Source organism: Paenibacillus sp. FSL H8-0122 (assembly GCF_038005345.1).
Classification (GTDB): Bacteria; Bacillota; Bacilli; order Paenibacillales; family Paenibacillaceae; genus Paenibacillus_AQ.
The window spans coordinates 7,379,369-7,437,039 of record NZ_JBBOTB010000001.1 but is presented as its reverse complement, the minus strand read 5'-3'; the positions used below and the strand labels follow the sequence as shown (position 1 = coordinate 7,437,039).

Below are 57,671 nucleotides of genomic sequence, written 5' to 3'. Positions count from 1 at the left end.
AGGCTCTCCCGCTCCACGGTCAAAAGCCCTCCGCGCCTTATTCATCCGCAGTCCGGTACTATCCACCAGCGAATGATCCGCCTTCAGCAGCAGTTTGCCTGTGGCACTCCCGATCAGGGAATCGGCTTCCATCCGGGCAACCAGCTTGGATATATAATCCGGGGCCAGCGTAAGGTCCGGATTCAACACCAGCACATAATCGGTCGTAGTACCGGCAATTGCCTGATTGTGTGCGAAGGCGAAGCCGGTGTTATGTTCATTTTCCAGGAGGACGAGGGTTGGGCTCGGGGGGCTCTCCAAACTTCCTACATAGTTGGCTGATGCTGCGTTATATGATGAGGTTACTGCTTCGTCAACGGAGTGTAACGGATCGATACGCATACGCGCTGATCCCTGGGTAAGCTCATGATAGAACGCCCTCACCTTCTCCGCCGATCCATCCGTGGAAGCATTATCCACTACCACAATCTTTTTGACCGGATAATTCTGAGCCAGCACAGCCGACAAGCAATCCGCAATATCATCTGCGCTGTTATAAGTAACAATATGCACACTGACCGTTTTAAGTTTCATGGGGTACCTCGAGTTCCATATATTGATTAGTCGAACGTGTTACTCCCCATTATAACGAAAAGAGAGGTGCCGGGCTATGGAAGGTTGTTGAACCGCTCTCATCAAGACTATCAAATTAGAATAAGAAACCCCTAACCATTAAGATGGATTAGGGGTTCTTCAACATATCCTGCAGCTATTTCAGCTCCAGCAAAAAGTCTCTCAATCCTTCACGCCATGGACGGATATCCTGGAACCCGTTGGTACGGATCGCCAGATGCTCCATCACCGAGTTGCGTGGGCGAGGCGCCGGACGGGGGAATTGCTCCGTCCCACAAGGTTCAAGCTTCGCTGTAAACTTCAGCCCCAGAAGTTCCTCTGCTTCCGCAAAGATGGCCTGGGTGAATTCATACCATGTGCAAGACTCTGTGTTCGAGGCGTGGTACACTCCATACTTTTCAGTCTGGATAAGCTCAAGCAAGAATCTCGCCAGGTCCACCGTATACGTAGGTGAGCCCTTCTGGTCATCGACAACCTGCAGCAACGGCTTTTCCTGCCCTAGCTTCAGCATGGTTTTGACAAAGTTATTGCCGTATTTGCCATAGACCCAAGAGGTACGTACGATGAAATACTTGGAGGATAACGACTGGACTAATACCTCTCCGGCACGCTTGGACTTCCCGTAGATACTCTTGGGGTCGGTATTATCATATTCATGGTAAGGTTGCTCCCCCATGCCATCGAATACATAATCCGTGCTGATATAGACCAGCTTAGCCCCTGCCTTCTCAGCAGCCAGCGCCACATTCCGGCTTCCTGTAGCATTAATCAGGTACGCTGCATCCACATCAGTCTCAGCTGCATCCACTGCCGTGTGAGCCGCACAATGAATGACAGCATCAGGCTTAAAAGCCCCGATGATCTCCTGGCACTGGTCCAGATCAGTAATATCCATCTCCTGACGGTCACAGCCTAGCGCCTCATAATCCTGACCCTGAAGCAAAAGCATAAGATCCTGCCCCAGTTGCCCACCAGCCCCTGTAACCAGTACCTTCGTCTTCGCCATTACAAGGAGTCTCCCAGACGGCTGCCGTACTGAAGTGCAGCATACTTCTGGTATTCACCAGACTGAATGCGGGTCCACCATTCCTTGTTATTCAGATACCACTGAATAGTTTCCTTAATGCCAGTTTCGAACGTGTGCTTAGGCTTCCAGCCCAGCTCGTTCGTAATCTTGGTTGGATCAATGCCATAACGGCGGTCATGTCCGGGACGATCCTGAACATACGAAATCAGCGAATCCGGCTTGCCGAGCTCTTGAAGCACAGTATTCACAATATGCACATTCGTCCGCTCATTGTTACCGCCGATGTTGTACACTTCACCATTCACGCCTTCATGAATAACCAGATCAATTGCGCTGCAGTGATCCTCAACATACAGCCAGTCACGGATATTCATTCCGTCTCCATACACAGGCAAAGCCTGATCTGCCAGCGCACGCGAGATCATCAGCGGAATCAGCTTCTCCGGGAACTGGTAAGGACCATAGTTATTCGAGCACCGGGTAATGTTAACTGGCAACCCAAAGGTTTCATGATAAGCACGCACCAGCAAGTCTCCGCCTGCTTTACTTGCAGAATACGGGCTGTTCGGCGTCAGCGGTGTTTCTTCCGTGAACAGACCTGTAGCACCAAGTGATCCATAGACCTCATCCGTGGACACTTGAACAAACTTATTCACACTATATTTCTTAGCCGCATCCAGCAGCACTTGAGTGCCCAGCACATTCGTCTTCACGAACACTTCCGGCTCCAGAATACTCCGGTCTACATGAGACTCAGCAGCAAAGTTAACCACTACATCCACACCGTCACCGATCAGCTTATCCATCGCCGCTACATCAGTAATGTCTGCCTTCACAAACGTATAGTTCGGATGATTCTCAATCGATTTCAGGTTCTCCAGATTTCCTGCGTAAGTCAACGCATCAACGTTGACGATCTGGTAATCAGGATGTTGCTGCAGCATATAGATTACGAAGTTGCTGCCGATGAAGCCGGCTCCGCCGGTAATGAGGAGTTTCATTTTGTACCCACCTTTATCAATAGATTAATTCGGAAACAGATTAATATCCTTTACCGCTCATCGTTAACTGAAAACGAAAAACTCGTGAGTAACATTCGGTGCCATACAATCCCATACTATGCAGTGCTCATTATACTGGGAATAATATTAGTCCACTTTATCTTTCACTTACTTTTTATAATTAACTTAGAAAGAACATACGTAATAGGAATAGTAACTACAATAACTATTAAAGGTACTACTTTTGTCGATAATCCTAGATGTTCAACTAAAACGTACAACATAAGTATGTTTATTAAATACTGAGTCAAGTACACCATAGGGAATTTAAGAAATTTAATAAATGATACCTTTTCTTTGAATACAAAAACTGTATTCAAATAATAAGAAAGAAATATCCCTGAAATATAAGAAACTGTATATGATAAGGAATAATTAAGAAATAAGAGAAGAAGTAAATACACCAAGTAAGTGGCTAATGTATTAATCCCTCCGCTTATAACAAATTTTAAAAATTCTTTATTCAAAAGTCTTATCAACAACGTAGGTTGGTCTTTCTCTACTTTCATCTAAAATCCTCCAAAGATATTCACCTATAATACCCAGCATAATCATGATTATTCCTAACAAAAAAGTTATTAAAGCGATGATTGTTGTCCATCCTTGAAGATTAATATAACCTGATAAAGTTCCTATCACTACAAATACACCATAAAAGAAACTTAAAATCGCAGTAATAACTCCTATAAGGGACATAAAGCGGATAGGTGAATATGAGAAACTAACAAAAGAATCAATAAACAACTTGAGTTTCTTCGAAAGTGTCCATCTAGATTTACCAAATTTCCTTTCCTGTCTAACGTAGGGAAGTTGTACTTGATCATGACCAAGCCAGTAGATAAGGCTCATAATGTTTGTGTTCTTCTCATGAATTTCCACAATTTCAGAAACAACCTGTTTATCTATTAATAAAAAATCAAAACCACCCTTAGGGTATCCCTTTAAAGCAAACTTTTCTAACAGATAGTAATAAGTATTAGAAAACACTTTTTGAGATAATGACTCTTCACGATCTTCTCTAGTGGCAAGAACGACTTTTTTACCTAATTTCCAATGCTCAATCATGTCTTTGAACATTTCCGGAGGGTCTTGCAAATCAGCAGAAATAATACCAACACAGTCACCTGTAGTATAATTCAAACCTGCTTGTACAGCGGACATCGAACCAAAATTACGACTAAGTTTAATAACTTTAATCCTAGAATCGTAACTTTTTGCCTCAAGTAGCAACTGAAATGAATTATCTTTCGATCCATCGTCTACAAACACAAACTCAAAATCACAATCGGGTATAATGTTCTCCAAATTTTGCAATCTCGGAATAGTATGTGGGATGTTCAACTCGTTGTAGTATATAGGTACAACTATCGATAATTTAATGCGGTTTGTACTCATTTACAACCTCCACAATTCTTTTCGCGTCAGCCATATTTAATACAGGGCTGATTGGAAGGCTCAAAATTTCTGAATGGATTTTCTCGGAAATTGGTAGCTTCAAATCTTTCCATTCTTTATAAGCTTCTTGTTTATGCGGGGGGATTGGGTAATGAATCATTGTCTGTATTCCATTGTCGCTCATATAATTAATAAAATGTGTTCTATCCAAAGTTCTAATAACAAATACGTGCCAAACATGTGATAATGGGCCTTCTTCTACACTTGGTAGCACAATGTGTTCATTTTTAATATTGGTCAGATAGAAATCCGCAATCGTTCTTCTATATTCATTATCTTGGTCCAAGTATTTTAATTTAGTACTTAATATAGGAGCTTGTATTTCATCTAACCTACTATTATATCCTTTAAAAATATTCTCGTATTTTTTTTGTGATCCATAATTTCTTAGAGCATGAAGAGTATCATACAGTTTTTCATCACTGGTTGTTATGGCTCCTGCATCCCCTAAAGCTCCAAGATTTTTCCCAGGGTAGAAACTAAACGCTGCAGCATCCCCTAAAGCTCCAACTTTATAATCCTTATATACAGCGCCATGTGCTTGGGCACAATCTTCAATTATTTTCAAACTATATTTTTCTGCAATATGCTTTATTGGCTCCATATTACATGCCTGTCCATAAAGATGAACTACCATAATGGCTTTTGTATTAGGAGTTATATATTCTTCGATTTTTTCAGGATCTAAATTATATGTCAGTAAGTTAGGCTCTACTAACACAGGTGTAGCACCATTTGCAGAAATAGATAGTATGGAAGCGATATAAGTATTTGATGGCACAATTACTTCATCACCAGAACCTATCTCATAAGCTCTAATAATTAGTTCCAGTGCGTCTAACCCATTAGCTACTCCAAGACAATACGTCGTCCCACAATAACTTGCAAACTCGGACTCAAAAGCTTTTACTTGCTCCCCTAAAATATACCATCCGGAATTCAAAAAACTTTTCATGTTAGCCATAATCGCATCCTCATGGCGTAAATTAATTTCTTTTAAATTAAGGAAAGGAATCATGATAATCCACCTATTTCTATTAGAGTAGTTCCAAAAGAAACCTTTAAATAGTACTTATACAAAAATTTTCATTATGATTTTCCACTATAGAATTCAATAAATTTTTCATAGTCTCGAATATAATCTTCAGCGTCGTATAAGTGAGAAGCTAGAACAAGCAATACACAATCTTCTGAAAAATCATACATTTCATGCCAATCGTTAGGCTCAAGGATTAGAATTTTTGTAGGAGAATCTAACAATATATCAGTTTTTCTTTTTGTATTATTTAAATAAACCTTACAACTTCCAGAAACGCTTACCAAGGCCTGTCTTGTCTTGTAGTGGGCATGATATCCACGTCTAACGTCCTCTTGGGTACCATAAATATAAAACACACGTTTAATATCAAAAGGAACGGTTATTTGTTCCTCTATAACCGTTAAATAGCCTTTATCATCGCCCATCTTCTTATTGTTAATAATTGAACTTTCTATCATATTCATCTCCAACTTAAAGCCCACTCCTCGCTACTATTAGAACTTTTAATGATGTTGCCTTAGATATATAACAACATTTAAATTATCAAATACCCTCTATATTCAAGTTTTTATACCATGTTTCGTAGTCTGTATCTTCCCATGGCATACCCTTTTTAAAATAATTCCTCCAAGGATACGCGGATTCACCGGTAAATTTATTTTTTATTTGGTGCACTTTAGCAATCTCTTTAGCTGGATTACCAACTACTACTGCACCTTCAGCAACATCTTTTGTAACAATTGAGCCAGCACCTATCAAAGCATCTTCTTTTATCATCACACCAGGTAACAACACGCTTCCTGTTGCAACTATTGCGAATGACTCAATTTTCACACCTAACAATTCATCTGAAGGTGGAGTTGGGTCATTTGTTAACACCACATATGGAAAAATCCATACATAGTCCTTTATTTCACTTTTTTGCCCAATATGAACATTGCTATGCAAACTTACATAATTACCGATTGTACAATCTCCTTGTATATCGGATAAGGTCCCTATTCTTACATTATTCCCAATATTGCTATTTTCTCTAATAGTAACTTTATGTCCACATTGAAAATTCTCTCCAATAACAGTGTCTCCATATATAATACTTTCCGTCCGAATCAACGCATTTTCACCGATTATTAAAGGATGGCTCTTATTAACTCTATCTCTATAAAAGTCAAAGAGATATTCTCCAATAATACTTCTTGCTCCTATGAAGCTTCCTCTTTTAATGTGAACATTATCCCTTATAATACATCCATAATCTATATACACTTCATCTTCAATAGTTACATTTTCACCAATAAAAACACCTTCTTTTATAACAACATTTCGTCCGATTTTTGTCGATGTATTAATCACACAACCATCTCCTAAAATAAAAATAACTTATTATATACTAAGGGGGTTATTCGTCTTTCCCAACGATAAATGTATAATTAGTAGTCGCGCTTCCACCAATATTAAGCATCATACCATTATTAGCAGTTTCCAATTGATATCCTAGAGCACGTCTTGTTAGTTGCTTGTAGAGATCTAAAAACATCCTCACCCCACTTGCCCCCACAGGATGACCGCACCCAATTAATCCACCACTTGGATTCACAGGTTTAGCTCCATTAAACGATGTTAGGTCAGATTGAATTGCTTCTAATTCTTTCCCCGGTTCAGTTATACCAAAAGCAGAAATTGCAGCGAATTCACTAGAAGTAAAACAATCATGAGTTTCAAAAAAGTCGATATCGTCTACTGTCATATTGGCTCTTCGATATGCATCCATTACTGCTTGTCTTGTCCAAGGTATAATATACTCATTATTAATGCTTTCTTTCATCTTTTCTTCAAACTTCATAGGTGCTACACGATGTCCCCATCCCTTTACAATAGGACATCCTTCTTTTACTTTATCAAACTCAATTATTATTTTTTCTGATGATAATGCTACAAATGCCGCCCCGTCTGTCACTTGGGAGCAATCTGAAGTACCGAGCATTCCACCAATTGTAGGATTAGTAGCTGTCCCTCTCTCTCTAGCTTGCTCCTCATTCATAAACCACTTTTTGGTTTGAGCATTAGGATTTCGCTTTGCATTATTGTAGTTCTTCACAGAGATTTTCGCTAAACAATCAAGATATTGTTTGTTATCAAAATTATATTTTTTCACTGTTTCATCAGCAAGTCGCCCAAATAATTTTGGAAAAGGAAAGTCAATATTTTTCGCTTCACTTTCATAAAATGCTGCTCTACCTAAAAAATCACCACATGTTTTAGAATCCACTGTCTTCATAAGTTCCCACCCAATAACCAATACTAGATCATAATCACCTGCTCTTATCTTCGTTATACCTGCATCTAGTGCAACAGATCCAGATGCACATGCAGCTTCATATCTAGCAGAAGGAACACCATAAAAAGCATCGTTAACCTCGGTTAATAAAGCCCCTAAATGGCCTTGGTCTACAAAGTACTCACCAATAAAGTTCCCTACGAAGCAAGCAATTCTACCTTCTTTGTTTAAATTTTTAATATCGTTATAAGTAACCCCAATATTCTTCAACCCATCATCAATAACCTCTTTTAAGAGGGCGATTATCCCTTTCCCTTCTTTGCTCCAGTTCCGTCCAAAATCTGTTTGTGCCCCGCCTAACACATATACTTTCTTCATAAAGTCCCCCCCTTTATTAATACATAGATTTTTCATTTTGCTTTGAAGAATGGTCTATAATCATAATTCGAACTTGGGATATCTTCTAATAAAATATTAAGGTCAAAGCTATCTTCTAATTGATTACCTAAATGCTTATACGCAAGTTTTTTAAATTCATAAACGCCCCCAAAAGCCTCTATCACCGAAAGGGGAGGTGCCCAATCAAATCCAGATGCCATAACATCATCACAAGAATGCACACTTTCACCAATTTCTTTTGCAGCAGTTATTCCGTATAAAACATATTTAATTAGAAATTCAGTACATATTTTAGCTTCTATAGAATGGTTGTTTATTAGAACTGCAAATGCATTATTGTAGTTTCCTATTCTCAGCTCTCTAACCATATTTTTAGCAAAAGTAAACACGTAATCTTCTTTAGGCCGATAGTTATCAGAGAGCACATCATACACATATATTGATTTTTTGCCGTCAGCCTGCCGTTCAATCTTATATAGACCAATTCCAGATTTCCTACCTAATTTGTTGTCTTTGATAAGATTAATAGCAAAGTCAGGCATTTCAAATGAACTTCGTGCATAATCTTTAGAGTTATAGTACAAGTTGTCAACGATCGCCTTATGAACATCAAGTCCAACAAAATCAGAGGTAACTAAAGGTGCCATGCTCCGTCCAGTAAATGGGCCCAGGATAGCATCAATGTAGTCTATCCCCCCATTATCTTTATACAGATCTGCATATCTTAATGCTTCGTTAATGAAATAAAAGCCTATTCTGTTCCCTAAAAAAGCAGGTGCATCCTTAACTTCTACAACTTTTCTATTAAGGATATCTTTCAAGTATAATTTCAATTCATTAAGCATAGTTTCATTTGTGACCCTGGATGGTATCACTTCACAAAGGCTCATATTATATGGAGGGTTATACATATGTATACCTACATATTGAGATCTAAGTTCTATTGGAAAGCACTCAGAAAGCTCATTTATTGATAAGCCGGAAGTTCCAGTACTTATTATTGTATTAGGTTTTATAAATTCAAGTATTTTTAAATAAACGTCTTTCTTTATTTCTAAGTTTTCTGCTACACTTTCAAATATTAAATCAGAATCAGTAATACATTCCTCTAAATCACAGTAAGATTTAGGAATTAAATTCACTTTTATAGCCTCTGCTTTTACAGATTTTGTCGCTTTAATTGCCGCAGCCTCAGCCGAAATAATATCTCGACAAACCATATACACTTTGCAATTACCAAAAGATGCGAATATTCCCGAAACATTGCACCCCATTGTTCCATTTGCGCCGATTACAGTTACAGTTTTAATATCCACAATGCACTCTCCTTATCAGTAAGGTCAATAAACAACCAAAATAATCTAGGATTTTCCAGAAAAAACGCCTATTTAACATAGATAAAGAAGTTGCTATTCAATCAGTCGGGGAAAAGCAACGGAGATATTCCTCAATACCTCCCTAATCTAACACGCTAAATTATTCCCCCCTACGCATCTCCATAATTATTCTTAATTAAGCTTGACACGAAACTTCGGTATTAATTTAAGTGCATATAGCAATAATGTAAACCATACAAATATAGTAATATAAAAACTAATAATGAGAGCTTGAGGGCTAAATTCAAATTCAACCTCATGACTCCCTTTGTTTACTAGCACGCCCATTGTACCATCTTCATTTAGTTTTAAAGGGGCGGTTGTTCCATCTACTTTCACATTCCATCCTTTAAAATATGACTGAGTCAATCCCACTACCCCAGATTTATCCAAATAAAAATCTCCACCTATCTTATTTCCGTTAACGTAAATATAATCAGGACTAATTCTATCTTCATTGTTAATACTAGACCACAAAACTGGATCATCCTTTTGTGGCAGTAAGTTTAGTGAATAGGCAGAATTAAAATTTTTCAATTCAAAACCACCTATGTATCCTCCGTTTTGAAATTGTTGAGAATATACTGTATAAGGGAAGGCGACGGGAAATGGTTTAGAATCAATATACTTATTTAACACACTAATTTTCCCAGGGGAATTATACATATTTTCAATAGCAGTAGTATATGAAGTTGGTCGATCTTTAGTCCCCAAGGTGTAAGTACCATTACTAAATACTCCTTGGAAAGAAAATATCAATACAAAAGTAAAAAATAAAATATCAGCACAATTTTTAGATATTTTTTTTACTGAAATATAATAAAAAATCAATATTATTAATGAAAAAAACAACTCTTTTCTAGTCCCTGAGGGCAGATCAAACTTCAGGTTAACAAATAACTTTAGAAAAGTAATTTGTGCTAGTATTATTAGTATTAACAGACTACTGGTTAAGAGCAACCGTTTATACTTTTCATAATATAAATCAATCGAACTCAAGCTAGATGCGACCAGCATTATTAAATAAAAGAAAAACAAAAATCGTAATCCTGCAGGAAACCTAAAAGTATCAACAAATGGTATGAAACTATATACCATTTTATAGATAAATAGATTTTTACCAAGCGACAACGACAATGTTAGCAATACTAAAAATATCAACTTTATATTTTTCTTACTAAACCGAGTAATACAAATAAATAAAGTAATCGGTAATGAGATATACATATTGGTCATTGATACATCAGCATTACTAATATAAGGGGATAATTGATTGAATTTGGGAGATATCAACCCTATCAAATTTTCAAAAGACAATGAATTAATAGTTGCCGCACCCCACCCGACAGAAGATCTTGTTATTAAATTCATTGCTTCTATTGTGCTTACAAGGGTAACTAAACTTGACCCTAACACTACAACCACCAAAATAAATAATGAATAAAATATATTCTTTAGCATGAGAGAAATACTAGTGAATTTCCCCCTATATTCTCCTATATCAAATAGGAATTCAATGAATAATACGAGGAGAATAAAAACGACGAATACAGGATAGCTATTTAGAACTAACAATCCAATAAAGGCTCCTAAAAAAACCACATTCCTTTTATCCGAGGTTCTTACCCATAATTGATAAAAATATTGTACAAATGGTATTAAGGCCGCAGCAGCAATAAAAGTTATATGCTGGGCATTTCCGATAAATAAACCACAGGTTGCATATGCTACACCTAGTGCAGAACAAACCCATTTCGATGAACAATAATTACCTGTAGCTAAATACACTCCCATTGATGCAATTATCGCAATCAACACAAACTGAACTTGTAATATATATTGAGAATAACCAATCAAACCCAGTAATAAAGTTAGTGGTGACCAAATTGGGCCACCAAGTAAGTGAGATAATGGTATTCCTCTAAATTGATAAAACTCCCATAACGGTAAATCCCCGTGTTTTATATGATTTGACAAAGAAACCATAACAGAGAAGAGCGCATCATACGTATCCCACTTTAACCACCACATACCAAAGAGTAAGGGACTATATATTATTATTACGCTAATAATCATTGTGATGAATGCACTTTTCTTTGGTAATTTAGAATAAAAACGCTCCATGTATTTAACCCTCTCTACCTCATCTATAACCGCTAATGTTATTAATTATCATACATATAGAATGACAAGTTCATAAATAACATTAGCAGCTCATATATTCGTTTTCCAGTTATCTAAGTATTTTCTTTGCATATCTAATCATTTTATTCCTGGCTTTAAAGAAAAAAGATTTGAAGGTTAGTCCTTTAACTTTATAAATCAACATTGGGGGTCTATTCAATAGATATTCCGCATCTTTAAATATAGAAGCCATATTAATTTCAAACTTTTTATTAAAGTGCTTTTCTCTTACAACTATTAGATATTTATCAAACAATTCTTGTCTCTCTGTACTACTCACTACACTTGAAGGAATTCGATATAAGGAGGTTAGTTTCTCTACATACAAAAAATCGTATTTCAAAGCATATTTTAACCACAAGTCCCAATCTTCTAGAACCTCTAACTCAACATCTATTCCACCTAAATCATCATAAATCTCTCTGCTAAATAAAACCGTTTGAATGGGGAAGTAATTATGATGCATCAGCACCAATCTGTTAAATGGTTGTCTGTGTTGAACGTTGTGAAATAATTCTTTGTATTGGTAAGGATCCCTTGAAGTGATTTCCGTCGGAACCTCAAAACTTATAGAGTAAGCAGCCTTTTTGTCGGGATTTTTCTGCAATTGAGAAATTAAAACTTCAACATGATCTGCATAGAGTAAATCATCATCATCTAGAAAATTAAAATATTTTCCCGTAGCTGTTTCCATTGCTATATTACCGACTACACATCTTCCAACCCTATCATGCGTAGCTTTATAAACTATATTTAGATCCGCAAATTCCTTTAATATTAAACTTTCTGAGATAGCTGGACCGTCTTCAACTACAATAACTTCAATGTTGCTGTATGTCTGATTTCGAACACTTATCAAAGCTTCTCGCAATACACTAGGTCTTCCACATGTTCTTATTAGAATAGACACAAGAGGCGTGTTTTCAGGTTTTTCATTGATGTAGAATGCGCCTTCTCTTATAATTTCATAATCCCATATTTTAAAATCAGCTTGAAATCTAACTGATTTTGCATTTTTAAATTTCCACTTTCTAAACCTATATCCTTCAAAAGGGGCACGAATTATATTTTTGAACACTTTAGCCTTATGATTCTTGGAAGGTCCCTTAACTACAAGTAATCCACCATACATAATATGGCCCTTAATAATATCCTTAATATCTCCAAACTTATAACGAAGCATCAAGTTCATGAATGTACTATTATAAAATTGATTAGGCTTAACTTCATTTGCACTCATATACGTATAATGATGAATTATACATTTAGGCACATATATCAGCTTAAAGCCATGAGCTCTAAATCTCCAGCTTAAATCAACATCTTCACCATACATAAAAATCTTCTCATCAAACATACCTATTTGTGTGAAATAGTCTCTTCTAACTAAACAACAAGCACCACTAGACCAACTTGTCTCCATACTTACAGGATTATAGATTTTAGGATGCTCGTAAGGAAATTGCCTCGCTTCCCACAACCCAATACTATCATCAGAGTTATCGACAGCCTTCATGAGTTCTATAATGCTGTTTTTGTCAACCTCAGTATCAATATTCAAGAAAAAGACATAATCTTGATTCGTATTTTTAACTCCATAATTATTAGCTTTACCAAACCCGAGATTTTTATCTAAAAAATGGTATTCATAGCCACCAAAATCTTCTTTTCCATCAAATGATTCTATTAATTCTCTACTTCTATCGTTTGAACAATTATCAACAAAAGTTAAATGTAATTTATTTAAAGGATAATTTTGATTGTATAAGCTCTTTAAAAGCTGATTGATCCATTTCTCAGAATTATACGATATTAATATAATATCTAAAGTTTTCAATGATAGTCCCTCTCCTGCCTAAAATTTAGCTAAATAAGCTCCTTATATACCTAAATATAGAAGTTATTCTCCATGAAAATGAACTTTTCAGACTACTAATCTCTAATTCAAGTTCTATATTTTTTCGGTTAATAGACTCTAACTCATTACTCAACTGGTTCATAAATTCTAATTTCTCATTCTGGGCATCGAACAAATTAATTATGAGATTGTTTGATGTCTTTAGTTCTAGCTGCAGAATTGCAATCATTTTAGCCATTTCTTCTAATCCATTAGTATTTCTGAGATCATCTAATCTTTTTTGGAGATTATATAATAACTGGGGCTTAAGTTTTGTTTCAAATAACATCTCAACCTGAACACGAAACAGCTTATAGTTCTCCATATTTTCATGGATAAAATCTTTTTGTAATTGAGGATCTTCACCAAATGAGAACAAATCCAACCCGTCTTTATGAACTTCGATTTCCAAGTCATGAATGGCTACTAAATTGTTATTTTCAATAGCCTCTAATTTATTAGTAACGGCATCCATGCCCCACACTTTAAAAGAACGTAGATTTGCAAAGCTGGGGAAATTAGTTGGATCTAAACGAAGTGACATCAAATCCCCTTCATCCAACTTAAACTCAAAGACATAATTATGGTATTCCCCATCTGCTTGCAGTGGAAGTCTTTTTGAATTTTGTTCTTTGAATCCCTCACCTGTGTTCCAAAACAATTGTATAAAATTCGCAAATCTATAACTCTCTTTTTCAATATAATCCTTACAATCATCAGATTTCTTAGACTTGTTTTTTTCTGAAACAGTAACGAATTGATATACATGAGCATCAGTTTTATTTTTCAAGTACTCCTCTATTGCAATTGGAACCATACTATAACTACTTGACAATTCTGTCTGCTCCGGCAACATACAAATCTTATGAAGTTCCAGCAATGACAAGTCTGCTGAAAGGAGTAGTTTTTCCAAGTTATCGCGAGTAAAAAAGGTTAAATGTGTTCTGTCTAATAGCCCTGTTTCTTTGTATTCGAATTTCCCTTGCATTAGCTGTAGTATTACAGCTGTATGCCCAATGTGGGGAACAGAGATTAAAACCTTCCCATCATCTTTTAATAATTTCTCAGTTAAGTTCCCCAGTATCTCTTCGGGCTTCACCAGATGCTCTAGGACGTCTGCAAATATCAAATAATCAAAATATTGGAATTGATCTTCACATTGTTCTAACCACTCTGTTTTATTCAGATCAGCTATAATCATCTTGTCACAGAACATTTCAGCTTTGGCGGCTGCTAACTCATCAATTTCCAGACAGTATACTTCACACTTTAACTCATTCTTCAAGTACTCTGTCATGTAGCCATCTGCGGGTCCAAACTCAAACACCTTTGAATTCGGCTTCACATTCCTTAGTATTACCGATAGTGGAGTATCCGTTTCTAAATCTACAGAATAATGATACTTCAACTTCCATCCTCCTCGACCTTCCAAGAATGTTCTAGAAATAATAAACCCTCAGCAAAATAGGAAGAAGAGCCTAGATTAAAAGAAGCATACCTCGCTTTGTAATCCAATCTAATTAAACCAGAACTTTCAAAGAAGCCTATATCCAAATAATATGTTCCAGGTAAAAGAGAAATTTTTTCATAAGTCAACACTAGTTTATACGTTCCTGATTTAGAAGGAAGTGGATACTGGTCTAATTTCGTGTTGAGACCACAAACATATTTGTTTTCCCTATCGAATATTGCAATACCCCCAACTAAATTTTCAATACTCTGATGCAACTCATAACTCACTTCAATTATAATATCGTCATTAAATTGAAACTGCTTCGTTGACTGCATATCTTTATTGAAGAATTTCACTTCTCCAATTGTTAAAGTATTACTTTGAAAATCTATACTTTCTTGTTGAGTATCAGATGATTCATCGGGTATATCCAACATATTTTTCATATAATCCTCATATAATTGAGAGACTCCATTCACATCTCCCCTCATATGAACTTGTCCGTCCATCATCCAAATAACTTCATCACAAAAATTACGGATTGAATAGGTATCATGACTAACAAATAAAATTGTCTTCCCTTCTTTTTTAAAACTTTTCATTTTCTCAATACATTTCAACTGAAATTGCATATCCCCTACAGACAAGGCTTCATCAACAATCAAAATGTCGGGATCGACATTAACTGCACAAGCAAACGCAAGTCTTACATACATCCCAGAGGAATATGTTTTAACAGGTTGATCTATAAAGTCTCCAATGGCGGCAAACTTCTCTATAAGAGGAACTCTCTCTTTCACTTCAGTCTCTGAAAGCCCCATGATCGCTCCATTAAGATAAATATTTTCACGCCCTGTAAATTCCGGGTTAAATCCACTCCCCAATTCTAGTAGTGCAGAAATTCTACCGTCAACATCAATATTCCCTTGAGTCGGAGTCATTGTACCTACTATTAATTGAAGCAAAGTGCTTTTGCCGGAACCATTTTTCCCAATAATACCTATAGTTTTACCTTTTGGAATTTGAAAGTTAACATTTTTCAGGGCCCAAAACTGATTTTTTAGTTTATCTTTATCTTTTACAAAGAACTGCTTCAGACGATCTGTTGGTTTTTCATACATTAAGAATGATTTGCTAATATCATTAATTTCAATAGCATTAGAGGACATCTGCAAACCCTCCCTTTGTCTTTCTAAACCAGACGAAACCTAATGCAAATACTATAGAGCCTAGGACTAGACCTAAGATAGTAAATTTCCAATTTGGAACTTGTCCCCACATTAAAATTCTCCTCATATCTTCAACCACATACGTCAGTGGATTAAAGTAATATAAAAATCTAAGTTTTTCAGGAATGATACTTATTGGATAGAATATAGGACTAAGAAACATAAGTGCTTGCATTACTAGACCAATTAGTTGTGTAATATCCCTTATAAATACTCCTAAAGAGGATAAGAGCCATGAAAATCCTGTTGCAAATAAAACGATAGGCAAAAACACGAGAGGTAAAAAAATGATAGTCCAATGAAGAGAACCAATAAACAACAGACCTACTACCAAAATCCCTATACTGATAATTGTATGCACTAAAACAGACCGCATTAATACTATTGACAAAATCTCTAAAGGAAAAACTACTTTTTTCACCAAATTGGTATTACTGATCATTAGTGTTGGTGACTTCGTAACTACCTCAGAAAAGAAGTTAAAAACAATTAAGCCACAAAATAATACTAAAGCAAATTCAAATTTATTATCAGAGGCAGATGCTCCCCACCTATTATTAAATACGAAGCCAAAGAAATATGTATAGATCGCCAACATAAAGAGAGGTGTAACAAAGGACCATAATATTCCCAAGTAAGAACCTTTATATCTTTGTAATACATCCCGTTTAACTAACTGTTTCATCAAATGTCTATTCTGTCTAATCAATGTTAAAAAATTTCTCACTTTTTTTCTCCCTAACTATAATGAATTTGGTATTAGTAATTTTGTATTAGCAAATGATACTTATAACTAAATCGCAATAATTATCATCCTAAAAACTAACTACTGCTCCTATGTTGGCCGAGACATGTCTCATATGCTAAAATATCCTCGTACCTACAGATAAAGGAGATTATAAACGTGTCGAAACCAGTATACGGTAAAAATGCGGTTCAGTCGAGAAATGTTGAAAAGATATCCAGTTACATATGGGCGTTAGCGATAGGGTTCATTGTTTTTTTGGTCTGGGCCCCGTTTCAAGTAGGATTATTTAATGGGCAGCAGATTGACTTTGAGAAGCCTATCTATCTGTCTTCACTCCTAAGTAGCCTGATGCTGCTGGTGTGGATAGGCCTATACTTCACCAAGTTCAGACTGGAGGGACAGCGTGATGCGCTGGCTGTGGCCTCGCTGCTGTTGCCTGCTACCTATGCGTTGTCGCTTATTGGCGCTGCTTCGCATTATATGGCGATGAACCTGCTGTTTGTACAGAGCATGTATGTCGCAATATTCATTATAGCGTTATATTTGCTCCAGCAAAAGCAACTAAATGTTGTCATTCAAAATGCCATTCTGGCGATCGCTTATTTCATCGTCGGTTTCGGTCTGCTGAACTGGCTTGGCAGCTGGAAATTTGCCGGGGGGCTGATAGGCTGGTTCTCCAATACGGTGCGTGATGGTAAATATTTAGATGCAGTAATGACGGACTCTAACGGGCTGCGTCTGACCTCCATTTTCCAGTATGCCAATACTTATGCAGCCTTCCTCATGGCATTCCTGTTCGTGGCAGTGTATGCCCTGGTACGCTCCAAAAAGTGGTATGGTACGCTGACGCACAGCTTCATGCTGGTACCGATTATCGTATCTCTTCTGCTGACCTTGTCCCGTGGGGGACTTGTCATGCTGCCTGTAGTGTTCATCCTGCTCCTGTTGTTCCTAAAGCCTGCGCAGCAGATTCTCTGGATTATTCATCTTGCGCTATCTGGCCTTGCGGCTCTGCTGGTTACCAACCCGCTGACCACACTTGGAACAGAACTAAACTCGGCTTTTAACTCCTCGGCTGCGCTTAAGGCGTGGGCTTACCTGCTTGGAGCCTCAGCGGTGGTGGCAGCTCTGGGCTGGGTGACTCAACGTTATATGGCTCCTTGGCTGCAGGACAAGCTGAGTAGCTCGGAAACCCGTAAATTCACGGGTCTTTGGATTCCACTTGGCTCAGTTGTAGCTGTGGCTATCATTGGTTTCTTGCTGATCGGGACAGGCTTGAAAAGTATTTTACCGGATAATATCGAGACTCGCCTGGAGAACATTAACTTCAAACAGCATAGTGTATTAGAACGTTTTACTTTTTATAAGGATGCTATGAAGGTAGTGAAAGATTATCCGGTTCTCGGATCAGGCGGGGGTGGCTGGTCTGCCTTATACGAAGAGTACCAGAACAACCCTTATATAAGCCGTCAGGTCCATAATTTCTTCCTGCAGTATTTAATCGAAGTCGGGATTGTCGGGTTCATTGTGTTTATGGGCTTTATCGGATATATTTTCTTCAAATACATCCGTGCCTACCTGAAGCGTGACAAGGATGAGTTCAATAACGGGTTCTTCTTCTACATTATTGCGCTATCTATCCTTGTACACAGTCTGCTGGACTTTAATATGAGTTATGCATTTATGGGTATTCTGGTGTTCATCGGTTTAGCTGGAATGGGCGCTGTAATAGATAACAAACCGCTCCGCCAGAGCTGGAATAAAGCCGGAATTCGGATGGGATACATGGCTGTACTGACCATCGGGACGATATTCCTGCTGTTCCTGTCGATCAACTACATCGGGTCCAGCGATGCTGCTCTCAAGGGTAAAAATTTAGTTTCGGTTAGTACTTCCTATGAGGAGATCAAAACTCCTTTGGTCAAAGCATTAGATGCCCGTCCATACCATCCGGAAGCAGCATTATACTTGTCCACTCTTGACATGCAGGTATTCAAGCAAATTCAAGATGAGCAATATCTGTCTGAAGCATCCAATGTGTTGACGCGCGCTCTGAAAGATGAGCCTTACAACAAAAATCTGTTGGCTCAATTGGCCAGCTATTACGATCTGAAGGGCCAACCTGACATGGCATTGGCAGTATACAGTGACAATGCCTACAAGTTCAACTGGGATATCACTTGGTATGAGTCATTGATAAATCGTGCCCAGACACTTGCTACAGCAGCTAGTGAGCAGAAGGATGAGGCCAAGAAACAGGAATACCTCACCGCTGGACTGGATGCGTATAAGCATGTTGTGGATGGCGTAGAGCATTTAAAAACCTTGCCTCCTGAGCAGCTGCAGGGCCGTCCTTTCTCAGTTACCCCTGCCATTGCACTAAATGTGGGTAAGCTACAGGTCATCTCAGGACAAAATGATGTGGCTGCTGCTACGTTGAAGCTTGGTTTAAGTGACGATTACAGTGATACCGCTAACCGCGAAGTAGCCCGCTGGTATTTGGCGGCACTGAAGAAAGCAGGAGCAGCAGTCGATCAGCCAGTCTATGACAAGCTGGTTGCCGCAGATCCGGCTGAGGCCGCAGCCATTGAGGCTGTTGTGAATACGCAGTACTGATCGGAATAACAGAACAGATATACAAAAAAGCGGCTTACTGTCTGAGTACAGTGGGCCGCTTTTTTATGATTAAAGGGGGGAAAGCAATAAGTATGAACATAAGTGTAAATAGATTGACCGGAATTCCTAACACAAAAAATCTCTCTAGTCACGACCAATCCCAAAACATAGTTTTTTACCTGCTAATCAGTCTCTCCTCGTTCTCAATAACTTCCTTCAGATACTCTAGCAGCCCTTCCTTAAGCTCCTCATGCTGAAGCGCGTAATGAATGCTTGTCTGGATAAAACCCATCTTCTCGCCGACATCATGCCGTCTGCCTTCAAAGTCGTAAGCTATTATCCGCTCCACTTCGCTTAAGCGTGAGATAGCATCAGTAAGCTGAATTTCCCCACCTACACCTACCTGCTGCTCACCCAGCATATCGAAGATACGCGGAGTCAGTATATAACGTCCCAGGATCGCCAGGTTGGATGGAGCGTCCTCACGCTTAGGCTTTTCTACAAGCCGGTTGGCTTTATAGACACGTTCTGCTAATTCAGATCCGTCTACCACCCCGTAACGGGAAACATCCTCCCAAGGTACGGGTTGAACGCCGACGATGGAGGATCTGTACTGCTCGTACACTTCGATCATCTGCTTCAGGCAGGGCTTGTTCGACTCCACGATATCATCCCCCAGCAGGACGGCAAAGGGCTCGTTACCGATGAACTTCCGTGCACACCAGATAGCATGTCCCAGGCCGCGCGGTTCTTTTTGGCGGATATAGTGAATGTCGGCCATCTCTGAGGATTTGCGCACCGATTCCAGCAGCTCCCACTTCTGCTTCTCTGCCAAATTGAATTCCAATTCGAATGAATTATCGAAATGGTCTTCAATTGCACGCTTGCCTTTACCCGTCACAATAATGATATCTTCAATCCCGGAAGCAACCGCCTCCTCAACAATATATTGAATCGTGGGTTTGTCTACAATTGGCAGCATTTCCTTGGGCATCGCTTTGGTCGCAGGCAGGAAACGGGTTCCCAGACCGGCAGCAGGAATAATCGCTTTACGGATCTTCATCTCAGGGCTCCTTTAACAGATATACTCATAATCTCAATTATAACAGTTCCTGCTGATTTTGGGCAGTATACTAAGGCAGGGACAAACAGGGGCGGAGCGTTTCGGGTGAACACCCGGCGTTGACGGTCTCATTGGATGTTGATATAACAGCACTATAACAAGTATTTTGTAGAGGAGGGTATCCATGTTAGACCTATCCAGTCCGGTGTGGCAACAGCTTCACGGCCCTTTTGGCTCGTCGGAAGCGGTCCCTGGCTTGCTGCAACAGTTGCAGGAGGATTACACCACAGAGGTTAAAGATGCGCTGTACTGGGAGCATCTTTTACATCAGGACACGATTTACAGCATCACTTTTGCCGCATTGCCTTATTTGGCGCAGCTTGCCCGGCGGTCGGATGATCCCGAAGTTCGATTGGATATCTACGCGACCTGCGGGATCTTCGTGACGAATCAATTGACAGTGCACAGTGGAAATCTTCCTGCTGAATTTGCTCATCAGAACCCGCCGCTTGCTGAGGAGCTTGTCCAAGAGATTTATACAGACTACCTATCCGCTGTGGATAATCTGGGCAAGCTGTCAGAAGAGATCTTCCGCTACGCAGAAGGGGCTCAAAAGGATGACCTGGAGAAGCGATACATCCTCGCTGCGGATGCTGCTTACCGGGGAGATCGGGCAGTAGCGGGTATATTGTTGACCTATGCGGAAGGCGATGAATACATGGTCGGATGCCCGAGCTGTTATGAGGAAATGTATATCTGGCCGGATGAGAACAGCCCCGGGATGACCGCCTATTCTGACGACCCGGTATTCAGCGGCAAGGAGAATGGTCAAGCTGTTACGCCTTCCGCGCTTGGCAGCGTCAGTTCGAAAGACAGCCCGTTAGCACGCCTATGGCAAGCAGCTCATGCCGTCAAGAACGGTCAACTGATGGAACAATTGCCTTATCTCACCGGAAAGGTGAACTGCCCGGCCTGTGGTGAAGCTCTGGACATCTGGCCGGAGCTGTTGCCGTTGTAAGGGAGCACGGGTGGATAAAAGACTTGGCGGGATAGTTAGGGATACAAAAACAGGCCCGGAAGAATCGGGAGCCATCTGGTTAGATGGCCTCGGTTTCTGCCGGGCCTGTTATTATGGCCTTAGCTGATTGAGTGCATGAAACGTGCGAAAACAAGTCCACCCTTGGGGGAATGGGTCTAATTCATTTACTTCGCATTCACCAACTGCCCGCGCGTAACCCCAAGCTGGTTGGTAGCCTTCAGGCTCTTCCAAACCTGGGTGCCGGAGATTTCGCCACGTAGTGCGCGGCTGTAGAGGCTGATAACCTCTGCCACCTGCTCTGGGGTCTCCTCCAGGAACTCAACACGGAAAGAAGCTACGCCTAGCTCACGGAAGTGATTGAGGTATTCAGCGCCCGACTGCTCTACCGCGTTATAGACGGTGTTGCGGCAGCCTTCATCCACACGGACGGGATGGGACATGCCGATGCGGTCCTGTAAGGACGCACGCTGCTCCTCACAAGGACGGCCACAGTTGGTGTAGTCCGTGCCTTCACTCATGAAGGTACAATAGACGCAGTGTTCTGTATGGAACATCGGCAGATGCTGGTGGATAACAACCTCCATGCGGGAGGTGTCGCTGTGCCCCAGCAGGTCGACCATCTGCTGAATGTTCAGGTCATACGACGGTGTCACCATGTCACAACCGGCGTCAAGGAACAGATCCACAGCCCGGTGATTGGCGATATTAAGCGAGAAATCGCCAATCAGCCGGGGATGCGCAGCCTCCGGATGCTCCATGCGGTGGCGCAGGTAATAATACAGCGCACCGGTGTTGCGGACCAGCACAGCATCCGGCTGCAGCCGCAAGATGTTGGCATGGTAGCCGTTCTCGTTCGGCATATGGATGCGCGGTGTGGCCAGCGCAATGCTGGCCCCTGCAGCCCGCACAGCGTCTACTGCCGCCGGGAACTGCTTGATGAACTCGAAATCGGCGTATATATGCGTTACGCCGGCTTCGAGCGCAGCCTGTACCTGCGGCAGGCTGCGGCACAGCGCGGTGAGCTCAGCAATACCGCTGCCCGCTGCGGCGCCCCTGCGGGAGGCGCCGCCGTACACCTCAACCTCCCGTTTCACATACACGGGAGGCTTCGGGCGCTCGCCCGCAAGCAGCTCCACCGCCTGGCGGCGGATGCTGTTCAGCTCGCGCATGGGCACGATTACGTCGCCTTGCAGATGCGACTCCAGCGCTTCAAGCTGGAACAGGGTCCCGCCCAGGCGGCCGAATTGTTCTTCCAGCAGCGCGGTATCCATCGGACGCTTCTGCGCTGTCTCCAGCGCGAGCTCCGAGTCCACACGGACAGCAACGTTCTTCTGAACGTCTGTCCACCAGGTCGTCAGCTTCTCGCCTACGCAGCCCTGCACTCTTACATGAACCGGGAATACCCGGTACGGCTTCTCGGTCTCGTAGGACTGGCGCAGCGCCTTGTCGAGCGCCGGGTCGTTCGTCTTCCAGATGCGGTCCCCCACATGTAGACGGCGCAGGTCTACGTCACTGCGGCCGGGAACGATATCAATGATCCAGCCCTCACCCGCTTCGCCTTCCAGCTTGACGCCCTTGCGGCGCAAATCGTAGACGCGGCCGCCTTCTTCCTTCTTCGTCGGATCACCGGCGTCGAACACAATCCCGTCTCCGCGCTTAAGCGGAGCATGGATACGGCAGACTACTCCATCACGCAGGATCTGCTCCACGGTGCCCAGGTACACCCCACGGCTCTTGGGGAAGGTACCATCGACTAATTTCTTATTATTGGTGCCTTCAAGGAAACCGTTCGTGAACCCGCGCGAGAAGCTCTGTTGCAGCTCACGCATATCCTCCTTCGAGGTAGGCGTCCAGTTACCTTCAAAATACTTATCGATCGCCTTACGGTACTTACTGACCACATTAGCGACATACTCCGGGGTTTTGAGCCGGCCTTCGATTTTGAACGAAGTCACTCCGGCTTCAATCAGCTCCGGCATCAGGTCGATGGCAGCAAGATCCTTCGGAGACAGCAGGTAAGTCACATCGCCCATCGGCTTCACTTCACCGTCGATCATCAGATCATACGGCAGACGGCAAGCCTGGGCGCATTCCCCGCGGTTCGCCGAGCGTCCGCCCCACATTTCAGAGGTTAGACACTGGCCCGAGTAGGATACACAAAGCGCACCATGCACGAAGACCTCCATAGGCAGGCGGGCTTGTTCGCCAATCGTGCGGATTTGCTTCAGATTATTTTCACGGCCGAGTACGACGCGTTCCAGCCCCCAAGGCTTCGTGAATTCCACCGCTTCCGGCGAGGTAATCGTCATCTGTGTAGAACCGTGAATCGGGAAGTCCGGAGAGATCTCACGAATCATTTTCACCAGCCCCAAGTCTTGAACAATAACGGCATCCACACCCGCATCCACGCAGGCATCAATCAGTCCCTTGGCATCCGGCAGCTCATTCTCGAACACCAGTATATTAAAGGTCAGGAACCCCTTCACTCCATAGCTGTGCAGAAACGCCATAATCTCCGGCAGCTCGTCCATCCGGAAGTTGTTCGCTCTGGCCCGTGCATTGAATTTCTCTACGCCAAAAAAGACAGCATCCGCCCCGTTCGCCACCGCTGCACGCATGCAGTCCCAATCTCCCGCCGGAGCCAGTAGTTCTACGTCTTCTCTGCGTATTCCTTGCTCTTTCATTTATATCCTCCCAAACCGCCTGTTCGGCGGGTCATTTACAGCTTTTTAACTTATTAATTGTATCAAATATCACAGCTGTCTGCCAGTAAAATAGAAACACTTGGATTTTGCTTTCCATACGGTTCTATCTTAAGATAAGCTGGAGCTCCTGCTTTAATAGACAAATGAAGAAGAACCAGCGTAAAATATGAATAGAAAAGAATAAATACGCAAAAGATCTCACGGTTCCCAAAATTTATATGCAGCAAAAGGAGAGTTGAAACAGTTATGAAAGGCATAATTCTTGCGGGAGGAAGCGGCACCCGGTTATACCCTCTCACAATGGTAACCAGCAAACAATTACTGCCGGTCTATGATAAACCCATGATTTATTATCCCTTGTCCACATTAATGCTGGCAGGCATCCGAGAAATTCTGATCATCTCTACTGCTGAGGATACACCACGGTTCGAGCATTTGCTCGGTGATGGCTCCCAATTTGGAATTTCACTGCAGTACATGGTCCAGCCGAGCCCGGATGGGTTGGCACAGGCTTTTATTCTGGGCGAATCGTTTATCGGAGAAGACTCTGTAGCGATGATTCTCGGAGATAATATATATTACGGAAACGGCATGACCAAGATGTTGAAGCAAGCTGCCGACAAAACAAGCGGGGCGACCGTATTTGGCTACCATGTGCCCGATCCCGAACGTTTTGGCGTGGTGGAATTTGACGGAGACGGCAAGGTCCTCAGCATCGAAGAGAAACCGGAGCATCCAAAATCTAATTATGCGGTTACCGGCCTTTACTTTTATGACAACCGGGTAATTTCTATTGCCAAGGAAGTCAAGCCGTCACACCGCGGCGAGCTGGAAATCACTTCAATCAATGAAGCCTATTTAAAATTGGATGAGCTGGATGTTGCCCTGCTGGGGCGCGGGTTTACCTGGCTCGATACCGGAACCCACCAGAGTCTGGTGGATGCCACCAACTTCGTCAGAACCATTGAAGACCATCAAGGGATTAAAATCTCTGCACCCGAAGAAATTGCTTATGTCAATGGCTGGATCACCAAGGAACATCTCCTGGAATGCGGACATAAGCTGAGCAAGACCGGATATGGCCAATATTTAATTAAGGTCGCTACAGGTAAAATCCAATTTTAAACCATAGAAAGAGTGGATACGATGAAGTTTATCAAAACCCATCTGGAGGATGTTCTCGTCGTTGAACCGGCAGTCTTCGGAGACCACCGCGGCTGGTTCATGGAGACCTACAGCGAAGCTAAATTCCATGAACAAGAGCTCCGATACCAGTTCGTTCAGGACAATCAATCCTATTCCGCTGTAAAAGGCACTCTGCGCGGACTTCACTTCCAGCTAAACCCTAAGGCACAGACCAAGCTTGTACGCTGTACACGCGGATCGATCTTTGATGTGGCTGTTGATATCCGTCAAGGCAGTCCTTCTTACGGCAAATGGTTCGGCGTTGAGCTAACTGCTGAGAACAAGAAGCAGCTTCTCATCCCAAAAGGGTTTGCTCATGGTTTCATGACACTGACCGAGGATGTTGAAGTTCAATACAAATGCGATGAGCTATATGCGCCTGAATGTGACGGCGGTATTCTGTGGAATGACCCGGACATTGGCATTGAATGGCCGATCGACGTTACCCCTGTTCTGTCTGCCAAGGATGAACAAGCACCGTTGTTAAAGGACGTAAAGCATAATTTTATTTATCAGGCTTAAGTATTTATTTTATTCGTGTCTTACAAAAACAACGTCCCGGCTGATCGGAAGCCTGGGACGTTGTTTTTTTATATACCCTTCTACTCCCCCACCCACCCAAACGACCCCAGCACCCGCTCCAGTACCGCCTGCTGACTCGCCGTAGCGTTGGCGGTGTTCAGTGTGATAGTGAGCGTATAGACCACATCGTTGCGGCTGAACACAATGATCTTCGTGCCCACGGGGATGCTGTTCTTAGTCTGTTCTACCGTGAGAATCGTAGCTGGTACACCGGCGAAGGTGGTTTCTGTGACGCTTTTCACCTGCGGGCCCTTAGGGTCTTGCTTGGTGTTCTGGTAATAGCTTTGGAGCTGGCTGACAGCATATTCTGGCGTAACCTCGGGACTGGCATAGAGCTGGAACCGGCCGCCGGTGAAGCGGTATTCCACGCTCTGGCTCTCAAAAAGATCCTGAACCGGGCTCCACAGCCGCGGAATCTCGAGCTTGTAGCCGTAGGTCTTGGAGGTCTTGGTGACCAACTTCTGGCTGAGCTGGGTATAATCCTCGGACGCCAGGCGTCCGAAGTTCCTCTTCGTCTGGGCAAAATCAATATCGATCGAGTTCAGCACCTCTGTAAAGCGCGCCTGATCCCCACTCTGCCCGGGCCCGGAAGCCGCAACATATTCAAAATAATAACGGTACCCGTTCTTCAACAGCAGAATCTGATATTCCGTACTCCACCCGCTGCCCGGGTTAAGCCCGATCTCATTGATCAGCACCGGCTCACCTGAGACCTTGCCCGCTACGCTGTCCTTCAAGGTGTAGGCCTCGGTCACATAAGTGTCACGTAGCTGAGACCGCAGTTCCTCGTTCCAGCTTGCCAGCGTAGAGCTCGCAGGGGCGGAGCTTACTTTTACTCGCAGATAACTCCCCTGTTTGCCCGTATAATAGAGCTGCTGGTCATCCGCACTCCAGTCAGCAGGGACCTTAAGCACAATCCCGTAGTCATCGTTGTACCCTTCGCGCAGCCCGTTGCGGATCGTGGAGAGGTCGCGGATACTTCGGTCTGAGGCATCAAAAGAGGGCCGAAAAGAATTCAGCAACGCCGCATATTTGCCCAGGTCCTTATAATTGGCTGCATTGTCATCTGTCAGATAGATCTCATACAGCCTGCCTCCGGCATAATATTGCCTGCCCTCCCAGAGCGCGCCGCTCGAATCCTTGCTCACGGTCCGGGCGTAAGGAACCTTGGCCTTAGATACAGCCTCCCGGTCCAGCACAATCTCCCCGCCGTCCTCCGAGGAGCGGACCAGATTCTCCAGCAGTCCTTCGGGATCAAGCGGAACGGCAAGCGGCGAAGCGTGCACCTCCATATAATACCCGTTCTCTGCACTCGTAAAAGTCGCTACGCTCTCATTCCCTCCGCTGTCGCCTACCACCAGCCCTGGCGGATAGTTCATACTCCACTCCAGATAACTGTTGCCGATCCGGGTTTTGCCGGCGTCACTGTCGATCCCGCTCTGTGCTTCAACGTCTACTACTGCTACTGGAGGAGATAACGTAACCAGTACCCCACCGCCCTCCGCCGGAGTCACCCGCGCACCCAGCACTCCAGCCACGAACCTCAGCGGCACCATCAGCACACCGGATACCATACGCGGGGGCGCGGCGAGCTTGATTTTGACACCATCCTTCCAGGCAGTCGTACTGCCTATCGTCATCGCACCGGTATGCGGCCCGTACATTACCTTGACTACATCGTCGCCTGTGAGGGAGACGGTGCTGCCGAAGGCTTTTTTGAAAATTCCCAGCGGGACCAGCAGCGTTCCATTCTCAGAAAAAGGCTTCGGAATGGTGACCGGCTTCCCGTTAACTGTTGCAGCTGTACTGCCCGCTCGAATACTAAACTGTAGCAATGCCCCCTCTGCCGCCCGGGCCCTTCCCACGGGAAATAGGCTGAGCAGCAACAATAGGACTACAATAATAGACACTCCGCGCCGTATATGCCCCGTTCTGCTGCCCGGCCCAGCTGTATCTGCCGTTACCTCACTCTGTCGTCTGATCATCCATATCCCCCTCCGCCTTAGCAGCATTAACCAGAGGGTCGCCTTGTCCAAGAACAAGGCTTCTGGCTACGATATCGCCGTCACTCTGCATCAGCAGCTTGACCACTGCTCCCGGCTTGTACTGTCTGAATAATTCATTAACGTCAACAAGTGAAGTCACCCGGTGTCCGTCTATGGCATATAGTGCATCTCCCGCCGTAATTCCTGCCTTGCGCGCTTCTGCCGTAAGCACCTTCGTCACCGTCAATGGCTCCTGCCCAGGCAGTCCGACAATTACGGGCCAGCTCTCCTCAAGCTCAATGCCGAGGCTCGGACGCCGGACCTCTCCATATTGGAGCAGCTGATTCATGATGTACTTCACCGTATCTGCGGGAATCGAGAAGCCCATATTCTCCACACCCACGGCTGCGAACTTCATGCTGTTGACCCCGAGTACCTCCCCCTTCATATTGACCAGCGGTCCTCCGCTGTTGCCGGGATTGATGGCCGTATCGCTCTGGATCAGCCGGTACGCCGCATCCACCGAACGGTTAAGACCGCTGATCACGCCTACAGTAGCCGAATTTCTCAGGGAAAAGGAGATCGGCGTTCCGATCGCTATAACCTTCTCCCCTACCTGAAGCTTGGCGGCGCTGCCTGCGAAGGTTGCGGGTTTTAAGGCTTTGGCTTTGATTTTGACCAATGCAAGATCACTGAATTCGTCCGAGTATGTATCTGTGATGTTATAGCTCGTCCCGTCTGAGGTGACCACTACCGCCTTCTCCAGCCCGGCCATCACATGGGCATTAGTAATGATCCATCCGTCTGCTCTGACGATAATCCCGGAGCCGTGGGTCAGATTGTAACGGTCATCCGGTCCGCCGGTTTCTCCGCCCGCTTTGCCGATAATGCCGACTACAGACGGCGAGACGGTGCTTATGATTTGCGGAACCGGGTCTGCTGCTGCAGGCTGGCTCCATTGCCCCTTGCTCTCCTTTTGCACCTCACCTGCTTGTCCGGCCTTCATTACGTTCACAGCCGTGCCTCTCTCAGCAGTTAATGCTCCTGTCCCGCCGTGGCCCGCCCCATGAACCACACCGGCTGGACCTATGAATCCCGACAATAATAACAGCAGAATACCCGGCAGTACCACACTACCCCGGGCAATTCCGCTCCTCCCCATTCCCATGGCTCTCCCCTTCTTTCCTGCGCGCGAAGCATATGAATTCTTATCTTCAAAAAAAGACGCCTTTAGGATCGCCGCTGGCGGTAAAGGTGTCTTTAAGATGAGCTTGCCTCTGAGGTTATGTGTGCCTTACTCTAGCTGAACCAGTTCATAATCATTGCATAATCGGATACTACAAAAACCAGCAGGCTTACCACTGCAAAACCGATAGCAAATTTGTTCTTCTGCGGAGCTCTAAGCAGCCGGACCACACCGATAAGTATCAGGATCGTGAATACAATCATAAATGCATCGAAGGTATGAAATTTAGACGGTTCTTGCGCGGCAGCTTCTGCAAGCAGCATGGCAATCCCTCCCTGAGAGTGTTGTCAAGCAAGTTTCTCTAATCCATATCACCTTCTATGTTATCGTTACCATTTCCGTCACGCAATAGAAATATTTTAAAAATGGCGTATTTGTCACAAAAAAGTTTCCTCATGGCTAAATCACGCCTCGGATTGGCGATATTTATCATTGACCGCCGTTGTTTTTTCAATTTTCAATGAGCCAATCCACCTCAATCCAGCCTACAGCTGCTGCTATTCAATCAACGCAAAAGCTTCTCATTAAATCTTACGGTGGACATGCTATAGATATGCCTATACTGTTTGTCTGCTGTCTGTTTAATTTTCTTATATTATAGTGTTACAATCAATCCTGAATTCAGAATACAGGCTAGTAGAAAGAGCGGTGACCCCTGCTTGAAATACATTGAATTCGGAATCGGAAATACATGGCTGGTGCGAACAGAGATTGAACAGCCCGATGGCACAGAGGTCGAAGCACAGGGGATCGTCCGGCCGATTATCTTCCGTTCCTTATATCTCAGAGTCTGGATCGGAAGAACAGTCTGGATTGCGGACTCACAGGAAGGGTTCAAACGGGGATCTAAGGCTGCCCGCCGGTTTAAAATTATCTTAGGCATCCGCAGTGAGCTGTAGCGGGAGAGCAGATCATGTAAAATCCAGGCCGGATAACATTACTGTTGATTACTTAAAGAATGCATTCAGTTTGTAGCAACCCCTCAGAGATAAGTGTATTCTGTGCAACTAAAAACAATGAAACGGAAGGCTTTCCTCTTCTAATTGTAGTTTGTACAACTACATTTGCCCGAATGGGTGAAAATCCAGGTATTGAGGCATTTTAATTGCACGAAATACAGCTAAACAGAGATTCGGCGGCACATCCGGCGATTTAGTTGTACAGATTACAATTAGCCTACCCTTGCACCTAATCGGCGCGCTCGTCCTGGCTCTCATTACGTATGAAACGTGTGAAACCTGCCGCAATATTAAAATACCCCATGCTCTCCTGTAAGAAGAGTCATGGGGGATTGGGGTTCTACAGTTACACCGTCTCAGACGTCTGCAGCTCCATAGCCTGTGTGCGTTCCGTATCACGGATCAGGACAGGCTTCAGGTAGCGGCCAGTGTAGGATTCTTCAACAGTAATCAGCTTCTCTGGTGTTCCGGTGGCCAGGACCGTACCGCCGCCGCTGCCGCCTTCCGGCCCCATATCGATGATATAGTCGGCCGTCTTGATGACATCAAGATTATGCTCGATGACCAGGACCGATTCGCCGGAATCGACCAGACGGTGCAGCACCTCCAGCAGACGGCCGATGTCGTCGACATGCAGACCGGTTGTCGGCTCATCCAGGATATAGAGAGTCTTGCCGGTACTGCGGCGGTACAGCTCGGAAGCCAGCTTCACACGCTGGGCTTCGCCGCCGGATAGGGTGGTTCCCGGCTGGCCGATGTTGATGTAACCCAGACCTACATCCAGCAAGGTCTGCATTTTGCGGTGAATCTTGGGAATATTCTTGAAGAACTCCGTGGCATCCTCCACCGTCATCTCCAGCACATCCGAGATATTCTTGCCTTTATATTTCACTTCCAGCGTCTCGCGGTTATACCGTTTGCCTTTGCAGACTTCACAAGGTACGTAGACATCCGGCAGAAAGTGCATCTCAATCTTGATAATGCCGTCTCCACGGCATGCCTCACAGCGGCCGCCCTTCACATTGAAGCTGAAGCGCCCCTTCTGGAAGCCGCGCACCTTGGCCTCGTTCGTCTTGGAGAACAGGTCGCGGATATCATCGAACACACCTGTATACGTAGCCGGATTGGAACGCGGAGTACGTCCAATGGGGGACTGATCAATCTCAATGACCTTGTCCAGATTCTCCAGGCCGCGGATCTCTTTGTGCAAGCCGGGACGGACCTTGACCGCCTTGTTCAGCTGGCGGGCCAGACTCTTGTAGAGAATCTCGTTAATGAGCGAAGATTTACCGGAGCCGGATACGCCGGTTACCGCTGTGAAGACACCTAGTGGAATCTTAACATTCACATTCTTCAGGTTATTCTCTTTCGCTCCGCGAATCTCGATCCAGCGTTCATTGTCGGTTGGCCGCCGCTTGGCCGTCACCGGGATGAACTTGCGTCCGCTCAAGTATTCACCGGTCAGGGAACCGGGGTCCTTCATAATTTCCTCCGGTGTTCCTTGGGCAATGACCTGACCGCCGTGTTTGCCGGCACCCGGTCCAATGTCGATAATATAGTCAGCCGCCATCATGGTATCCTCATCATGCTCAACAACGATGAGCGTATTGCCCAGGTCACGCATATGGGCCAGCGTGGCAATCAGCCGGTCATTGTCCCGCTGATGCAGGCCGATACTTGGCTCATCCAGAATATAGAGGACACCCATTAGACTGGAGCCAATCTGGGTAGCCAGCCTGATGCGCTGGGCTTCCCCGCCGGATAGAGAACCAGCTGCCCGGCTAAGGGTAAGATAGTTCAGCCCCACATTCACCAGGAAGCCGAGCCGGCTGCTGATTTCCTTGAGGATCAGATTGGCAATCGCTGTTTCTTTCTCACTAAGCTTGAGGTCTGCGAAGAAGTCCAGGCAATCCCCAATCGAAAGATCCGTCACATCCGCAACATTCTGCTCATTGATGGTCACCGCCAGAATCTCTTTCTTGAGCCGCTTTCCCTTGCAGGAATGGCAAGGTTTGGCGCTCATGAAGCCTTCTATAAACTCGCGGATACCTTCCGAGGCTGTATCACGGTACCGGCGCTCCAGATTCGGAATAATGCCCTCAAAAGCAACCAGGGCGTCTTTGCGCTGGCCGAAGTCGTTCTCATACCGGAAACGGATCTTCTCGCTGCCTGTTCCGTGCAGCAGCTTGTTCATATGCTCCGGCGATAGGCTACTTACCGGTACATTCTGCGGAATCTTGAAATGCTCGCACACTGATTTCAGGAACTGCGGATAGTAGTTCGACGTACTGCCTGTCCAGGCCAGGAAAGCTCCTTCTTCAATGGATTTCTCTGTATCCGGGATCAGCAGATCGGGATCGACTACCATATTCATCCCCAGTCCGTCACACTCAGGGCAGGCTCCGAATGGGCTGTTGAAGGAGAACATGCGCGGCGCCAGCTCTTCTATGCTGAATCCGCAGACCGGACAAGCAAAGCTGGCACTGAACAGCAGCTCTTCCTGGCCCATTACATCAACGAGAATCTGACCACCCGACAGCTTCAGGGCAGTTTCAAGCGAATCGGTAAGCCGGGTTTCGATATCATCCTTAATCACAATCCGGTCCACGACAACCTCAATGGTATGCTTCTTATTCTTCTCCAGTACAATATCTTCCGTCACTTCCCGCAGCTCACCATCCACACGTACACGGACGAAGCCTTGCTTCGAGATATCGGTGAACAAGCCTTTATGCTCACCCTTACGGCCGGAAATGACCGGGGCCAGAATCTGCAGACGGGTCTTCTCCGGGTATTGCATGATCCGGTCCACCATCTGTTCAACGGTTTGCGAAGTGATCTCTATGCCATGATCCGGACAATGCGGATGGCCGATCCGGGCAAAGAGCAGCCGCAGATAGTCATAGATTTCGGTAACCGTCCCTACCGTGGAACGCGGGTTACGGCTAGTCGTCTTCTGGTCAATTGATATGGCCGGGGAGAGTCCGTCGATGGAATCCACATCCGGCTTCTCCATCTGGCCCAGGAACTGGCGCGCATAGGCAGACAACGACTCGACATACCGGCGTTGACCCTCGGCGTAGATGGTGTCGAAGGCCAGGGAGGATTTGCCCGAGCCGCTCAGTCCCGTCAGCACGACGAAGCGGTCACGCGGAATCGTTACGTCGATGTTCTTGAGGTTATGGGCCCTCGCGCCCTTGATTACTATACTTTCATGTGCCAACGGTACCTCTCCTTTAAGAGAAAATTAAAATTCAAAACATTTTGGGAAAATATTTTCGATCCCTCCCAAACCCTCCCTTCCAAGGGAGGGCCCCAAGGGTTGCACCCTCTGGACACCCGCAAGCTCGGCGGAAGGAATTAGGTTGGTGAATGGACGACTACTGGGCAATAGGCCCGCTAACCCCTACGGGGCCGCTATACGATTAGAGCAATTCAGCTCGCTATGCTTGCCGATAACGCTGTCCCTCCGGGATACGCGCTATGGGCTTAATTGCGGGTTGTTCTTGCGGAATGCGCAAAGAGCTTCAACTGCACGCTGTCCCTCCGGGATACGCGCTAAGGACTTGACTGCGGGCTGTTCCTGCGGAATGCGCAAAGAGCTTCAACAGCACGCTGTCCCTCCGGGATACGCGCTAAGGGCTTGACTGCGGGCTGTTCCTGCGGAATGCGCAAAAGGCTTCAACAACACGCTGTCCCTCCGGGATTCGCGCTAAGTGCTCAACTGCGGGCTGTCCCTCCGGGATATGCAAGGGCATGGCCCCTTTATCTTCAAAAGGAACGGCCTGAATAGCACCGTTCCCTGGATCGTTAACTTCAGCGGCGGGTTACTCTGCCCGCAGCTCAAGCAAGGCATCGCGCAGCTCGGCGGCGCGCTCGAATTGCAGGTTCTTAGCGGCGTCCTTCATCTCGGCCTCCAGACGCTGTATCAGGCTCTGCTTGTCTTTCTTGTTCATCTTGCCGCCGACACCGGTGAGATAATCGGCCTTGGACTCGGCCACCTTGGTCGCCTCGATGATATCGCGCACCTTCTTGTTGATGGTCGTCGGGGTAATCCCGTGCTTCTCATTATGGGCGATTTGAATCTCGCGCCGCCGCTGGGTCTCGCTCATGGCCTTCTCCATGGAGTCCGTAATGCGGTCCCCGTACATAATGACCCGGCCCTCCGAGTTGCGGGCAGCCCGGCCGATTGTCTGGATCAGCGAACGCTCGGAACGGAGGAAGCCTTCCTTGTCGGCATCCAGAATCGCGACCAGCGACACCTCCGGCAGGTCAAGACCCTCTCTGAGCAGGTTAATACCGACCAATACGTGGAATGTGCCCAGACGGAGATCACGCAGTATCGCCATCCGCTCCAGTGTCTTGATATCGGAGTGCATATAACGTACCTTGATGCCAATCTCCTTGAAGTAATCCGTCAGGTCCTCAGACATCTTCTTCGTAAGGGTGGTAACGAGAACACGCTCATCACGTTCTACCCGGTCACGGATTTCATTGATAAGATCATCGATCTGCCCTTCGGTAGGGCGCACTTCAATGATCGGATCAAGCAGACCGGTAGGACGGATAATCTGCTGGACCATCGTATCGCAATGCTCCATCTCATAAGGTCCCGGTGTTGCGGACACGTATACAATCTGGCTCACCTTGTCTTCGAATTCCTCGAATTGCAGCGGACGGTTATCCAGCGCAGACGGCAGGCGGAACCCGTGTTCTACAAGGACTGTCTTACGCGCACGGTCACCGTTATACATCGCCCGGATCTGCGGCAGCGTCACATGAGACTCGTCAATCACAATCAGCATGTCATCCGGGAAATAGTCCATCAGTGTATAAGGAGTAGCTCCCGGCTCACGGAAGGTAAGCGGACCGGAATAGTTCTCGATCCCCGAACAGAAGCCGACTTCCTTCATCATCTCGATATCATAACGGGTCCGCTGCTCCAGCCGCTGGGCCTCCAGCAGCTTGCCTGCTTCACGGAGCACAGCCAGCCGCTCCTCCAGCTCACGCTCAATATTAACCAGCGCGACACGCATGGTCTCTTCCTGGGTAACGAAGTGGGACGCCGGGAAAATCGCGATATGATCGCGTTCACCGATCAGCTCGCCTGTCAGAACATCAATCTCCGTAATCCGTTCGATCTCGTCTCCGAACAGCTCTACCCGGATCGCATGCTCGCCCTGGGATGCCGGGAAGATCTCAACGACATCCCCGCGCACACGGAACGTACCGCGCACGAAATTAATATCATTACGCTGATACTGGATATCTACAAGCCGGCTCAGAATCTGATTACGCGGCTTCTCCATCCCTACCCGCAGCGAGAGCAGCAGGCTTCCGTATTCCTGCGGCGAACCGAGACCATAAATACAGGACACACTCGCCACGATAATGACGTCACGGCGTTCGAACAGTGAACTCGTTGCCGAGTGGCGGAGCTTGTCAATTTCTTCATTTATGCTGGAGTCTTTCTCAATGTAGGTATCGGAGGAAGGGATGTACGCCTCTGGCTGGTAATAATCGTAGTAACTGACGAAGTAATCCACGGAATTGCTCGGAAAAAATTCTTTGAACTCACTCGCCAGCTGCGCAGCAAGCGTCTTGTTGTGCGCAATAACCAGCGTGGGGCGGTTCAACTTGGAAATCACTTGTGCGATGGTAAAGGTCTTGCCTGTACCTGTCGCTCCCAGCAGCGTCTGGTGCTTCTTGCCCTGCCGGATGCCGTCCAATAACTCTTCTATGGCATGAGGCTGATCGCCCTGGGGTGTATACTCGGACTCCAGTTCAAAAGTCTTCGTACTGACGACAATATCACTCATTTGCCCGTCTCCCCTCTATCGTCTAGAATATATGAATATATTATAATTGTAACCCAATAGCTTCCTCCTCCATACCATACTGAAAAATATGGAAGATAGGAATGCACGTTCCCGTTTATTATACAGCGTTGCCCAGACTGTTGCAAACCATAATATATAGAAATTTAAGGAGCCTGAATTTATGGATTTTACTACAATAATCGGCCTGCTGGCCGGGATTGCCGCCATGATCGGCGGTTTTCTGTGGGAAGGCGGCAGCCTGTCCGGCCTGCTGCAGCCCAATGCTGCCCTGATCGTATTCGGCGGCACACTTGCGGCTGTACTCATCAGCTTCCCGGCCTCCAAGCTCCGAAGCATTCCGGCGGCGTTACGCGTGGCTTTTGGCAGGCAGCAAGATACCAGCCGGGAACAAGCTGAAGAACTGATCGCTATGGCTGCACTCACGCGGCGCGGCGGTGTGCTTGCACTGGAGAAACGAGCGGAGGAACATCCAGATCCCTTCACCCGTGAAGGCCTGTTTCTGATTGTCGACGGCAATGACCCTGACCAGGTCCGGCAGATCCTGGAGCTTGGGATGGATGCCAAGGAACTGAAATATGAAGGCTATGCCAAAATATTCGAAGCCGCTGGCGGCTATGCACCGACCATGGGCATTATCGGCACCGTTATGGGGCTGATCCGGGTACTCAGCAACTTAACGGACCCTTCGAATCTGGGCGCGTCCATTGCCGTAGCTTTTACAGCAACACTCTATGGCGTAGCCAGCGCCAATCTACTCTTTTTACCCATTGCCTCCAAAATTAAATCCCGCAGCCAAAGTGAGCTGGGCAACATGGAGATGCTGCTTGTTGGCATTCTGTCCCTGCAGAACGGGGATCACCCGCATCTCGTCCGGCAAAAGCTGGCCCCCTTCCTGGCAGACGCCCCTAAACGCAGCGCCAGCACCAGTCCGGGAGACCCGCTATGAGACAAAGAAACCGCCGGCAGCCCCGCGCCGCCGCAGGCAAAGAGAGCCGGGACCGCTGGATGATTACCTACGCGGATCTGATCACGCTTCTGCTTATTTTCTTCGTGATTCTGTATGCCATGAGCAGCCTCGATTCGCAGAAATATGCCATTGTCAGCGGCTCCTTATCGGATACCTTCAAGAGCGGAAGTACAGTGCTGGAAGGCGGAAGCGGCGTGCTGGAGGGTAATCAGGGAATCACAGGGACTGGCGTCTCGAAGGGTAATAATGCGGACGGGACGGATGGAGCCGGGGCAGATACTCCTGCAGCCGGACAAGAAGGAGATGGGGCTGCACACCAGCCTTCAGCGCGCGAGCTTGCTTTTCGGGAACAGGAGGCGAAGCTGACTGCGCTTATGGGGGTTATCACCCAATACGTGGAGGAGAATAACCTGGGTGAGCAGATTTTTGTTGCCGATAAGCCGCAGGGCATTGCGATCACGCTCAGTGACCGCTTCCTGTTCGATGCGGGTAAGGCTGAGCTGAAATCGCCTGCACTCCCTGCACTGCGCCAGCTCTCCGGCCTGTTCCGCGGCATCGGCGCGACCATCAGCATCGAAGGCCACACCGACAATGTTCCGGTAACCGCCGCTTCGGAATATACGGATAACTGGGAGCTGTCCGGCGCCCGCGCATTATCTGTGCTGCGCTTTTTCCTGGATAACGAGGGCCTTAGCCCTGATACCTTCCAGTACGCCGGTTACGCGGATACCAGACCTGCATATGATAATGCTACTACCGAAGGCAGACAGAAGAATCGCCGGGTCGAACTCATTGTGCTGCGTCAGCTGCAGGAGGAAGAATAGCACGGAACCACGAGCGAATCTGCTCAGATACCGGCAGGCGGCAAAAGCATATATCCATTCGCTAATATAAGGAGATAGACCGCTATGCAGGATACAAACAGAGCGGCGCCGGAGGCCGCAGGGTTTTTCAGGTTTTTGCGGCTGGCAGTTTCGCTGATCATGATCATTATTGCCCAGGGGATGCTTACCCTCATCGTCGGATTTTTTGCCGCCTTCATGCAGTTCTTCTCCTCCCGCTACTTCTGGGGAGACCTGGCCCGCGTCTATCCGCTGGATAAGCTAATTGCCATTGGCGCTGATTACCTTATTGCCGGAGCTATCTTCGCCCTGGCCTGGTTCGGGGTCTGGTGGATGCTCTACGGCTTGTCCGGGAATGGGCGGATCCGCTGTTTCCCCCTGCTTCTGCTGAGCGCGTATTCGACGTTTCTTCTCCTCTTTTTACAAGTCAATCCGGTCTATAACCCGGAAGCCATGATCCCCAGTTCTGCCGGGGAAGCTACATTTATCGTTTGTATGGGGATGTCTGCCGCCGTGCTTTTCCCGTTTTATTCAGCCGGAGTGTATTATTTCGTGCTCAAGCCCGCCACCCGTCCGCGAAAAAGATACCGTTTCCTGCTGCTGTGCTCTGTATTTGCCGTCGCAGGTCTGGCTCTTCTGCCCTTCCTGTGGCATCTGGCTCCAGACATTTATCCGGGACTGCTTGAGTTTCCGGAATAAGCTACAGACGCAAAAAGGCAGACCTCTCACATTAGTAACATCTAATGTAATAAAGAGAAGTCTGCCGTATTCAGCCGCTTTCGCAAATAAGCTAAGCCTTATTCCCCAACCAGTTCCTTGTACGCTGCCGCATCCAGCAGGCCGGTTACTGCCTCTGCGAACTCTGCGTCCAGCTCCAGCTCAAAAATCCAACCGTCTCCGTAAGGCTGATCATTGATCAGCTCCGGGCTGGCCTCCAGCGCATCGTTGATCTTGGTCACCTTACCGGATACGGGTGAATATAGTTCTGATACCGTCTTCACGGACTCGATACTGCCCACGCTGTCGCCTGCGGAGATCGCCGCACCGACTTCCGGGAATTCTACAAACACGATATCGCCGAGCAGATGCTGCGCATGATCCGTAATCCCTACACGTACTACGCGTCCCTCGCCCTGCTGCGCCCACTCATGCTCTTCGCTGTATAGCAGGTTGTCAAGCACTTCACTCATTTCCAAGCCGCCTCTTTTCCGTAATTGGAGTTCTAAATTTAGTTATAGCCTAAGTTATCGGCTTGCCTAATGTCAATATAACTGACAGTAAAATTAAATTTGTCAACTTTTTGACGTTTTTTGATTGACAGGGCGGAGGGTTACCCGGTTTAATGGAGTCAGTAGAAAAACATATGGTTTGCGAATGATGGCATAGGGAGAGACTGTCTCACAGGAAGACAGCGCCGAAGGAGTAAGCCCGGGATGGGTGAATCTCTCAGGCAAAAGGACCTTTGCCGGACGCATCTCTGGAGAGTATCCGGTTACCTGCGCCGCAGGCTTCACGGATCACCAACGGGGAAACCTGCACCAACAGCTGCAGGGTAACTCTCAGGTACAAAGGACAGAGCGAAAGTCCATTTATGCATGCGTGCATAATGGCTTTCGCCTGTCCTTTTTCGTATGTAATCAAAGCCAAGGGAGTGACGAGATGGAGTCTTTGAGAAGAACACCTTTTTATGATCTCTATGCCGCGTATGCGGAGTCCAGATGTATTGATTTTGGCGGCTGGGAGCTGCCGGTGCAGTTCACAGGCATCGTGAAGGAGCATGAGGCCGTCCGCAATCAGGCCGGACTGTTCGATGTCTCCCACATGGGGGAATTCATGGTTACCGGAGAGGGCGCGGAAGCCTTCCTCCAGAGAATGACCACGAATGATGTCAGCCGCCTGGAAGACGGCGCGGCGCAGTATACTCTCATGCTCTATCCAAGCGGCGGAGTGGTGGACGATCTGCTCGTATACCGGCTGGGTGAGGAGCGTTACATGCTTGTCGTCAATGCGTCCAATATCGACAAGGACTTCCAGTGGCTGCAGGAGCATCTTACCGCTGAATTCAGCGGTGTCACCCTGAAGAATATCTCGGATGAGACGCTGCTGCTTGCTTTGCAGGGACCGCTGGCAGAGACGATTCTGTCCAAGGTCACGCAGGTGTCTCTAACAGAGCTTAAGCCGTTCCACTTCATCGAACACGCTGAAATCTGCGGCGTCACCGTCCTGCTCTCCCGTACCGGATATACTGGCGAGGACGGCTTCGAACTGTATGCTCCCGCAGATACAGCAGCAGCACTCTGGAACGGCCTGCTGGCCGCAGGCGCACCCCATGGCCTGACTCCCGCCGGACTCGGCGCACGCGATACGCTCCGCTTCGAAGCCAAGCTGCCGCTGTACGGCCAGGAGCTGTCGGCGGATATTACGCCGCTTGAAGCCGGTGTCCAGTTCTTCGTGAAGCTGGATGCAGGGGATTTCATCGGCCGTGACGCCCTGCTGAAGCAGAAGGAAGCCGGTCTGCCCCGGCGTCTTGTGGGCCTGGAGATGATCGACCGCGGCATTCCCCGCTCCCACTACCCCGTGTACGCGGACGGAGTCAAGATCGGTGAAGTAACGACTGGCACCCAATCCCCGACACTGAAACGGAATCTCGGACTTGCCCTGCTGGATGCTGCCTATACGGAGATCGGCACAGAGGTGTATGTGGAGATTCGCGGCAAGCAGCTTAAGGCTGCCGTCATCAAAGCCCCATTCTACAAAAGAAGCCAAGGAGTGAAGCCGCAATGAAGCACCGCTATCTGCCTATGACTGAGCAAGACCGTGCAGAAATGATGGAAACCGTAGGCATCCAGTCCATCGACGAGCTGTTCGCCGATATTCCGCAGTCCGTCCGCTACCAGGGAACGATGCCGATGTCCGGCGCTCTGGACGAATACGCACTGCTTCGCCATATGAAGGGTCTGGCTGACAAGAATGCCGACTTCGACACGCACACCAGCTTCCTGGGCGCCGGATTGTATGATCACCATGTTCCGGTTGTCATCAACCATGTGATTTCCCGTTCGGAATTCTATACTGCTTACACTCCTTACCAGCCGGAGATCAGCCAGGGGGAGCTTCAGGCGATCTTTGAATTCCAGTCGTATATCTGTGAGCTGACCGGAATGAAGGTTGCCAATGCCAGTATGTATGACGGCGCAACCGCCTTCTCCGAAGCGGCTGTGCTGGCCGCAGGCGCCACCAAACGCAAGAAGCTGATTGTCTCCCGCACAGTTCATCCTGAAGCGCGTCAGGTGCTGCGTACCTCCGCCAACGCCTGGGGCCTGCAAATTGTAGAGATTGATTATGCTGACGGGTTAACGGATCTCGCTAAGCTGGCCGAAGCCATCGACAGCGATACGGCCGCTGTGCTGGTTCAGTCGCCGAACTTCTTCGGCGGTATTGAGGATCTGCGCAAGATCGAGCCGCTGATCCACGCGGTCAAGGGACTGCTCGTGGTCAGCGCGAACCCCATTGCACTTGGCGTATTGGAGTCTCCCGGACGGCTTGGCGCAGACATCGTTGTCGGCGACGCGCAACCGCTCGGAATTGCCGCTTCGCTCGGCGGTCCGACCTGCGGGTTCTTCGCGGTGGCTGAGCCGCTGATGCGCCGGATGCCGGGCCGGATCGTCGGCCAGACGGTTGACCGGAATGGCAAGCGCGGCTTCGTGCTGACGCTGCAAGCCCGCGAACAGCATATCCGCCGTGAGAAGGCGACCTCGAATATCTGCTCCAATCAGGCACTCTTGGCGCTGTGCGCTTCCGTCTATCTGTCCGTGATGGGCAAGGAGGGCATGCGCGAGGTGGGTGAGCTGAACATCCGCAAGAGCCACTATGCCGCTGGGCGGCTGGCTGAAATCACTGGCGCAGAGCGCGTCTTCACTGCCCCGTTCTTCAATGAATTCGTCCTGAAGCTCCCGGAGGGCAGCAGTGTGAGTGCAGTTAACTCCAAGCTGCTGAAGGAAGGCTATCTGGGCGGCTATGACTTAAGCCGGGATTATCCCGAGCTGGCCGGACATATGCTGGTGGCCGTAACGGAGAAACGAAGCAAGACCGAAATTGACGAATTCGCAAGCGCACTGGAGGGCTGTGTATGAAACCGGAACAAAGTCTGATTTTTGAATTAAGCCGTCCCGGCCGCTCGGCCTACTCCCTGCCTCTGTGTGATGTGCCGCAGGGCGAGGCCCTTGGCTCACTCATTCCCGAAGGACTGCTGCGCAGTGAGCCGGTCGTACTGCCGGAGGTATCGGAAGTGGATGTCATCCGCCACTATACCGCCCTGTCCCGCCGCAACTTCGGAGTCGATAACGGCTTCTATCCGCTCGGCTCCTGCACGATGAAATACAACCCCAAGATCAACGAGGATGTCGCCCGCTTCCCGGGACTCTCCAAGATCCATCCGTATCAGCCGGAAGAGAGCATCCAGGGGGCGCTTGAACTGATGTACACGCTGCAAAAGGATCTCGCCGCCCTGACCGGCATGGATGCCGTATCCCTGCAGCCCGCTGCCGGCGCCCATGGCGAGTGGACCGGCCTGATGATGATCCGCGCCTACCATGAGAGCCGCGGCGAGGTCCGCACCAAGGTCATCGTGCCGGATTCCTCGCACGGGACCAACCCGGCGAGCGCCGCAGCAGCGGGACTGGATACCGTGACCATTCCCTCCAACGACAAGGGAATGGTCGATCTCGAAGCGCTGAAGGCGGCGGTCGGCAGCGACACCGCTGCGCTGATGCTCACGAACCCGAGTACCCTCGGACTCTTCGAGACGCAGATCGTCGAGATCGCGGCAATTGTCCATGAAGCGGGCGGCCTGCTCTATTATGACGGAGCGAACTCCAACGCCATTATGGGCATTACCCGCCCGGGCGATATGGGCTTCGATGTGGTGCATCTCAACCTGCACAAGACGATGAGCACGCCGCACGGCGGCGGAGGTCCGGGAGCCGGACCGGTCGGCGTGAAGGCGAAGCTGATTCCATTCCTGCCACAGCCTACGGTGGCACAGAACGAAGACGGCAGCTTCACGCTGGACTGCAGCGGGCCGGAATCGATCGGCCGCGTCAAAGCCTTTTACGGTAACTTCGGGATTCTCGTCCGTGCATATGCCTATATCCGCACCTACGGTCCCGACGGCCTGCGTGAGGTGTCCGAGAACGCTGTGCTGAACGCCAACTATATGATGCACCGGCTGGCCCCTTACTTCGAGATTCCCTTCCCCGGGGTCTGCAAGCATGAATTCGTGATGTCCGGCAAGAACCTTAAGCAGTACGGTGTACGTACCCTCGATGTAGCCAAACGGCTGCTCGACTTCGGCTATCATCCGCCAACCGTCTACTTCCCGCTGACGGTAGAGGAATGTATGATGATTGAGCCGACCGAGACCGAGAGCAAGGAGACGCTCGACGGCTTCATTGAGACCATGATCCGAATCGTCAAGGAAGCCGAGGAGACACCGGAGATTGTCATTAATGCACCGCATACGACTGAAATCAGCCGCCTGGATGAGACACAGGCCGCGCGTAAGCCGGTACTCAACTGCTCCTGCGGTTAACCTTCTGCCAGAGAAGCCGGACTTAGATGGTACACCAAATAGCCGGGTCAGCGATACATTCGTATCACTGCCCGGCTATTCGATATATGTACCTGATGCAGATTCCCCCGGCTACGGCGTAAGCCGCTTCACGAATTGGAAGCGGTCATTCACCCGCATTTTACTATAGATGCTCTTCAGCATATTGCGCACGGTGCCTTCACTGATTCCCAGATCGCTTCCGATATGCAGCGCACTCTTCTCCAGCAGCCACAGCCTCGCTACCTCCTGCTCCCGCGCGGTCAGCTTATACTCCAGCAATGTGGATTCAAGCCGGTACTGCTGCATCTCCGGGTTCTTCTCCATCCACTTCTCCATGATATTCTCAGCAATCTGCTGCACGAAGGGAATGGCGAATTCAATAGGCTCTCCTCTATTAAAAGAAATATCAACATATCCGTAAACGGTATCATGATCCTGCAAGGGAGCGCATACACAGTTCCAGTCGCGGAAGGTCTGATCCGTATGTTCCGTTCCCCGCACCACTCCGATGCAGTTCATCTCCATCGCCAGCGATACAGCATTCATTCCCGCCTGCTGCTTGCTTAAGCTGACCCCCGGACGCAGCTCCGCCTGCTCCATCTCGGCCTGCGTCTCCGAAGAAGAATAGACCAGCTCCAGAATGGTCCCCGCCTTGTCCGTCAGGAACACCACATAAGGAATGGAGAGCAGCTGGCTTAATTTGTTCATTTCACTGCGGATGGAAGCAATCATAGCTCTATGATAGATATGCTCCCTGGATTCTTCAGAAGAACCCGCCACGGACATTCCGCTCTGGACATCAACTTGGGTTGCATCCAGCGGCCGGAAGGCTTCAAGTTCGCTTGCTTCTAAATCTCCAGGCATACTCCATGCTCTTGATTGATTAAAGACTCTCACAAACGATCCCTCCATTTTTACCAATTCCTATATAATCAATTTTAAAAGAAAGCATTATAACATACAATTACGGAATAATGAACATTCAGTATTGGATCTGTAAATCCCCGCGTTAGCGCTGTAAAATGTAGAAATCTGTTCACTCTTATATTTCCACATAATTCCGGGAGGTTCGACATGCTTCGCATCGGCTATCTATCGGCTGCCCTTAATCTGGCTACTGCCATGGTGTCATTCCTGCGCTTCGGCAGTAATTATGCCCTGCTCATCATGGCCAGCTATACCCTCTTAACCCTTGCGGGATACCGGCTGCTGCAGAACAAAAGGACATTATATCTTATCCCTCTGCTCACCTTCAGCTGTTCATTCCTCTTATACAACGTGACCTATGTATTGTTGAAGCAGATTAATCTCGTAGACCTGTATGCTGTAGACTGGAGACTCGAGGTTCAGCTGGCGCTTCCCCTGCTGGTAGGGTTCGCCGTCCAGTCTCTCCTTAAGCGGAGCGGCAAATCCCGGTTGGTGTAGGCTTCCGGGGTTGCCGCTTTTTTTTGCAAAATCGACTTAAACTGATAGTTTTCGACATCTGCTCAGTGATATATTTACTCTTACGTCTGTCAGACCGCTGAGGATTCAGAAGTTTTCTCCGCAGGCATCTGCGGTAACGCTTTCAGAGCAATGAACAGGAGGGTTAAGCTTGAGTATGATTGAAGCCAAAGGGCTGAGTAAGTCCTTCATGCAGGCGGTGAAGGAGCCGGGCCTTAAGGGAGCGGTGAAGCATCTGTTCCTGCCCAGGCATATTGAGAAGGTGGCGGTCAAGCCGCTGGATCTGAGGATCGAAGCGGGGGAGACGGTGGCCTACGTGGGACCGAATGGCGCCGGTAAATCGACTACCATCAAGATGCTGACCGGCATTCTGATGCCTTCCTCCGGGAGTATCTCGGTGAACGGGATCAATCCGTACCGCAAAAGAATGGAAAACGCCGCCCAGATCGGCGCAGTCTTCGGGCAGCGCACCCAGCTGTGGTGGGATATTCCGATTGCCGAGTCCTTCTCGCTGCTGAAGGATATCTATCAGATTCCGGATGCCCTCTACAGGAAGAATATGGACTTGTTCACCGACATGCTCGGGATGAGCGAATTCATCCACCTGTCCGCGCGAAAGCTCTCGCTGGGTCAGCGCATGCGTGCCGATCTGGCCGCAGCCCTGCTGCATAATCCGCCGATTCTGTATCTCGATGAGCCGACGATTGGCCTTGATGTATCCGTGAAGGAGAAGATCCGCGGGTTCATTAAGCAGATCAACCAGGAGCAGCAGACGACCGTGATGCTGACGACCCATGACCTGGGCGACATTGAGGACCTGTGCAAGCGGCTGGTCATTATCGATCACGGCGCGATTATTTATGACGGGACACTGAGCGAGGTCAAGGCCCGTTTTGCCAAAAACCGCGTCATCTTCTTCCAGGTACGCTCCCCCATGCCGGAATTGTACGAGCTGCTGGAGCAGAGTCCCGGGTTGAAGCTGGAACAGCAGAGCAGCCAGGAGTTCTCGGTCACTTTTGACCGGTATGAATATACTGCCAGTGAAGTGGTCAGCCGGGTGATGAAGCATGGGGAGGTACTTGATTTCCGCATGGAGGATACCCACATTGAGCAGGTCATTAAGGCTGTCTATGACGGCCATCTGGACCTGAACGAGCACCGGGGAGCAAGGGGGCAGGCGCACCATGATGACAACAGCCCGGCTTAACAAATACAGAAGCATCGCCAACCGCTCCCTGCAGAATGTGATGGCCTACCGGAACTCCTATATCATCAATTTACTGGCCAACTCGATTAATCTCGTAGCGATCTTCTTCCTCTGGCAGGGAATCTATGGCGGGCGCGAGGCGGTGGGCGGCTACTCCTGGGATCAGATGAAGACCTATCTGCTGGTGACCTTCCTGGCCAATTCCGTCCTGTCCTGGTATTCCGAGACCGCCATCTCCGGCAAAATCCTGGACGGCAGCGTCGCCATGGACCTGCTGAAGCCGATTGATTTCCAGACGGCCCGATTCGCCGAGACCTTGGGCGCAAGCCTGCTGGAGGGGGCAATGAGTACGGTTCTGCTGATCGTGTTCGCCACCTTCCTTACCGGAGTGACCTTCCCCCACTCGCCGGTCGTCTATCTGCTGTTTGCGGTCAGTCTGCTCTGCGCGGTTGTGGTCAAATTCGGCGTGGTCTATCTGGCGGCGCTGTTATGCTTCTGGTCGACGGGGTCCCTCGGGATTGTCTGGACGCGGATTGCGCTCACTAACCTGCTGTCGGGCGCGCTGGTGCCATTGGCCTTCTTCCCGGACTGGCTGGAAAAACTGGCGCTGCTGCTGCCCTTCCAGGCCATCATTCATACGCCGACGATGATCTTCCTGCAACAGGCAGATACGCGGGAAAGCCTGCGGCTGATCGGCCTTCAGCTTTTTTGGGGGGCAGGGCTCTGGATGGCGGGCAAAGCCATGTGGAACTGGGCGGTCCGCCAGGTGACCATTCATGGGGGCTAAGGCTGAAGGAGGACGCAGAATGAAAATATCGCAAATGCTCTATCTCTATAGAAGGCTGTATGTGCAGCAGCTTAAGGCGATTCTGGAGTATAATAAAGACTTTTACATCCTGATGTGTTCGGCAGCCTTGACGCAGGTATTGGGGTTCGTGTTCCTGTGGGTGATCTATGACCGGATTCCGGATATTCAGGGCTGGCAGTTCTGGGAGGTCACCTTCATGTACGCTATGATCTTCCTGACGGAGGGGGCGGGGTCGCTGTTCTTCGAGGGCAGCTGGCGGCTGGGCAGGCTGGTCAACACAGGGGAGCTGGACCGTTATCTGCTGCGGCCGGTGCCGGTGGTTCTTCAGGTGTTCTGCACAGGGATTGGGATTAACGGACTCGGCAATCTGCTCATCGGCGGGGTGATCATCTGGCAGTCGCTTGTGCACAGCCCCATCCATTGGACTACGGGCAAGGCCGCCATTCTTATCCTGTTATTCGTCACTGCGGTCATTATCCGGGTATCCATTAACCTCATGGGTAACTCGGCGGCCTTCTGGATTCGCAATGCCGGGAATGCGTTCCCGCTAATGGTACATAATCTGTCCGATCTGGCCAAATATCCGATTACCCTGTTTCCGCAGGCGATCCGCATCTTCATTTCGACGGTGCTGCCCTATGCGTTCATCAGCTTCTACCCGGCAACCTATATTTTCGGCAAAAGCGGCTGGTCCGGCTGGTGGCTCCTCGCCCCTGTCGCGGCTATCGGAAGCGCGGCTGCGGCTTACGGGGTCTTCCGGTACGGGTTGTCCCGGTATGAGAGTACGGGGAACTGAGGGATGTGGCGAGTGTGGCAATGTGGCGGTATGGCAGTCCGCCGCTCACTTGCGGCGGGAGTGGGGGGAGCTGACGGTAGCCGGGGATAGGGTGAATGAGGTGCAGAGGTGCAGAAGTGCACCTTATTTGCTGGATTGGCGCGCATTCGTGAATTTCAGGGGTACTAGTGCACCACATTTACTCAATTGGCCGGTATCCCGTGAATTCGGGGGCACTAATGCACTTCACTTGCCCGTTTTGGCGTATGTTCGCTGAAATCAGATGTACTAGTGCACTTCAATACTCTTCTTCAACTAAATTTGGCAACGTTCCACTCATCCGCCCACTTCTGCCCGCATCTGAGGGATTTATCCCTCTCATCCGCCCCACCCGGCATACCTCCGCCAGCCGCCCTAATCACTCCCCTTTGATTTTCAGTATCTTACTATATTAAAAAACCTCCCTTCTACCCGGAAGCAAAATTCCAGATAGAAGGGAGGTTTTACTCTAACGTGCGATAAACTGCCGCTTCTCCAGATCCAAGTCGTATACCCGTGACTTCAGCTCCGGTTCGCCCCCGGCACCCTCAGGCGAGTGCACCACTAACTGTTCGTTCTGGTTGGCCGGGAACGGCGGCAGCTCGGAGTAGACCAACATATCATGTATGATTTCCCCCTGCTTGAAGGATAACGGAAATACTTCTCCGCTTCCCTTCTCCATAGCAAAGGCGTAAGCAACCAGTCCATGTCCGGACTTGTATTGGGGAGCAAGCAGATACACTTCTGCATTTTTGAAGCTGACTTGACCGAACTCCAGAACCTGGTCTGTTGGGCGTACGAATAAGAAGGCGGGCAGCTTAAGCAATACCTGATCCTGCTTCTCCGCCCGGTATACGATGGAGTAATCAGCCTGATACGTCTGCTCCCCTTCAAGACCGTCATTGCTGGAAACATTGAGATGCCCCCGCTCCTCCGGGCTGCTTGAGATCATCAGTAGCTCGCCTTGTCCCGCTGAGGTTCTTGCCCGAACTGTCCCTTCGGCATTCACAGAATCGATAATGACCGATCCGGCCAGACCATCCGGCGGGAACTGGCTGGTGAGGCCAGCTGTAGTTATCGGAGTCGCTGAGGATGCAGTTTCTACGTCTGCTGGTGAAGCACTTGGTGCAGATGAAACAGTCTGTGCAGGGGCAGTAGGAGTTGCCGATGGCGACGCAGAAGCAGATACTAAGGCAGACGGAGCCGATTCTGCCCCCGGCGTACCGGTGACGGATGTATTTTGGCTGCTGCACCCCAGCAGCAGGCTAAGCGACAGGACCGTGCCTGCTGCCAGTGTTGTAGCTGTAGACCGGATAGGACTCATTCCCCTCTAATCGTTTTTTTTGAGTACAACCCATTATATAAGATTATCACGGTCCACAAATTTAGAGATTGTCTTATTTTCTTTAAAAAATAGTCATCGGAACATGCCCTTGAGCAGCGGCGGCGTGACAAGTGTGGTTACAATTACAGCAATAATCACTCCAGTGAAATACTCCGGCTGCAGCAGCCCGCTCGACAGGCCCGTGGCGGCTATAATCAGGGCGACTTCGCCTCTGGAGATCATGCCTGCGCCGATAATGAGCGAGGACCGCGTATTGAACCCGGTCAGCCGTGCGCCGATTCCGCCGCCCAGCCATTTCGACAATATTGCGAACAAGGATAACACCACCACAAATAGAATGTGGCTGCCCAGCCCCTCGAAGCTGACACTCAGCCCGATACTCACAAAAAAGACCGGTACAAACAGCGTATAGGCAATCGGCTCTACTTTGGACTCCACCACCTGCTTGAAGGACGTCTGGGCAATAGCAATTCCGGCGGCAAAAGCGCCGATAATCCCGGCCATCCCCATCATCTCGGCGAAATACGCGTACCCGAGGAGAATCACGAGCGCAGCCGTGATGACAGGCTCCGTCACCCGCAGCGGGGCAAGCCAGCGCATCACCCGGGGGACGGCCAGCCAGCCGGCGAGAATGGCGACGGCAAAGAACAGCAGTTTTTTGCCGATCAACAGGGGAATGGAGATGTCACTGCCTGTGCCGAAAAAGCTCATTAGCACCGCCAGCAGAATCACAACGAGAATGTCATCGATCACCGCCGCCCCCAGAATGGTCGAGCCTTCCGGCGAATTCAGCCGGTCCATCTCCTTCAGCACCTGAACGGAAATACTGACTGAGGTCGCGCTGAGAATGACGCCCAAGAAGAGGGAATTATGATCCGCGAAGCCGAACCATGCCCCGATGCCATATCCACCGATAAAAGGCAGCAGAATTCCGCCCACCGCGACTGCCAGAGCCGCCTTCCAGTTCTCTCGCAGTTGCTTCAGGTCTGTCTCTAGTCCCGCGATGAACATCAGCAGCAGCACGCCAATCTCGGACATGTAATGAATGAATCCGCCCGGCTGCACCCAGCCGAGCACGGCTGGTCCGAGAAGGATGCCGACCAGCAGCTTTCCCAGCACCGCAGGCTGCCCGAGCCGCACAGACAAGTCCCCGGCCAGCTTGGTGAATAATAGAATCAGCAGTAAGTACAATATGAATTCCACTTGCTATTCCCACTCCTTTTCTCCTAAAAAACACGAAAAACGACAAAGAGAAGCCTTGGTGACAGGCTCCTCCTAATTACACTGACCTATTCAGTTAGCTTCAAACGATTCTCTCCAGTATAGCTCCAATGAACATTGCTGTAAACCGGACTACTTCAGATAAAAGACCTCACGCAGTGGCACCATCGGAACCGCATCGTTGAAATCAAAGGAACCTTCGACCATCTTCGAGGTGATCGCATTCCAGCGGTTGCAGGCCTCACTCCCGGCGATGTAGGCGAATGCGGCTTCTGTATTATCACATTCGAAGCAATAGAAGAACTGGTTGCCATTCTGAAAAATAGAGTAGTTGCGGATGCCCGCCTTGCTGTGCTCCTCCAGAATCTCCGGCCACGGCTCCAGATGCATCTGTACGTATTTCTCTAAGTATTCCTCTTTCACCTTCCAGGTCCAAGCCAGCTTATTGCTGCCCATCCTCGCATCCCCCTGTCATATGTCCCTTCGATTCAATCATATCACATAATTAAGTGGTTTGGACATGTCCGATTCGGACATCAGGGGCAGCAAGGATACGCTTCGATATCAGGTACTGATTCCCGCTTCGTTCGGACGGAGAATGGCAGAGCCAATCGCCAGCAGAACGGCGGCCATCAGGCCCAGGATCGCAAACGGCATCCACAGCTCATTCCAGCCGCCACCGGTCGCGGCAATGTCTACCGCCTGTATCGCCCATTTCTGCGGTGTAAAGTTGGCCAGCTTCTGCATATATTCCGGCATGATGGAGACGGGCCAGAAGCAGCCGCCCAGCATGCAGGTCGGGGTAAGAATCAGCGAATTCAGCATCCCCGCATTACGCGGATTGCGGATCAGCCCGGCAACGGTGCTGGCAATCCCCATGGAGACCAGCATGAAGGCCGCCAGAACCAGGAAGTAGAGAAAGAGCGGCATCTCATAATCGTAGCGGAGCACCCATTTGCCCAGTACCAGCACGACAAGGATCTGAATCATTCCTACAAGAAAGCTGCCCAGGAAGTTGCCAAGCGCAATTTCATAGGAACGGACTGGAGCGCTGAACATGCGCATCATGGTCCGCCCTCTGCGGTCATCCGTGATCTGGGAGACGGAGCTGGTCACCAGTGCCATCAGGAACATAAGCGTCATCCCTGTAACTACACCCAGGGTCTGCCGCGGATAGAGATCATAATCGGTACGGATGCTGCCCACGTTGTGCTGCTCCGACTGCTTCAGCACAGCAGCGAGCTGCGCCTGCATATCGCCTGTTCCTCCGCTGGCGGCAGCAACGGTATGTGCCGCTTCGGCAATTTGTGCAGCAGTGGCGGTGATCTTCATCTTCATCATAATTGAGCCTTCACTTGCCCGAAGCTCATAGATGCTGATCTGCGGCGGCTCCCCCGCCATTAAGGCGGCAGTGTACCCGGCAGGAATGAACACCCCCACCGTTCCCTCCTGTTTAATTGTGGCTTCCTTCAAGGCAGCCTCGTCGCTGCGCGGCTCGAACTTATACTCTCCGGCCAGCTCCAGCTCCGTAATCAAATGTCTGCCGGCTGCCCCCGTATCCGAGTTGACGTATAGAACGGTTGCCGGTCCCTCCGCCATCCCTCCGGTAAGGGAGATAATCGCTGCCACCACTACGCCGGGAAGCAGAATGAATACCATAAGCCCTCTGAAGGTACCAATACTTCGTCTAATCATATTCCAGGCAATAATTAATATTTTATCCACGGTAACCCACCTTCCTGTATGAGACAATCACTGCCGCGAACAATGCCGCGCTAATGATGCACATCACCCACAGATTCGGCAAAAGCTGCTCCAGACCGGAATGCAGCATCATCCGGATGACCGCCTGCTGTACCCAATGGTTAAGCGTGAATGCCCCTGCGCTGTTCACCCAGGAATCAGGAAGCGGCGCCATTCCGCCGCTGACGAAGGTCATTACTACAGTCAGGACACTAATGATATTCGTAGCCGTCGCCGAGGTCCGGCTGAAGAGGCAGATCAGTACGGCAAGTGTCATTGAGGCGGCAATCATCAGCAGGCAGAACAGCAGCAGCAGTCCCGGGCGGTTGCCCCAGTAGACGCCGAACAACCAGTCAGACAGCAGAATAATCGTGAGGCACTGCAGGATGCTGACCAGGCCTACGCCGAGCATTTTGCCGATGAACAGATGACTGTCTTTTACCGGCATGGAATGGATTCTGAACAGCGTATGGTTCTCTTTATCGTTAAAAAGTGAGGCTGTCACGGTCAACCCGCTGTACATCAGGAACATCAGCAGCATGGACGCTGCATAGAACTGGGCCGCCGAATAGGTCTTCCCGCCATTGTTCAGATCCCCCAATACCACCCCCGGCTTACCGGCAGGTGCCGTAGTCGCTGTAAGAGCCTGTGGTCCAAGGGTTACGGCTGCCGCCTGCTTATAATTCAGCTCCATCAGCAGATTGTCGAAGGCGGTTCCGGCTACCCGGTTATCGGCATGGCTCCTGCCCAGAATGAACTCCAGGCTCGCCTTCTTACCGCTCTGCACCTCCTGGTCGAAGCCCGGGGGAACAATCACCCCATAGGCATATTTGCTGGTGCGCAGCCCGCTCTCCGCGGCTTCACGGCTCTCTGTCTTGACAGGAATAATGAGCCCCTTCACCTCAGGCGTCTCCAGAAAAGCCGTAAGGATCGCAGATGCCTCCGCCCCTCCGCCTCCGTTATTCACAATAGCTACACGTACAGGCTTGATCTCATCTGCCCCCTGTACCCCGACCACCCCGGAGAGCGAAGCGCCCAAGAGGAAGATCAGCACCAGCGGCAGCAGGAACATATTCAGCAGCAACGTGCGTGAACGGAGCTGTCTGCGCAGCTCAAATTTCATAATAATCCAGGTATTCACGCTTCTCCCCCTCTCTAGTCCCGCAAGGTCCGGCCGGTCAGACTAAGGAACAAGGTCTCCAGATCCGGCTCTTCAATATTCAGGGAGGCAATGACCCCTTCGTGCTTGGAGAAAATAAACAGAATATCCTGGAGCGCACTTTGCGAGGAGGGAAGATACAGCTCTACCGCATCCTGCACCGCTTCTACCCGGTTGATCCGGGGATGCTGCCCCAGCTCGTTCACTAAGGCAGGGGTGATGCCCGCTGCCTTCACAACGATTTTCTCCTCGTGGGCCACCCGTTCGCGCAGCTCGTTCTCCGTACCGCAGGCAATAATATGCCCCTGGTCCATAATGGCCACCCGGTCACAGATCGCAGCAACCTCCTCCATATAATGGCTGGTGTAGATCACCGACGACCCCATCTTATTCAAAGCCTTCACGGATTCCAGAATATGATTGCGTGACTGCGGATCAATGCCTACTGTGGGTTCATCCATAATAATCAGGCGCGGCCGGTGCATGATGGCACAGGCGATATTCAGCCGTCTTTTCATCCCTCCCGAGAAGGTGGATGGTTTATCCCTCGCCCGGTCGCTTAGGCCGGTGAACTCCAGCGCCTCTTGGGTCCGCTCCTTCAGCAGCTGTCCGCGCAGCCCATAGAGCCTGCCGAAAAAGCTTACATTATCGGTTGCCGTCATATTCTCGTATAACGCCAGCTCTTGGGGCACAAGCCCGATGCGCTTCTTCACCTCAAGCGGCTGCTCCCGTACGGACAGCCCGTCAATGATAATATCCCCGCTGTCGGCTTGAAGCAGCCCGCAGATCATGCTGATGGTCGTGCTTTTCCCGGCACCGTTCGGGCCCAGCAGGCCGAAGATTTCGCCCTCCTGTATATTGAAATTCACGTGATCCACAATCAGCTTCCCGTCATATCTCTTCACAACATCGCTCAGTACTGCTAGTGCCATTGCCGATGCCCCCTGTTCCATCATTCTCGTATTCTTATTGTACAGTAGGGCGGACACAGCCGAAGGTACTAAAGGTCATGATCCAGAGGTGACGAAAGTCATCTCCTGAAGGGCAGCACTCTTATGCTAAGATGGTTATACCTGAGAAGAATGTTGACCGATTAGGGATATTTTATCTAAAAGGATGAGCTTACTTGACCAGAGAACTGATTCTGCTGCGCTATGGCCTGCTTATGATCCCGGCGATCCTCTCGATTCAAGTCTATGCATTCGCCGACTATGACTGGTTCACTCTGCATTTCATGCTGCTGATGCTGCTGGTCACCCTGGGTGCAAGGCAATCCAGCTCTCTCTCCACACTGACCGGAGGCATGGAGCTGATCTTCACCGCCTGGCTTTGTTACGAATACGGGCCTCTGATGGTTTTTCCGGCCTTGTCTGCGGTGATCTCCTATACCCGGCGGCAGTCCAAGAATACGGCCCTTGCCTTCTTCTGTATTCATCTGGCCCTGCTGAATGCCGCCCTTCTTCATGCGGCTCCGGCAGTGCTTGTGTTCACGAACCTCACCTTTCTGCTGTGCGCCGGCTTGAATCTGCTGCTGCTCCGGGCAGGACGCGGGCGTGCCGATACCTTATTTCTTTATGATGAGCTGCGCAAAAAGCATTTTGAGCTGGAAGAGGCCCGCGCAAGGCTGCTCCAGTTCACCTCGCACATAGAGGTGGCTGTGCAGGCAGAAGAACGTGTGCGGATCGCCCGCCAGCTGCATGATGACATCGGCCACCGGCTGATCCGGGTCAAGATGATGACCGAAGCGGCCATTCACACCCTCCCTGCCGCACCGGAAACGGGATTGCAGATGATGAACCAGATCCGGGATCAGCTCTCAGGCAGTATGGACGATATGCGTGCGGCGCTGAAGCGGATTAACCCTACTCCGCAGCTTGAAGGAGCCTATGCGCTGGACCGGCTGCTGGAAGAAGTGGGCCGCGATACAGGCATTGCCACCTCCTATACGGTGCAAGGGATTCCTTATCCGCTCTATCCGAGCCTTCAGGTTGTGCTGTACACCAATGCCCGGGAGGCCATCACCAATGCGCTGCGGCACGGGCAGGCCAGCTCCGTATGGGTGGAGGTCACCTATACGGAGCATGAGGTGCGGATGGAGACTGGCAATAATGGGAGGCTGCCCGAGGCTGACCCGCTGAGCCGTCTGCCGGGCAGCAGCGGGATGGGCATGAAGGGCATGAGCGAGCGCTGCTCCATGGTGGGCGGGACGATGGAGCTGCGGCTGCAGCCGCAGTTCACGGTCATCACCCGGCTGCCCGTGTACCTGCAGCCGGAGGGGGTGCTGCGCTGAATGGGGGAATGGGGGCGGGGGTGGAGGCGCCTGTGCTGCATACGGACAATTCGCGGTTCTCGGGGAGCTGCTCCCCTCTGCCAGAAACAAGTGGAAAAACGCATCTTAAATTCACAGTTACTGATGATTCCAGGAAATTAGTTGGAAAAACAGCATCTGCTGTTGCTGGTTGTGATGCTGACGGACGATTCGGGAGTAATTAAGTGTCGTTTTTCCAACTGTTGTCCCCAAAGAGGGCATTTGCTAATCAGCAAGTGTTGTAAATCCAACTATTTTCCGTGTCGCAGTATTGGCAGACTGGTCAGTTCTCCAATTAGCCGTGTACCAGAGCATCGCCAAACTGATTAGCCATCTACCTATTCCCCCACGCCACAATACCAGCAGACTGATCCGCTCTCCAACTGTAACGCATAGCGCAGATTCCCGTTATGCCGCATCACCCCAACTTTCCAATTAGTCTTATAAGAAATGGAGCTTACCTGAGAGTTCGCATACACTCATCAAGTTCGCCGGGGACGGGCAGCGGGAGAATATTCACAGATAAGAGGTGCTGATTCATGATTAGCGTATTGATTGTTGACGATGATTCTTTTATCCGCGAGAGCCTGAAGGTATTGATCGGGCTGGATGCCGGTATCGAAGTGGCCGGAACCGCAGGGGATGGCCGGGAGGCTCTCTCCTTGCTGGGGGATCTGCCCGGCGGAGCGGATGTTGTACTCATGGATATCCGGATGCCGGGATGTGACGGGGTGGAAGGCACACGGCTGATCAAAAAAGCCTATCCGGCCGTAGCCGTCCTGATGCTGACCACCTTCGATGATGACGAGTATATTATTGAGGCTCTGCGCGCCGGGGCGAGTGGATATCTGCTCAAGAACATCCCGCCGGACCGGATCATTCAAGGCATCAAAACCGTATATGAGGGCAATATGCTCATTCATCCCGAGATTGCCCGCAAGCTGACGGGCTTCCTCCAGCCATCCGCGCGTCAGGAAATTCCAGAGGCTCAGCCGCTTGCTTCCTATGGCCTGACCAAGTCCGAGCAGGCCGTCGTCACCTCCATTGCAGAGGGGCTCACCAACAAGGAAATCGCCGCCAAGCTGTTCCTGAGCGAAGGCACCGTCAAAAACTATATCACCGACATCCTCAGCAAGCTCGGCGTACGTGACCGGACACAGATTGCGATTCTGTATCTGAAGAGCACGCAGGGGAACCCTTGAGCCATGGACTGGCGATATATAAGGTGAACAATTATCACTGTCTGGTGATATACATCCAGCCCATATACCTTTTTGGTCACACCTTGTAGCCGGTTTTCGCATACGTTCTGAAGTGCCTCTTCCTTTCATGGTGGCGCTCCGCCTGTCTGTCGCCAATTCTGAACGTTTCCTCTCATGGGCCGCTTGTCTGGAGCCGCATTGTTGCACATTTTGCAGGATTCTTCTAAAAATGTTACGAGCTACGGGTACATTGTTGCATCATTTGCAGGAATTCTGGTGCTTAGTGCGATCCACTCCGTCCGAGTGTGGTCGGTTTTTCGATTACATTTGGTCCACGCACCCAATCAGCGCCGAATGTGGTCGGTTTTTCGATTACATTTGGTCCACATGCCCACGCAGCGCCGAATGTGGTCGGTTTTTCGATTACATTTGGTCCACATGCCCACGCAGCGCTAAATGTGGTCGGTTTTTCGATTACATTTGGTCCATGTGCCCATGCAGCGCCGAATGTGATCGGTTTTTCGATTACATTCCAGGTGCCTCACATCATTTCCTTAACAAATATACAAGGCCCGTTCCCCCTGAACATAGTTCAGAAAGAACGGGCCTCTTTAACCTTCCGCACCAGCAGCCGCCGGAGGGAACCAATTATGTTGATAATCTTCCGTCAGACACCGGCAGATTCCTGCTTGGCCTCTGCCGGAGAGGTCTGCTTAGCCTCTGCCGGCGGCGTCTTCTTCGCCCGGCCCAGCCGGTCACCCTGCACTCCCCGCTGCCGGATGCCTGTCCGCATCCCGATGATGCTGAAGATGCTGGACGGCTTGGTCTCTGCGGTGATGCCCCCGTCCGGGTCCGGCACCAGAATGATGCCGAGCTGATGATGGTCCCCGGCATAGATCGCACGCTGCAGATACTTGCTCTCGCCTTCGCGGTTCTGCACCTCCAGCTTGCAGAACGCGGGGTTCATGCGCAGCGCCTCATGCAGCTGCGCCGCGCTGGTCAACAGGACCCCGTTGACCTTCA

Annotated in this window: 48 protein-coding genes and 2 riboswitches (2 of these 50 running past the window's edge); of the genes, 17 read left to right on the top strand and 31 right to left on the bottom strand. The window is 48.7% G+C overall.

The window, feature by feature from the left end:
- From NSS64_RS31940 to NSS64_RS31870, 15 genes are all read right to left on the bottom strand, one after another.
- Positions 1–573, bottom strand: partial view of a glycosyltransferase family 2 protein gene (locus NSS64_RS31940; protein ID WP_341142723.1) — the 5' portion only. It extends 495 nt beyond the left edge of the window; the window shows 573 of its 1,068 coding nt (coding positions 1–573); its start codon is at positions 571–573; its stop codon lies beyond the left edge, outside the window.
- 175 nt (positions 574–748) lie between these two features.
- Positions 749–1,618: a dTDP-4-dehydrorhamnose reductase gene (gene rfbD / locus NSS64_RS31935; RefSeq protein ID WP_341142722.1), complete on the bottom strand. Its 870-nt coding sequence runs from the start codon at positions 1,616–1,618 to the stop codon at positions 749–751.
- A complete protein-coding gene (gene rfbB, locus NSS64_RS31930; protein WP_341142721.1) occupies positions 1,618–2,640 on the bottom strand; it encodes a dTDP-glucose 4,6-dehydratase in 1,023 nt (340 codons plus the stop codon). The genes rfbD and rfbB overlap by 1 nt, the downstream gene beginning before the upstream one ends.
- A 164-nt stretch (positions 2,641–2,804) precedes the next feature.
- Positions 2,805–3,209 carry a GtrA family protein gene (locus tag NSS64_RS31925; RefSeq protein ID WP_339220606.1) on the bottom strand — a complete coding sequence of 135 codons (405 nt, stop codon included), beginning with the start codon at positions 3,207–3,209 and terminating at the stop codon, positions 2,805–2,807.
- Positions 3,160–4,095, bottom strand: a complete 936-nt coding sequence (locus NSS64_RS31920) for a glycosyltransferase family 2 protein (RefSeq protein WP_341142720.1) — start codon at positions 4,093–4,095, stop codon at positions 3,160–3,162. Before NSS64_RS31920 ends, NSS64_RS31925 begins: the two co-directional genes overlap by 50 nt.
- Complete coding sequence (locus NSS64_RS31915) at positions 4,076–5,173, bottom strand: DegT/DnrJ/EryC1/StrS family aminotransferase (RefSeq protein ID WP_341142719.1); 1,098 nt, start codon at positions 5,171–5,173, stop codon at positions 4,076–4,078. Before NSS64_RS31915 ends, NSS64_RS31920 begins: the two co-directional genes overlap by 20 nt.
- Before the next feature lie 71 nt (positions 5,174–5,244).
- Positions 5,245–5,658 (bottom strand): sugar 3,4-ketoisomerase, encoded by a 414-nt coding sequence (locus NSS64_RS31910; protein ID WP_341142926.1) that lies wholly within the window; start codon positions 5,656–5,658, stop codon positions 5,245–5,247.
- Positions 5,659–5,737: 79 nt separating this feature from the next.
- A complete protein-coding gene (locus NSS64_RS31905) occupies positions 5,738–6,547 on the bottom strand; it encodes an N-acetyltransferase (RefSeq protein ID WP_341142718.1) in 810 nt (269 codons plus the stop codon).
- A gap of 46 nt (positions 6,548–6,593) precedes the next feature.
- Positions 6,594–7,850, bottom strand: coding sequence for an acetyl-CoA acetyltransferase (locus tag NSS64_RS31900; protein WP_341142717.1), 1,257 nt, complete (start codon positions 7,848–7,850; stop codon positions 6,594–6,596).
- Between the two features lie 32 nt (positions 7,851–7,882).
- Entirely contained in the window at positions 7,883–9,187 is a 1,305-nt protein-coding gene (locus NSS64_RS31895; RefSeq protein WP_341142716.1) for a 3-hydroxyacyl-CoA dehydrogenase family protein, read from the bottom strand.
- 192 nt (positions 9,188–9,379) lie between these two features.
- Positions 9,380–11,371 carry a YfhO family protein gene (locus tag NSS64_RS31890; RefSeq protein WP_341142715.1) on the bottom strand — a complete coding sequence of 664 codons (1,992 nt, stop codon included), beginning with the start codon at positions 11,369–11,371 and terminating at the stop codon, positions 9,380–9,382.
- Positions 11,372–11,480: 109 nt separating this feature from the next.
- Positions 11,481–13,268, bottom strand: coding sequence for a glycosyltransferase family 2 protein (locus NSS64_RS31885; protein WP_341142714.1), 1,788 nt, complete (start codon positions 13,266–13,268; stop codon positions 11,481–11,483).
- 25 nt (positions 13,269–13,293) lie between these two features.
- The gene (locus NSS64_RS31880; protein WP_341142713.1) at positions 13,294–14,736 is read right to left on the bottom strand and encodes a class I SAM-dependent methyltransferase; all 1,443 of its coding nucleotides are present in this window, start codon (positions 14,734–14,736) and stop codon (positions 13,294–13,296) included.
- A complete protein-coding gene (locus NSS64_RS31875) occupies positions 14,733–15,950 on the bottom strand; it encodes an ABC transporter ATP-binding protein (protein ID WP_339251685.1) in 1,218 nt (405 codons plus the stop codon). The genes NSS64_RS31880 and NSS64_RS31875 overlap by 4 nt, the downstream gene beginning before the upstream one ends.
- The gene (locus tag NSS64_RS31870) at positions 15,940–16,737 is read right to left on the bottom strand and encodes an ABC transporter permease (protein ID WP_341142712.1); all 798 of its coding nucleotides are present in this window, start codon (positions 16,735–16,737) and stop codon (positions 15,940–15,942) included. The genes NSS64_RS31875 and NSS64_RS31870 overlap by 11 nt, the downstream gene beginning before the upstream one ends.
- Before the next feature lie 177 nt (positions 16,738–16,914).
- Here NSS64_RS31870 and NSS64_RS31865 point away from each other — a divergent pair, with 177 nt between their 5' ends.
- Positions 16,915–19,374 carry an O-antigen ligase family protein gene (locus tag NSS64_RS31865; RefSeq protein ID WP_341142711.1) on the top strand — a complete coding sequence of 820 codons (2,460 nt, stop codon included), beginning with the start codon at positions 16,915–16,917 and terminating at the stop codon, positions 19,372–19,374.
- A 175-nt stretch (positions 19,375–19,549) separates the two neighbouring features.
- Here the strand turns inward: NSS64_RS31865 and galU are convergent, their stop codons facing one another.
- Positions 19,550–20,437, bottom strand: coding sequence for a UTP--glucose-1-phosphate uridylyltransferase GalU (galU, locus tag NSS64_RS31860; RefSeq protein WP_339311798.1), 888 nt, complete (start codon positions 20,435–20,437; stop codon positions 19,550–19,552).
- Between the two features lie 184 nt (positions 20,438–20,621).
- Between galU and NSS64_RS31855 the strand changes: the two genes are divergently transcribed.
- A complete protein-coding gene (locus NSS64_RS31855) occupies positions 20,622–21,455 on the top strand; it encodes a hypothetical protein (protein WP_339251693.1) in 834 nt (277 codons plus the stop codon).
- Positions 21,456–21,640: 185 nt separating this feature from the next.
- Here NSS64_RS31855 and NSS64_RS31850 read toward each other — a convergent pair whose 3' ends face one another.
- Positions 21,641–24,160 (bottom strand): DUF3656 domain-containing U32 family peptidase, encoded by a 2,520-nt coding sequence (locus tag NSS64_RS31850; protein ID WP_341142710.1) that lies wholly within the window; start codon positions 24,158–24,160, stop codon positions 21,641–21,643.
- 267 nt (positions 24,161–24,427) lie between these two features.
- On the opposite strand from NSS64_RS31850, the gene rfbA reads away from it, so the two are divergent.
- Positions 24,428–25,306: a glucose-1-phosphate thymidylyltransferase RfbA gene (rfbA, locus tag NSS64_RS31845; RefSeq protein ID WP_339251697.1), complete on the top strand. Its 879-nt coding sequence runs from the start codon at positions 24,428–24,430 to the stop codon at positions 25,304–25,306.
- Positions 25,307–25,327: 21 nt separating this feature from the next.
- Positions 25,328–25,888, top strand: a complete 561-nt coding sequence (gene rfbC, locus NSS64_RS31840; protein WP_341142709.1) for a dTDP-4-dehydrorhamnose 3,5-epimerase — start codon at positions 25,328–25,330, stop codon at positions 25,886–25,888.
- Positions 25,889–25,968: 80 nt separating this feature from the next.
- Here rfbC and NSS64_RS31835 read toward each other — a convergent pair whose 3' ends face one another.
- The 3 genes from NSS64_RS31835 to NSS64_RS31825 form a co-directional block, all read right to left on the bottom strand.
- Entirely contained in the window at positions 25,969–27,933 is a 1,965-nt protein-coding gene (locus tag NSS64_RS31835) for a stalk domain-containing protein (RefSeq protein ID WP_341142708.1), read from the bottom strand.
- Positions 27,914–29,095: a S1C family serine protease gene (locus NSS64_RS31830; protein WP_340946669.1), complete on the bottom strand. Its 1,182-nt coding sequence runs from the start codon at positions 29,093–29,095 to the stop codon at positions 27,914–27,916. The genes NSS64_RS31835 and NSS64_RS31830 overlap by 20 nt, the downstream gene beginning before the upstream one ends.
- Positions 29,096–29,232: 137 nt before the next feature.
- Positions 29,233–29,442, bottom strand: a complete 210-nt coding sequence (locus NSS64_RS31825; RefSeq protein ID WP_036721132.1) for a hypothetical protein — start codon at positions 29,440–29,442, stop codon at positions 29,233–29,235.
- 396 nt (positions 29,443–29,838) lie between these two features.
- On the opposite strand from NSS64_RS31825, the gene NSS64_RS31820 reads away from it, so the two are divergent.
- Positions 29,839–30,078, top strand: a complete 240-nt coding sequence (locus NSS64_RS31820) for a DUF3977 family protein (protein WP_341142707.1) — start codon at positions 29,839–29,841, stop codon at positions 30,076–30,078.
- A gap of 406 nt (positions 30,079–30,484) precedes the next feature.
- Here the strand turns inward: NSS64_RS31820 and uvrA are convergent, their stop codons facing one another.
- Positions 30,485–33,361 carry an excinuclease ABC subunit UvrA gene (gene uvrA / locus NSS64_RS31815; RefSeq protein WP_340946664.1) on the bottom strand — a complete coding sequence of 959 codons (2,877 nt, stop codon included), beginning with the start codon at positions 33,359–33,361 and terminating at the stop codon, positions 30,485–30,487.
- A 604-nt stretch (positions 33,362–33,965) separates the two neighbouring features.
- Positions 33,966–35,957 (bottom strand): excinuclease ABC subunit UvrB, encoded by a 1,992-nt coding sequence (gene uvrB, locus NSS64_RS31810; protein ID WP_341142706.1) that lies wholly within the window; start codon positions 35,955–35,957, stop codon positions 33,966–33,968.
- Positions 35,958–36,138: 181 nt separating this feature from the next.
- Here uvrB and NSS64_RS31805 point away from each other — a divergent pair, with 181 nt between their 5' ends.
- The 3 genes from NSS64_RS31805 (at position 36,139) to NSS64_RS31795 (ending at position 38,486) form a co-directional block, all read left to right on the top strand.
- A complete protein-coding gene (locus NSS64_RS31805; protein ID WP_341142705.1) occupies positions 36,139–36,924 on the top strand; it encodes a flagellar motor protein in 786 nt (261 codons plus the stop codon).
- Positions 36,921–37,769: a flagellar motor protein MotB gene (locus tag NSS64_RS31800; RefSeq protein ID WP_341142704.1), complete on the top strand. Its 849-nt coding sequence runs from the start codon at positions 36,921–36,923 to the stop codon at positions 37,767–37,769. The genes NSS64_RS31805 and NSS64_RS31800 overlap by 4 nt, the downstream gene beginning before the upstream one ends.
- An 84-nt stretch (positions 37,770–37,853) precedes the next feature.
- Positions 37,854–38,486, top strand: a complete 633-nt coding sequence (locus NSS64_RS31795; protein ID WP_341142703.1) for a hypothetical protein — start codon at positions 37,854–37,856, stop codon at positions 38,484–38,486.
- A gap of 98 nt (positions 38,487–38,584) precedes the next feature.
- Here NSS64_RS31795 and gcvH read toward each other — a convergent pair whose 3' ends face one another.
- The gene (gene gcvH / locus NSS64_RS31790; RefSeq protein ID WP_036721148.1) at positions 38,585–38,977 is read right to left on the bottom strand and encodes a glycine cleavage system protein GcvH; all 393 of its coding nucleotides are present in this window, start codon (positions 38,975–38,977) and stop codon (positions 38,585–38,587) included.
- Between the two features lie 184 nt (positions 38,978–39,161).
- Positions 39,162–39,259, top strand: a riboswitch (glycine riboswitch).
- Between the two features lie 3 nt (positions 39,260–39,262).
- Positions 39,263–39,365, top strand: a riboswitch (glycine riboswitch).
- An 81-nt stretch (positions 39,366–39,446) separates the two neighbouring features.
- Here gcvH and gcvT point away from each other — a divergent pair.
- Genes gcvT through gcvPB form a run of 3 tightly spaced genes read left to right on the top strand, consistent with a single transcriptional unit; the run spans position 39,447 to position 43,377 of the window.
- Complete coding sequence (gene gcvT, locus NSS64_RS31785; protein WP_341142702.1) at positions 39,447–40,571, top strand: glycine cleavage system aminomethyltransferase GcvT; 1,125 nt, start codon at positions 39,447–39,449, stop codon at positions 40,569–40,571.
- Positions 40,568–41,920: an aminomethyl-transferring glycine dehydrogenase subunit GcvPA gene (gcvPA, locus tag NSS64_RS31780; RefSeq protein WP_341142701.1), complete on the top strand. Its 1,353-nt coding sequence runs from the start codon at positions 40,568–40,570 to the stop codon at positions 41,918–41,920. The genes gcvT and gcvPA overlap by 4 nt, the downstream gene beginning before the upstream one ends.
- A complete protein-coding gene (gcvPB, locus tag NSS64_RS31775; RefSeq protein ID WP_341142700.1) occupies positions 41,917–43,377 on the top strand; it encodes an aminomethyl-transferring glycine dehydrogenase subunit GcvPB in 1,461 nt (486 codons plus the stop codon). Before gcvPA ends, gcvPB begins: the two co-directional genes overlap by 4 nt.
- Positions 43,378–43,488: 111 nt before the next feature.
- On the opposite strand, the gene NSS64_RS31770 is transcribed toward gcvPB, so the two are convergent.
- Positions 43,489–44,262, bottom strand: coding sequence for a LuxR C-terminal-related transcriptional regulator (locus NSS64_RS31770; protein ID WP_341142699.1), 774 nt, complete (start codon positions 44,260–44,262; stop codon positions 43,489–43,491).
- A gap of 210 nt (positions 44,263–44,472) precedes the next feature.
- Here NSS64_RS31770 and NSS64_RS31765 point away from each other — a divergent pair, with 210 nt between their 5' ends.
- The 4 genes from NSS64_RS31765 (at position 44,473) to NSS64_RS31750 (ending at position 47,652) form a co-directional block, all read left to right on the top strand.
- Positions 44,473–44,823: a hypothetical protein gene (locus tag NSS64_RS31765; protein WP_341142698.1), complete on the top strand. Its 351-nt coding sequence runs from the start codon at positions 44,473–44,475 to the stop codon at positions 44,821–44,823.
- Positions 44,824–44,998: 175 nt separating this feature from the next.
- Entirely contained in the window at positions 44,999–46,048 is a 1,050-nt protein-coding gene (locus NSS64_RS31760; RefSeq protein ID WP_341142925.1) for an ABC transporter ATP-binding protein, read from the top strand.
- A complete protein-coding gene (locus NSS64_RS31755) occupies positions 46,026–46,835 on the top strand; it encodes an ABC transporter permease (protein WP_341142697.1) in 810 nt (269 codons plus the stop codon). Before NSS64_RS31760 ends, NSS64_RS31755 begins: the two co-directional genes overlap by 23 nt.
- 19 nt (positions 46,836–46,854) lie before the next feature.
- Positions 46,855–47,652, top strand: coding sequence for an ABC transporter permease (locus tag NSS64_RS31750; RefSeq protein ID WP_340994674.1), 798 nt, complete (start codon positions 46,855–46,857; stop codon positions 47,650–47,652).
- A 487-nt stretch (positions 47,653–48,139) separates the two neighbouring features.
- On the opposite strand, the gene NSS64_RS31745 is transcribed toward NSS64_RS31750, so the two are convergent.
- The 6 genes from NSS64_RS31745 to NSS64_RS31720 all read right to left on the bottom strand — a co-directional run bounded on the left by NSS64_RS31745 (position 48,140) and on the right by NSS64_RS31720 (position 54,070).
- Positions 48,140–48,994 carry a hypothetical protein gene (locus NSS64_RS31745; RefSeq protein ID WP_341142696.1) on the bottom strand — a complete coding sequence of 285 codons (855 nt, stop codon included), beginning with the start codon at positions 48,992–48,994 and terminating at the stop codon, positions 48,140–48,142.
- A 93-nt stretch (positions 48,995–49,087) separates the two neighbouring features.
- Positions 49,088–50,218 (bottom strand): cation:proton antiporter, encoded by a 1,131-nt coding sequence (locus NSS64_RS31740; RefSeq protein WP_341142695.1) that lies wholly within the window; start codon positions 50,216–50,218, stop codon positions 49,088–49,090.
- Between the two features lie 150 nt (positions 50,219–50,368).
- Positions 50,369–50,692 carry an L-rhamnose mutarotase gene (locus NSS64_RS31735; RefSeq protein WP_209868349.1) on the bottom strand — a complete coding sequence of 108 codons (324 nt, stop codon included), beginning with the start codon at positions 50,690–50,692 and terminating at the stop codon, positions 50,369–50,371.
- Positions 50,693–50,800: 108 nt separating this feature from the next.
- Positions 50,801–51,961 (bottom strand): ABC transporter permease, encoded by a 1,161-nt coding sequence (locus NSS64_RS31730; protein WP_341142694.1) that lies wholly within the window; start codon positions 51,959–51,961, stop codon positions 50,801–50,803.
- Entirely contained in the window at positions 51,954–53,120 is a 1,167-nt protein-coding gene (locus NSS64_RS31725) for an ABC transporter permease (protein WP_341142693.1), read from the bottom strand. The genes NSS64_RS31730 and NSS64_RS31725 overlap by 8 nt, the downstream gene beginning before the upstream one ends.
- Before the next feature lie 14 nt (positions 53,121–53,134).
- Positions 53,135–54,070: an ABC transporter ATP-binding protein gene (locus tag NSS64_RS31720; RefSeq protein ID WP_340946641.1), complete on the bottom strand. Its 936-nt coding sequence runs from the start codon at positions 54,068–54,070 to the stop codon at positions 53,135–53,137.
- A 194-nt stretch (positions 54,071–54,264) separates the two neighbouring features.
- Between NSS64_RS31720 and NSS64_RS31715 the strand changes: the two genes are divergently transcribed.
- Positions 54,265–55,428: a sensor histidine kinase gene (locus NSS64_RS31715; RefSeq protein WP_341142692.1), complete on the top strand. Its 1,164-nt coding sequence runs from the start codon at positions 54,265–54,267 to the stop codon at positions 55,426–55,428.
- A gap of 557 nt (positions 55,429–55,985) precedes the next feature.
- Positions 55,986–56,648: a response regulator transcription factor gene (locus NSS64_RS31710; RefSeq protein WP_341142691.1), complete on the top strand. Its 663-nt coding sequence runs from the start codon at positions 55,986–55,988 to the stop codon at positions 56,646–56,648.
- A 667-nt stretch (positions 56,649–57,315) separates the two neighbouring features.
- Here NSS64_RS31710 and NSS64_RS31705 read toward each other — a convergent pair.
- Positions 57,316–57,671 carry the 3' end of a PDZ domain-containing protein gene (locus NSS64_RS31705; RefSeq protein ID WP_341142690.1) on the bottom strand. 991 nt of this gene lie beyond the right edge of the window, so the window shows 356 of its 1,347 coding nt (coding positions 992–1,347); its start codon lies off the right edge, out of view — the gene reads right to left on this strand; its stop codon occupies positions 57,316–57,318.

Coding starts and splice junctions, on each gene's coding strand:
- rfbD (WP_341142722.1), bottom strand. CDS start 1,618: ATGGCGAAGACGAAGGTACTGGTTACAGGGGCTGGTGGGCAACTGGGG.
- rfbB (WP_341142721.1), bottom strand. CDS start 2,640: ATGAAACTCCTCATTACCGGCGGAGCCGGCTTCATCGGCAGCAACTTC.
- NSS64_RS31925 (WP_339220606.1), bottom strand. CDS start 3,209: ATGAAAGTAGAGAAAGACCAACCTACGTTGTTGATAAGACTTTTGAAT.
- NSS64_RS31920 (WP_341142720.1), bottom strand. CDS start 4,095: ATGAGTACAAACCGCATTAAATTATCGATAGTTGTACCTATATACTAC.
- NSS64_RS31915 (WP_341142719.1), bottom strand. CDS start 5,173: ATGATTCCTTTCCTTAATTTAAAAGAAATTAATTTACGCCATGAGGAT.
- NSS64_RS31910 (WP_341142926.1), bottom strand. CDS start 5,658: ATGAATATGATAGAAAGTTCAATTATTAACAATAAGAAGATGGGCGAT.
- NSS64_RS31900 (WP_341142717.1), bottom strand. CDS start 7,850: ATGAAGAAAGTATATGTGTTAGGCGGGGCACAAACAGATTTTGGACGG.
- NSS64_RS31890 (WP_341142715.1), bottom strand. CDS start 11,371: ATGGAGCGTTTTTATTCTAAATTACCAAAGAAAAGTGCATTCATCACA.
- NSS64_RS31875 (WP_339251685.1), bottom strand. CDS start 15,950: ATGTCCTCTAATGCTATTGAAATTAATGATATTAGCAAATCATTCTTA.
- galU (WP_339311798.1), bottom strand. CDS start 20,437: ATGAAGATCCGTAAAGCGATTATTCCTGCTGCCGGTCTGGGAACCCGT.
- NSS64_RS31855 (WP_339251693.1), top strand. CDS start 20,622: ATGTTAGACCTATCCAGTCCGGTGTGGCAACAGCTTCACGGCCCTTTT.
- NSS64_RS31850 (WP_341142710.1), bottom strand. CDS start 24,160: ATGAAAGAGCAAGGAATACGCAGAGAAGACGTAGAACTACTGGCTCCG.
- rfbA (WP_339251697.1), top strand. CDS start 24,428: ATGAAAGGCATAATTCTTGCGGGAGGAAGCGGCACCCGGTTATACCCT.
- rfbC (WP_341142709.1), top strand. CDS start 25,328: ATGAAGTTTATCAAAACCCATCTGGAGGATGTTCTCGTCGTTGAACCG.
- NSS64_RS31835 (WP_341142708.1), bottom strand. CDS start 27,933: ATGATCAGACGACAGAGTGAGGTAACGGCAGATACAGCTGGGCCGGGC.
- NSS64_RS31830 (WP_340946669.1), bottom strand. CDS start 29,095: ATGGGGAGGAGCGGAATTGCCCGGGGTAGTGTGGTACTGCCGGGTATT.
- NSS64_RS31825 (WP_036721132.1), bottom strand. CDS start 29,442: ATGCTGCTTGCAGAAGCTGCCGCGCAAGAACCGTCTAAATTTCATACC.
- uvrB (WP_341142706.1), bottom strand. CDS start 35,957: ATGAGTGATATTGTCGTCAGTACGAAGACTTTTGAACTGGAGTCCGAG.
- NSS64_RS31805 (WP_341142705.1), top strand. CDS start 36,139: ATGGATTTTACTACAATAATCGGCCTGCTGGCCGGGATTGCCGCCATG.
- NSS64_RS31800 (WP_341142704.1), top strand. CDS start 36,921: ATGAGACAAAGAAACCGCCGGCAGCCCCGCGCCGCCGCAGGCAAAGAG.
- NSS64_RS31795 (WP_341142703.1), top strand. CDS start 37,854: ATGCAGGATACAAACAGAGCGGCGCCGGAGGCCGCAGGGTTTTTCAGG.
- gcvH (WP_036721148.1), bottom strand. CDS start 38,977: ATGAGTGAAGTGCTTGACAACCTGCTATACAGCGAAGAGCATGAGTGG.
- gcvT (WP_341142702.1), top strand. CDS start 39,447: ATGGAGTCTTTGAGAAGAACACCTTTTTATGATCTCTATGCCGCGTAT.
- gcvPA (WP_341142701.1), top strand. CDS start 40,568: ATGAAGCACCGCTATCTGCCTATGACTGAGCAAGACCGTGCAGAAATG.
- gcvPB (WP_341142700.1), top strand. CDS start 41,917: ATGAAACCGGAACAAAGTCTGATTTTTGAATTAAGCCGTCCCGGCCGC.
- NSS64_RS31770 (WP_341142699.1), bottom strand. CDS start 44,262: ATGCCTGGAGATTTAGAAGCAAGCGAACTTGAAGCCTTCCGGCCGCTG.
- NSS64_RS31765 (WP_341142698.1), top strand. CDS start 44,473: ATGCTTCGCATCGGCTATCTATCGGCTGCCCTTAATCTGGCTACTGCC.
- NSS64_RS31760 (WP_341142925.1), top strand. CDS start 44,999: ATGATTGAAGCCAAAGGGCTGAGTAAGTCCTTCATGCAGGCGGTGAAG.
- NSS64_RS31755 (WP_341142697.1), top strand. CDS start 46,026: ATGATGACAACAGCCCGGCTTAACAAATACAGAAGCATCGCCAACCGC.
- NSS64_RS31750 (WP_340994674.1), top strand. CDS start 46,855: ATGAAAATATCGCAAATGCTCTATCTCTATAGAAGGCTGTATGTGCAG.
- NSS64_RS31745 (WP_341142696.1), bottom strand. CDS start 48,994: ATGAGTCCTATCCGGTCTACAGCTACAACACTGGCAGCAGGCACGGTC.
- NSS64_RS31735 (WP_209868349.1), bottom strand. CDS start 50,692: ATGGGCAGCAATAAGCTGGCTTGGACCTGGAAGGTGAAAGAGGAATAC.
- NSS64_RS31720 (WP_340946641.1), bottom strand. CDS start 54,070: ATGGCACTAGCAGTACTGAGCGATGTTGTGAAGAGATATGACGGGAAG.
- NSS64_RS31710 (WP_341142691.1), top strand. CDS start 55,986: ATGATTAGCGTATTGATTGTTGACGATGATTCTTTTATCCGCGAGAGC.